General features: G+C 61.7%; 67 protein-coding genes and 1 pseudogene (2 of these 68 only partly in view). 17 read left to right on the top strand and 51 right to left on the bottom strand.

The window, feature by feature from the left end:
* From glmM to eccCb, 7 genes are all read right to left on the bottom strand, one after another.
* On the bottom strand, window positions 1–705 hold the 5' portion of the coding sequence (gene glmM, locus CCOY_RS02240; protein WP_092101478.1) for a phosphoglucosamine mutase. The gene continues 639 nt to the left of window position 1, outside the view; 705 of the gene's 1,344 nt are visible here — the first part of the coding sequence; the start codon lies at window positions 703–705; its stop codon lies off the left edge, out of view.
* 135 nt (window positions 706–840) lie between these two features.
* Complete coding sequence (rpsI, locus tag CCOY_RS02235) at window positions 841–1,380, bottom strand: 30S ribosomal protein S9 (RefSeq protein WP_070422757.1); 540 nt, start codon at window positions 1,378–1,380, stop codon at window positions 841–843.
* Complete coding sequence (gene rplM, locus CCOY_RS02230; RefSeq protein WP_070422756.1) at window positions 1,380–1,823, bottom strand: 50S ribosomal protein L13; 444 nt, start codon at window positions 1,821–1,823, stop codon at window positions 1,380–1,382. The genes rpsI and rplM overlap by 1 nt, the downstream gene beginning before the upstream one ends.
* A 292-nt stretch (window positions 1,824–2,115) precedes the next feature.
* Window positions 2,116–2,400: a WXG100 family type VII secretion target gene (locus CCOY_RS02225; RefSeq protein WP_070450580.1), complete on the bottom strand. Its 285-nt coding sequence runs from the start codon at window positions 2,398–2,400 to the stop codon at window positions 2,116–2,118.
* Between the two features lie 18 nt (window positions 2,401–2,418).
* Complete coding sequence (locus CCOY_RS02220) at window positions 2,419–2,730, bottom strand: WXG100 family type VII secretion target (RefSeq protein ID WP_070422754.1); 312 nt, start codon at window positions 2,728–2,730, stop codon at window positions 2,419–2,421.
* A 103-nt stretch (window positions 2,731–2,833) separates the two neighbouring features.
* Window positions 2,834–3,817: a type VII secretion-associated protein gene (locus CCOY_RS02215; RefSeq protein WP_092101476.1), complete on the bottom strand. Its 984-nt coding sequence runs from the start codon at window positions 3,815–3,817 to the stop codon at window positions 2,834–2,836.
* A complete protein-coding gene (gene eccCb, locus CCOY_RS02210) occupies window positions 3,818–7,312 on the bottom strand; it encodes a type VII secretion protein EccCb (RefSeq protein WP_092101474.1) in 3,495 nt (1,164 codons plus the stop codon). It lies immediately after the preceding gene.
* Between the two features lie 194 nt (window positions 7,313–7,506).
* Here eccCb and eccD point away from each other — a divergent pair, with 194 nt between their 5' ends.
* Window positions 7,507–8,826 carry a type VII secretion integral membrane protein EccD gene (gene eccD / locus CCOY_RS02205; RefSeq protein WP_208856581.1) on the top strand — a complete coding sequence of 440 codons (1,320 nt, stop codon included), beginning with the start codon at window positions 7,507–7,509 and terminating at the stop codon, window positions 8,824–8,826.
* Between the two features lie 2 nt (window positions 8,827–8,828).
* The gene (locus CCOY_RS02200; RefSeq protein WP_244268676.1) at window positions 8,829–10,025 is read left to right on the top strand and encodes a S8 family serine peptidase; all 1,197 of its coding nucleotides are present in this window, start codon (window positions 8,829–8,831) and stop codon (window positions 10,023–10,025) included.
* On the opposite strand, the gene eccB is transcribed toward CCOY_RS02200, so the two are convergent.
* The 20 genes from eccB to CCOY_RS02100 form a co-directional block, all read right to left on the bottom strand.
* Window positions 9,964–11,256: a type VII secretion protein EccB gene (gene eccB, locus CCOY_RS02195; protein ID WP_244268675.1), complete on the bottom strand. Its 1,293-nt coding sequence runs from the start codon at window positions 11,254–11,256 to the stop codon at window positions 9,964–9,966. The genes CCOY_RS02200 and eccB overlap by 62 nt on opposite strands.
* A gap of 71 nt (window positions 11,257–11,327) precedes the next feature.
* Window positions 11,328–13,433, bottom strand: a complete 2,106-nt coding sequence (locus CCOY_RS02190; protein ID WP_092101470.1) for a DUF6541 family protein — start codon at window positions 13,431–13,433, stop codon at window positions 11,328–11,330.
* Between the two features lie 33 nt (window positions 13,434–13,466).
* The gene (truA, locus tag CCOY_RS02185; RefSeq protein WP_070771072.1) at window positions 13,467–14,297 is read right to left on the bottom strand and encodes a tRNA pseudouridine(38-40) synthase TruA; all 831 of its coding nucleotides are present in this window, start codon (window positions 14,295–14,297) and stop codon (window positions 13,467–13,469) included.
* Window positions 14,298–14,376: 79 nt separating this feature from the next.
* The gene (rplQ, locus tag CCOY_RS02180) at window positions 14,377–14,871 is read right to left on the bottom strand and encodes a 50S ribosomal protein L17 (protein WP_070422747.1); all 495 of its coding nucleotides are present in this window, start codon (window positions 14,869–14,871) and stop codon (window positions 14,377–14,379) included.
* 46 nt (window positions 14,872–14,917) lie between these two features.
* Window positions 14,918–15,931 carry a DNA-directed RNA polymerase subunit alpha gene (locus CCOY_RS02175; protein WP_070422746.1) on the bottom strand — a complete coding sequence of 338 codons (1,014 nt, stop codon included), beginning with the start codon at window positions 15,929–15,931 and terminating at the stop codon, window positions 14,918–14,920.
* A 102-nt stretch (window positions 15,932–16,033) separates the two neighbouring features.
* Entirely contained in the window at window positions 16,034–16,639 is a 606-nt protein-coding gene (gene rpsD / locus CCOY_RS02170) for a 30S ribosomal protein S4 (RefSeq protein ID WP_070422745.1), read from the bottom strand.
* A 27-nt stretch (window positions 16,640–16,666) separates the two neighbouring features.
* Window positions 16,667–17,068, bottom strand: coding sequence for a 30S ribosomal protein S11 (gene rpsK / locus CCOY_RS02165; RefSeq protein WP_070422744.1), 402 nt, complete (start codon window positions 17,066–17,068; stop codon window positions 16,667–16,669).
* Window positions 17,069–17,071: 3 nt separating this feature from the next.
* The gene (gene rpsM, locus CCOY_RS02160; protein WP_070422743.1) at window positions 17,072–17,440 is read right to left on the bottom strand and encodes a 30S ribosomal protein S13; all 369 of its coding nucleotides are present in this window, start codon (window positions 17,438–17,440) and stop codon (window positions 17,072–17,074) included.
* Between the two features lie 173 nt (window positions 17,441–17,613).
* Window positions 17,614–17,832 (bottom strand): translation initiation factor IF-1, encoded by a 219-nt coding sequence (infA, locus tag CCOY_RS02155; RefSeq protein WP_070422742.1) that lies wholly within the window; start codon window positions 17,830–17,832, stop codon window positions 17,614–17,616.
* A gap of 172 nt (window positions 17,833–18,004) precedes the next feature.
* Window positions 18,005–18,802, bottom strand: a complete 798-nt coding sequence (locus CCOY_RS02150) for a L,D-transpeptidase (RefSeq protein WP_070422741.1) — start codon at window positions 18,800–18,802, stop codon at window positions 18,005–18,007.
* Between the two features lie 51 nt (window positions 18,803–18,853).
* Complete coding sequence (gene map / locus CCOY_RS02145) at window positions 18,854–19,645, bottom strand: type I methionyl aminopeptidase (RefSeq protein WP_092101468.1); 792 nt, start codon at window positions 19,643–19,645, stop codon at window positions 18,854–18,856.
* Window positions 19,646–19,725: 80 nt separating this feature from the next.
* Window positions 19,726–20,271, bottom strand: coding sequence for an adenylate kinase (locus tag CCOY_RS02140; protein ID WP_070422739.1), 546 nt, complete (start codon window positions 20,269–20,271; stop codon window positions 19,726–19,728).
* The gene (gene secY, locus CCOY_RS02135) at window positions 20,271–21,599 is read right to left on the bottom strand and encodes a preprotein translocase subunit SecY (protein WP_070482501.1); all 1,329 of its coding nucleotides are present in this window, start codon (window positions 21,597–21,599) and stop codon (window positions 20,271–20,273) included. The genes CCOY_RS02140 and secY overlap by 1 nt, the downstream gene beginning before the upstream one ends.
* Before the next feature lie 246 nt (window positions 21,600–21,845).
* Window positions 21,846–22,322, bottom strand: a complete 477-nt coding sequence (gene rplO, locus CCOY_RS02130; protein WP_070422737.1) for a 50S ribosomal protein L15 — start codon at window positions 22,320–22,322, stop codon at window positions 21,846–21,848.
* A gap of 7 nt (window positions 22,323–22,329) precedes the next feature.
* Window positions 22,330–22,515 (bottom strand): 50S ribosomal protein L30, encoded by a 186-nt coding sequence (gene rpmD / locus CCOY_RS02125; RefSeq protein ID WP_034997282.1) that lies wholly within the window; start codon window positions 22,513–22,515, stop codon window positions 22,330–22,332.
* 5 nt (window positions 22,516–22,520) lie between these two features.
* Entirely contained in the window at window positions 22,521–23,153 is a 633-nt protein-coding gene (rpsE, locus tag CCOY_RS02120) for a 30S ribosomal protein S5 (RefSeq protein ID WP_070422736.1), read from the bottom strand.
* A 40-nt stretch (window positions 23,154–23,193) separates the two neighbouring features.
* On the bottom strand, window positions 23,194–23,598 hold the full coding sequence (rplR, locus tag CCOY_RS02115; protein ID WP_070422735.1) for a 50S ribosomal protein L18: 405 nt from the start codon (window positions 23,596–23,598) through the stop codon (window positions 23,194–23,196).
* Window positions 23,599–23,600: 2 nt separating this feature from the next.
* Window positions 23,601–24,137, bottom strand: coding sequence for a 50S ribosomal protein L6 (rplF, locus tag CCOY_RS02110; RefSeq protein WP_070422734.1), 537 nt, complete (start codon window positions 24,135–24,137; stop codon window positions 23,601–23,603).
* 18 nt (window positions 24,138–24,155) lie between these two features.
* Window positions 24,156–24,554 carry a 30S ribosomal protein S8 gene (gene rpsH / locus CCOY_RS02105; protein ID WP_070422733.1) on the bottom strand — a complete coding sequence of 133 codons (399 nt, stop codon included), beginning with the start codon at window positions 24,552–24,554 and terminating at the stop codon, window positions 24,156–24,158.
* A 324-nt stretch (window positions 24,555–24,878) separates the two neighbouring features.
* Window positions 24,879–25,595: a DUF2786 domain-containing protein gene (locus tag CCOY_RS02100; RefSeq protein ID WP_092101466.1), complete on the bottom strand. Its 717-nt coding sequence runs from the start codon at window positions 25,593–25,595 to the stop codon at window positions 24,879–24,881.
* Between the two features lie 192 nt (window positions 25,596–25,787).
* On the opposite strand from CCOY_RS02100, the gene CCOY_RS02095 reads away from it, so the two are divergent.
* Window positions 25,788–26,546 (top strand): formate dehydrogenase accessory sulfurtransferase FdhD, encoded by a 759-nt coding sequence (locus CCOY_RS02095; RefSeq protein ID WP_070771073.1) that lies wholly within the window; start codon window positions 25,788–25,790, stop codon window positions 26,544–26,546.
* On the opposite strand, the gene CCOY_RS02090 is transcribed toward CCOY_RS02095, so the two are convergent.
* From CCOY_RS02090 to CCOY_RS02065, 6 genes are all read right to left on the bottom strand, one after another.
* Window positions 26,543–28,066 (bottom strand): L-lactate MFS transporter, encoded by a 1,524-nt coding sequence (locus tag CCOY_RS02090; RefSeq protein WP_092101464.1) that lies wholly within the window; start codon window positions 28,064–28,066, stop codon window positions 26,543–26,545. The genes CCOY_RS02095 and CCOY_RS02090 overlap by 4 nt on opposite strands.
* A 168-nt stretch (window positions 28,067–28,234) precedes the next feature.
* Complete coding sequence (rplE, locus tag CCOY_RS02085; protein WP_070422729.1) at window positions 28,235–28,822, bottom strand: 50S ribosomal protein L5; 588 nt, start codon at window positions 28,820–28,822, stop codon at window positions 28,235–28,237.
* Window positions 28,822–29,136, bottom strand: a complete 315-nt coding sequence (gene rplX, locus CCOY_RS02080) for a 50S ribosomal protein L24 (RefSeq protein WP_070422728.1) — start codon at window positions 29,134–29,136, stop codon at window positions 28,822–28,824. Before rplX ends, rplE begins: the two co-directional genes overlap by 1 nt.
* 2 nt (window positions 29,137–29,138) lie before the next feature.
* Window positions 29,139–29,507 (bottom strand): 50S ribosomal protein L14, encoded by a 369-nt coding sequence (rplN, locus tag CCOY_RS02075; protein WP_070422727.1) that lies wholly within the window; start codon window positions 29,505–29,507, stop codon window positions 29,139–29,141.
* A 326-nt stretch (window positions 29,508–29,833) separates the two neighbouring features.
* Window positions 29,834–30,088 carry a hypothetical protein gene (locus CCOY_RS02070; protein WP_070482513.1) on the bottom strand — a complete coding sequence of 85 codons (255 nt, stop codon included), beginning with the start codon at window positions 30,086–30,088 and terminating at the stop codon, window positions 29,834–29,836.
* 39 nt (window positions 30,089–30,127) lie between these two features.
* Window positions 30,128–30,355 carry a hypothetical protein gene (locus CCOY_RS02065; RefSeq protein ID WP_092101462.1) on the bottom strand — a complete coding sequence of 76 codons (228 nt, stop codon included), beginning with the start codon at window positions 30,353–30,355 and terminating at the stop codon, window positions 30,128–30,130.
* 197 nt (window positions 30,356–30,552) lie between these two features.
* On the opposite strand from CCOY_RS02065, the gene CCOY_RS02060 reads away from it, so the two are divergent.
* The 7 genes and pseudogenes from CCOY_RS02060 (at window position 30,553) to CCOY_RS02030 (ending at window position 36,426) form a co-directional block, all read left to right on the top strand.
* Complete coding sequence (locus CCOY_RS02060) at window positions 30,553–31,344, top strand: formate/nitrite transporter family protein (RefSeq protein WP_070422867.1); 792 nt, start codon at window positions 30,553–30,555, stop codon at window positions 31,342–31,344.
* A gap of 43 nt (window positions 31,345–31,387) precedes the next feature.
* Complete coding sequence (locus CCOY_RS02055; RefSeq protein WP_092101460.1) at window positions 31,388–33,235, top strand: GTPase; 1,848 nt, start codon at window positions 31,388–31,390, stop codon at window positions 33,233–33,235.
* Window positions 33,222–34,820, top strand: a complete 1,599-nt coding sequence (locus CCOY_RS02050) for a GTPase (RefSeq protein WP_208856580.1) — start codon at window positions 33,222–33,224, stop codon at window positions 34,818–34,820. Before CCOY_RS02055 ends, CCOY_RS02050 begins: the two co-directional genes overlap by 14 nt.
* A 21-nt stretch (window positions 34,821–34,841) precedes the next feature.
* A pseudogene (gene thiD / locus CCOY_RS02045) lies at window positions 34,842–35,666 on the top strand (bifunctional hydroxymethylpyrimidine kinase/phosphomethylpyrimidine kinase); the annotation flags it as partial.
* 5 nt (window positions 35,667–35,671) lie between these two features.
* Window positions 35,672–35,893, top strand: coding sequence for an antitoxin VbhA family protein (locus tag CCOY_RS02040; RefSeq protein ID WP_092101456.1), 222 nt, complete (start codon window positions 35,672–35,674; stop codon window positions 35,891–35,893).
* Between the two features lie 5 nt (window positions 35,894–35,898).
* Window positions 35,899–36,075: a hypothetical protein gene (locus CCOY_RS02035; RefSeq protein ID WP_244268673.1), complete on the top strand. Its 177-nt coding sequence runs from the start codon at window positions 35,899–35,901 to the stop codon at window positions 36,073–36,075.
* Between the two features lie 3 nt (window positions 36,076–36,078).
* Window positions 36,079–36,426, top strand: a complete 348-nt coding sequence (locus tag CCOY_RS02030; RefSeq protein ID WP_373270947.1) for a Fic family protein — start codon at window positions 36,079–36,081, stop codon at window positions 36,424–36,426.
* Between the two features lie 164 nt (window positions 36,427–36,590).
* Here the strand turns inward: CCOY_RS02030 and glmS are convergent, their stop codons facing one another.
* The 12 genes from glmS to rpsJ form a co-directional block, all read right to left on the bottom strand.
* On the bottom strand, window positions 36,591–38,456 hold the full coding sequence (gene glmS / locus CCOY_RS02025; RefSeq protein WP_092101454.1) for a glutamine--fructose-6-phosphate transaminase (isomerizing): 1,866 nt from the start codon (window positions 38,454–38,456) through the stop codon (window positions 36,591–36,593).
* A gap of 110 nt (window positions 38,457–38,566) precedes the next feature.
* Window positions 38,567–38,851, bottom strand: a complete 285-nt coding sequence (gene rpsQ / locus CCOY_RS02020; protein WP_070422720.1) for a 30S ribosomal protein S17 — start codon at window positions 38,849–38,851, stop codon at window positions 38,567–38,569.
* Window positions 38,852–38,853: 2 nt separating this feature from the next.
* Window positions 38,854–39,093 (bottom strand): 50S ribosomal protein L29, encoded by a 240-nt coding sequence (gene rpmC / locus CCOY_RS02015; RefSeq protein WP_070422719.1) that lies wholly within the window; start codon window positions 39,091–39,093, stop codon window positions 38,854–38,856.
* The gene (gene rplP, locus CCOY_RS02010; protein ID WP_070422718.1) at window positions 39,093–39,509 is read right to left on the bottom strand and encodes a 50S ribosomal protein L16; all 417 of its coding nucleotides are present in this window, start codon (window positions 39,507–39,509) and stop codon (window positions 39,093–39,095) included. Before rplP ends, rpmC begins: the two co-directional genes overlap by 1 nt.
* Window positions 39,510–39,512: 3 nt before the next feature.
* Window positions 39,513–40,256, bottom strand: a complete 744-nt coding sequence (gene rpsC, locus CCOY_RS02005) for a 30S ribosomal protein S3 (protein ID WP_070422717.1) — start codon at window positions 40,254–40,256, stop codon at window positions 39,513–39,515.
* Window positions 40,256–40,615, bottom strand: coding sequence for a 50S ribosomal protein L22 (gene rplV, locus CCOY_RS02000; protein WP_070422716.1), 360 nt, complete (start codon window positions 40,613–40,615; stop codon window positions 40,256–40,258). The genes rpsC and rplV overlap by 1 nt, the downstream gene beginning before the upstream one ends.
* Window positions 40,616–40,618: 3 nt before the next feature.
* Window positions 40,619–40,894 (bottom strand): 30S ribosomal protein S19, encoded by a 276-nt coding sequence (gene rpsS, locus CCOY_RS01995; protein WP_018017481.1) that lies wholly within the window; start codon window positions 40,892–40,894, stop codon window positions 40,619–40,621.
* A gap of 16 nt (window positions 40,895–40,910) precedes the next feature.
* The gene (gene rplB / locus CCOY_RS01990; protein ID WP_070422715.1) at window positions 40,911–41,744 is read right to left on the bottom strand and encodes a 50S ribosomal protein L2; all 834 of its coding nucleotides are present in this window, start codon (window positions 41,742–41,744) and stop codon (window positions 40,911–40,913) included.
* Between the two features lie 39 nt (window positions 41,745–41,783).
* On the bottom strand, window positions 41,784–42,089 hold the full coding sequence (gene rplW, locus CCOY_RS01985) for a 50S ribosomal protein L23 (protein WP_070422714.1): 306 nt from the start codon (window positions 42,087–42,089) through the stop codon (window positions 41,784–41,786).
* Window positions 42,090–42,752, bottom strand: coding sequence for a 50S ribosomal protein L4 (gene rplD / locus CCOY_RS01980; protein WP_070450615.1), 663 nt, complete (start codon window positions 42,750–42,752; stop codon window positions 42,090–42,092).
* Entirely contained in the window at window positions 42,749–43,405 is a 657-nt protein-coding gene (rplC, locus tag CCOY_RS01975) for a 50S ribosomal protein L3 (RefSeq protein ID WP_070422712.1), read from the bottom strand. The genes rplD and rplC overlap by 4 nt, the downstream gene beginning before the upstream one ends.
* Window positions 43,406–43,440: 35 nt before the next feature.
* Window positions 43,441–43,746, bottom strand: a complete 306-nt coding sequence (rpsJ, locus tag CCOY_RS01970) for a 30S ribosomal protein S10 (RefSeq protein WP_034997227.1) — start codon at window positions 43,744–43,746, stop codon at window positions 43,441–43,443.
* A 517-nt stretch (window positions 43,747–44,263) separates the two neighbouring features.
* Here rpsJ and CCOY_RS01965 point away from each other — a divergent pair.
* The 6 genes from CCOY_RS01965 to CCOY_RS01940 are packed head-to-tail and all read left to right on the top strand — an operon-like array spanning window position 44,264 to window position 47,459.
* On the top strand, window positions 44,264–44,827 hold the full coding sequence (locus CCOY_RS01965; protein ID WP_224213080.1) for an Asp23/Gls24 family envelope stress response protein: 564 nt from the start codon (window positions 44,264–44,266) through the stop codon (window positions 44,825–44,827).
* Window positions 44,828–44,829: 2 nt separating this feature from the next.
* Window positions 44,830–45,132 carry a hypothetical protein gene (locus CCOY_RS01960; protein WP_070614264.1) on the top strand — a complete coding sequence of 101 codons (303 nt, stop codon included), beginning with the start codon at window positions 44,830–44,832 and terminating at the stop codon, window positions 45,130–45,132.
* Between the two features lie 57 nt (window positions 45,133–45,189).
* Window positions 45,190–45,390 (top strand): hypothetical protein, encoded by a 201-nt coding sequence (locus tag CCOY_RS01955; RefSeq protein WP_070422710.1) that lies wholly within the window; start codon window positions 45,190–45,192, stop codon window positions 45,388–45,390.
* A complete protein-coding gene (locus CCOY_RS01950) occupies window positions 45,390–46,277 on the top strand; it encodes an Asp23/Gls24 family envelope stress response protein (protein ID WP_092101452.1) in 888 nt (295 codons plus the stop codon). The genes CCOY_RS01955 and CCOY_RS01950 overlap by 1 nt, the downstream gene beginning before the upstream one ends.
* Window positions 46,261–46,902: an Asp23/Gls24 family envelope stress response protein gene (locus tag CCOY_RS01945; RefSeq protein WP_070771079.1), complete on the top strand. Its 642-nt coding sequence runs from the start codon at window positions 46,261–46,263 to the stop codon at window positions 46,900–46,902. Before CCOY_RS01950 ends, CCOY_RS01945 begins: the two co-directional genes overlap by 17 nt.
* A complete protein-coding gene (locus CCOY_RS01940; RefSeq protein WP_070422707.1) occupies window positions 46,899–47,459 on the top strand; it encodes a hypothetical protein in 561 nt (186 codons plus the stop codon). Before CCOY_RS01945 ends, CCOY_RS01940 begins: the two co-directional genes overlap by 4 nt.
* Before the next feature lie 18 nt (window positions 47,460–47,477).
* Here CCOY_RS01940 and CCOY_RS01935 read toward each other — a convergent pair whose 3' ends face one another.
* The 5 genes from CCOY_RS01935 to rpsL form a co-directional block, all read right to left on the bottom strand.
* On the bottom strand, window positions 47,478–48,173 hold the full coding sequence (locus CCOY_RS01935; protein ID WP_092101450.1) for a hypothetical protein: 696 nt from the start codon (window positions 48,171–48,173) through the stop codon (window positions 47,478–47,480).
* A gap of 104 nt (window positions 48,174–48,277) precedes the next feature.
* Complete coding sequence (tuf, locus tag CCOY_RS01930) at window positions 48,278–49,468, bottom strand: elongation factor Tu (RefSeq protein WP_070422705.1); 1,191 nt, start codon at window positions 49,466–49,468, stop codon at window positions 48,278–48,280.
* A gap of 305 nt (window positions 49,469–49,773) precedes the next feature.
* A complete protein-coding gene (fusA, locus tag CCOY_RS01925; RefSeq protein ID WP_092101448.1) occupies window positions 49,774–51,894 on the bottom strand; it encodes an elongation factor G in 2,121 nt (706 codons plus the stop codon).
* A gap of 198 nt (window positions 51,895–52,092) precedes the next feature.
* Window positions 52,093–52,560, bottom strand: a complete 468-nt coding sequence (rpsG, locus tag CCOY_RS01920) for a 30S ribosomal protein S7 (protein WP_070422703.1) — start codon at window positions 52,558–52,560, stop codon at window positions 52,093–52,095.
* A 3-nt stretch (window positions 52,561–52,563) separates the two neighbouring features.
* Window positions 52,564–52,935, bottom strand: a complete 372-nt coding sequence (gene rpsL / locus CCOY_RS01915; protein WP_070570626.1) for a 30S ribosomal protein S12 — start codon at window positions 52,933–52,935, stop codon at window positions 52,564–52,566.
* Between the two features lie 211 nt (window positions 52,936–53,146).
* On the opposite strand from rpsL, the gene CCOY_RS01910 reads away from it, so the two are divergent.
* Window positions 53,147–53,758: a DUF1707 SHOCT-like domain-containing protein gene (locus CCOY_RS01910; protein ID WP_092101446.1), complete on the top strand. Its 612-nt coding sequence runs from the start codon at window positions 53,147–53,149 to the stop codon at window positions 53,756–53,758.
* 97 nt (window positions 53,759–53,855) lie between these two features.
* On the opposite strand, the gene CCOY_RS01905 is transcribed toward CCOY_RS01910, so the two are convergent.
* Window positions 53,856–54,613, bottom strand: partial view of a DNA-directed RNA polymerase subunit beta' gene (locus CCOY_RS01905; protein ID WP_092101443.1) — the final stretch only. Its footprint extends 3,241 nt past the window's final position; 758 of the gene's 3,999 nt are visible here — the last part of the coding sequence; its start codon lies off the right edge, out of view — the gene reads right to left on this strand; it ends in the stop codon at window positions 53,856–53,858.

Below are 54,613 nucleotides of genomic sequence, written 5' to 3'. Positions count from 1 at the left end.
GCCGTGCTCAACCACTGCGCGCTGAATCTGCTCCATGTGCGTGGAGCCTGCGCCGTCGTTGATGTTGTAGGCGTCGGGCTTGTTAAAGATCGCGGTCACGTCAGCTCCCGCTGCCGCATACGCCTTCGGGGCTACCTCGAACGCTGCACCGTTCGCGCAGTCCACCACAACCTTGATGCCCGACAGGTCGGTGCTCACCGCATCAGCCAGATGCGCCAGGTAGCGGCTCTGCGCATCTGGGGCCTCCTCGATCACACGGCCGATGCTGGTGCCGGTCGGACCGGTTTCCTCCAGCTCGTCCATGGCGCGCTCAATCTCGTCTTCAATATCGTCCGGCAGCTTGTGACCACCAGCGGAGAAGAACTTGATCCCGTTATCCGGCATCGGGTTGTGGGAGGCGGAAATCATTACACCGATGTCGGCTCCGTAGTCGTCCGTAAGAAACGCCAAGCCAGGCGTCGGAATCACACCGACACGCAGCACGTCCACGCCCTTCGACGCCATGCCGGCTGCCATCGCTGCCGCCAGCATCTCACCGGAGACGCGCGGGTCGCGCCCAATGAGCGCTACTGGGCGACGCTTCCCGGAGCGACGATCCTTCGTCAGCACCGTTGCCGCAGCCGCGCCGAGCTTCAACGCCAACGGCGCTGTCAACGCCTCGTTGGCCAAGCCGCGAACACCATCAGTTCCAAACAATCGAGTCATGCCCACAATTATGCATGTTTGCTGCAATTGCTTATCGACGAACCCTCGCAACCGGTCCGCTCGCCAACAATGACAGAAGAAACGGCAAACGCCGCCACCCGAAACCGGGCGACGGCGTGTGGAGTAAGCCAGCGATTAACGCTTGGAGTACTGCGGTGCGCGACGGGCCTTGTGCAGACCAGCCTTCTTGCGCTCCACGGCACGAGCGTCACGGGTGAGCAGGCCGGCCTTCTTCAGGGTCGGGCGCTCAGCCGGGTTGTAGATGTTCAGTGCGCGGGCAATAGCCAGACGCAGAGCACCGGACTGGCCGGTCGGGCCACCACCGGAGATGTTGGCCTTGATGTCGAACTGGCCCTCGCGCTCGAGCAGCGTCAGCGGGGTCAGGATGTCCTGCTGGTGCAGCTTGTTCGGGAAGTACTCCTCGAACTCACGGCCGTTGACTGTGATCTTGCCTTCGCCCTCGACGACGGTCACGCGAGCGATTGCGCGCTTACGACGACCAACAGTCTGGATCGGGCCCTCGTGCAGCGGTGCGACCTCAACGGTCTCCTCAGCAGCGTCAGCCTCCGGCGCAATTGCGTCACCGATGGTGTAGTTGAACTCCTCGGTTGCTGCGGTTGCGGCATCGATGTCGGTGTCGGCAGCGAGGTTGTCGTAGTTGTTCGGCTCGGTCATTACTGTGCCACCTGCTTAAACTCGTAGGTTTCCGGCTTCTGAGCAGCGTACGGGTGCTCGGAGCCGACGAAGACGTGCAGCTTCTTGATGGACTGGCGGGAGAGCTTGTTGTGCGGCATCATGCCCTTCACAGCTTCCTCGATCACGCGGTCCGGACGCTCGTCCAGTGCGCGGCCCAGGGTCATGGACTTCAGACCACCCGGGTAGCCGGAGTGGCGGTAACGCATCTCGCGATCGCGCTTGTTGGAGGAGATGTGGATCTTGTCGGCGTTGATCACGATGACGTGATCGCCGGTGTCAACGTTCGGTGCGAACTGCGGCTTGTGCTTACCGCGCAGCAGGTCTGCTGCGGTGGAAGCAAGCTTGCCCAGCACCACGTCGGTTGCGTCGATGACGTACCAGTTACGGGTCACGTCACCGCTCTTCGGGTGGTAAGTAGACATGCATGACTCCTTAAAGTCTGTCTAGATTGCTGCCGGCCATACTTCGCATGTTCCTCGACGGTTCCGGCGGCCGGTGGAGACCCGAAACGCGCGTCAGGCGGGACACACAGGGGTTAAACACTACGGCAATCTGGCCACAAAACAAAAACGCCGCCGCAGGTGTTCCCCATAGTCACCTGCGGCGGCGTTTCCCCCGAGTCCCCCTTTTTTCTTTTGTGGATGCGCCGGGGACGGGTCTGCCGCGCCCTATCCCCCGATGGTCGGCGTTGTCGCCCCGACGCAAGTCTGTTGATTAGCCCCAGCTGTTCGCTGCAGCGTTGTTGACGGCCAACATGGTGGAGTTGCCATCCTCAACGGTCTGCGCGATCTGGGTGAGGATCTGGTTGAGGTCCTCTGCTGCCTGGTCCCACTTGGCTTGGTGTGCCTGGTAGGCGGTGGCGGCGGTACCTTCCCAGGTCTGGACCATGGGCTGGAGCATCTGCTTCAGTTCGGCCAGGTCGCCGTTGATGCGGGATGCGGATGCGCGCATATCTTCGGATGCGCCGGCGATCTGAGTGAAGTCGTATTTGATCTGCATGGTGGTTCCCCCTTGTGGTTAGAGTGCGAGTCCGCCAGCGAGCTGACGGAGGCTGTCGGTGTTGGTTGCGTCGGTGGACTCGTAGTGCTTCGCGTTGTCGCGAATGTTCGCGGAGATCGCGGTCAACGCCTCCGACAAACGCTTTTGAGCGTCGTCGTAGCGCATCATCAGGTCGTCGAAACTGCGCTGCGCGTTGCCCACCCAGTAGTTGCGAGTGGATTCGACTACCTGTTGGATGCGATCGATTTCACGGTTGACGTTTGCGTTGGTGTCGTCGGTACGGTCTGCGGCGGCGCGCATGACCTCCGCTTCAGTGGCGAACAGCTCCATGGTTTCCCCCTTGTGTGTTTAGGTTGGATGAACGGTGTGTGTTTGCCGTTCATATATCTGACTGACATTTGGTGCTTTCGGTTCCATCGAATTCAAAAGTTTTTCATGTCCGCATGTCAGCCCCCTTAAATTCAGCGGTTTCCATGGCCATTCGACACGTTGCGCGTTGCACTGTGGTGGGTTCATGGCGCGTGTGACAGCCCACGAAAAGCTGGGTGGTGCCGTGCGGCCAGGTCTTCCAGAGCGCCTGCGATCCATCCGCGGCGCGCTCCAGGTAGGTCACCGAGGTGCCATCCGTGTCCACAAGTTCTGTTTGCGGGTCCGCCTCAACATCGGCGAGGAGTTGCTCGGCCATAGTCTTGGCCGGTAATTGGTACAGCCTCTCGACGGCGATGTGGAGGCGGAAATTCGGATCATCGCCGGTTGCGCGCCACGTGCCATCGTCGGCCTCAAGCGCGAACCCGGCAGGCAGTTCCACTTGAAGGCCGTCTTGTTCAAGCAGGACGGTCTGCGGTGCTTCTTCGCGTATCGACGACTCCACCACCACAGACGGCGTTGCCCCCGCCGCAGCTTCAGTAGCCGTCGGTGTCGCAATTGAACTGTCCGTGTTCGCTGCACTGCTGGCGCTGCCGGCACTGCCAACGCTGCCTTTCCAGACAACGTTGAAGATGACCACCGCACACACGACTGCGACCACCGCGACGACTGCGGCGATGATCCAGACGCCGATGTTTGACGAGCGGTTGTCCGCAATTGCCGCGAACGTGTCTGTCGGCGGGTCCCGTGGCGGATCCCACGGCGCAGGTGGCGCGGAGGGTGCGTTGAGCGAACGTGGCACGTCTGCCGGATCGGGACCAAGGAGTTCGGTGGTTAAGTCAATGTCGTAGTCCGCCAGGGCGTACTCGAGCTCGCGTAGGCGCGTGTCGTCTGCGGTGATGTGCACGTGTGCCCCGTCTGGGTTCGGCCCCAGCACAGTGCGGATCGTGTTCGCGATTTCACGGCTGCTTGGCGCGTCGAAGCGGTGGACGTCGGCTGCACCGGTGAACACGGTCGACGCATCGGTCGCGGTAATGCGCAGGTCTGTCATTTAGTCCTCCATATTCAGCATCGGCAGTTGGATCATGCCCTTCGGCTCGCCCTGTACGAGCGTTGCGCGCCCTGGTGGCTGCGGTGCCGGTCGGACGCCGAAGAGTGCGCCTTCGTCCTTGGTGCCGTCCAGAATCAGCACGTCTGGGTGAAGGTCTTTCACAGCGGCGAGGAACGGGCCAAACATGGCACGCCCAACACCGCCGAACTTGCGTGCCACCACGATGTGCAAGCCGATGTCACGCGCGTGGGGCAACAAGTCGATGATTGGGCGCAGTGGTTCGTCGCCGACCAGGTCGAGATCGTCGATAAGCAAGTAGAGCTCTGGGCCTGCCCACCAGGACCTGTCTGCCAGTTGGGCGGGCGTGACGTCGCTGCCCGGCAGTCGCGAGGTCAGCGTGGTGGCCAGCGAGCGCACCGCATCGGTGATCGCACTCGAGGAGGCCGCGTACGCCGCGACCATGTCGCTGTCGGCGTTGCGCAGGTGGGCCCGCCGCGGGTCGCAGATCACCATGCGGGCTTGTTCGCGTGGCATCGCTGAAATAGCCGCAATCGTGCTGGCGATGAAGGCGGATTTGCCCGCGCCGCCTGCACCGATGGCCAGGATGTGGCCGGTGGAGTACAGCGGTGCAAGGTCCGCTCCGCCAATGCCGAGTGGGATGCGGGTGCCGTCGATAAGCGGTTGCGCGTCGACTCTTGCTGGCAGCACGCGCAGGCGTGGCACCGGCGTCTGGCTCGCCGCCTGGGCTGCGATGTGTGCGATGTCTTCGGCGCTGGTCAGCGCGACATGCATGACTTTGCCGTCCGGGGTGAGCGCACGTCCCGGCACGGCGGCGAGACGTTCTTGGGCCTTGCGGTCGATCAGCGAATCCATCGGCTCGGTCAGGCGCATCTCGATGCGGGTGCCGATGAGGTCGCGCACATTCGCACGCACTGCGTTCCACCGCTGTGTGGTAACCAGCAGGTGCACGCGTGCAGCAGGGCCTTCGGAGGCGATCCGTGCCAAAGGATCGCGCAGGTCCTCAAGTTTGGAATCGTTGGCCAGCAACGCATGCCAACCATCGACAACGAGCAGTGTCGCGCGCGAGGCAGGCACATCCAGAAGTCCGGTGACCTCGTCGATAACACGGCGCGTGCGTTCTTCGTCCTTCGCGTTCGCCACACCCGCCACGTGTGGCAGGGACTCGATGTCGCTGTAGTCGCCGCCGCCTGCGTTGATGATGTAGATCGCCAACTCATCGGTTGTGCGACACAGCGCTTGCTTGGCGACGATCGACCGCACCGCCATCGACTTCCCCGTCTGCGGCGCACCAGCAATGGCAACATGCCCACCGGCACGGGAAAAGTCCACGGCGAAGGGGACTTGGAGTTGGCGATAGGGCTCGTCGACGAGGGCGATGGTGTCGTCGACAAGCGAAGAAAGCGCGAGCGTATCCGGCAACGGTGGCAGCCACACCTGGTGGGCGCGCATGCTCCGGGTTGCGGCGACGTCGCGGGCTTTCTCCACAACGGCGTCGAACAGCGTTGTCGAATAGTCGGTATCGGTAACAGTTTGCGGGGCGATTTCTATCTCGTCGCCGGTAAACAACCGCACTGTCGGCGCGTCCGCTGGGTGCGACAACACCTGGCGGGTCAGCGGACCGGACACGTAAGAACCCCTGAAGCGGGTGAGTTCCATACCTGACTTGAGGTAACCCGAGCCCGGCTCACTGGGCAGTTCATAGGCATCCGGCACGCCGAGGACTTGGCGCGACTCCCCTGCGGAAAACGTCTTCAACCCGATGCGATACGACAAGTGGGAATCGAGCCCGCGCAGCTTTCCTTCCTCGAGCCGCTGCGAGGCGAGCAACAAGTGCACACCAAGTGAGCGGCCCAGGCGGCCCACCGCGACGAAAAGGTCCGCGAAGTGCGGGTGTTGCGAGAGCAATTCTGAAAACTCATCGACGATGATCACCAGCGACGGCAGTGTGTGCCCGGCGCGGGTGTAGTCGGTGATGTTGGCAAAGTTGCCTGCGGCACGCAGCAGTTCCTGGCGGCGGTTCAACTCGCCGGAGATGGCATCAAACATGCGCTCGACCAGCACGGCCTCGTCTTCAAGGTTGGTGATCACCGCACTGGTGTGGGGCAGGTCCTCGCAGCCGAGGAAGGTTGCGCCGCCCTTGAAGTCCACAAGCACCAAGTTGAGCTCGTCCGGCGAGTGCGTTGCGGCAAGCGCAACAACGATTTCCTTAAGCAGTTCGGACTTACCACTACCGGTAGCTCCGATGCAGAGCCCGTGTGGGCCCATGCCACCGAGCGCTGATTCTTTGAAGTCCAGGTACACCGGCTGCCCATCGGGGGTCGCGCCGATGGGCACGACAAGCTTGTTGCGCATCCCCGGCCACATGGTGGTGGCATCGAGTGCATCCAGGTCCGTAATCCCCAGCATGGCAAGCAGATCGCCCGTGTCTTCACTCGCACCTTCTGGGCGTCGGTAGAACCCGAGGTGGCGAGCGATGAACTCGGCCTGCGCGTCAGTGAACGAGTCCGGAAGGCCGAGTTGCTCCATGCCCTGTTCGGTGACCGCAGCGAGCGTATCGGTGCACACGAGGTGGAAGGCATCCGGGTCCACAAAGTAGTGCTCGTCCGGGTGGACGACAATCACACAGTCGGCGTCGGGGGCGTGGAGGTGCTCCACGGTGGCGTCGATAAGCACCACGCGAAAACGTGCATGTTCCGCGCGAGCGTGCGGCAGCCACTTCGCCCACGCGAATGGCGCGTCGATGCTGACCAACTCGGGCCCATGAAAAAACGCGAGTTGGCACACGATGGAACGCGCCACCTCATGCGCGCCGGGACCAGCCAAGGTGACCGCGGGAAATGCATCGAGCTGCACAACAATCGGCATGCCAGGCACGGTGCTTACGGCAGCGACAGTGCGACGAAGACTCACCGCGCACACCGGGTCAAGGTCCTCTGGGCTTCCCGGATCCTCTACATCGACAGGCGTGCACAGCGCACCGCTGCCAGTCCCCAACCGGACGGTCAACGCCAGCGGTGACGCCGCAGTGCGCTCCCAAACCCGCTCCACCGGTGTCGCAGCAACAAGATCTGCCGGAGCCGGGTGCAACCCTGTCGCGTGCGCGCGCTGTTGCGCTGCGTTCGCGCGCGCCTTCCGGGTCAACGCATCCAGGTGGCGCAGGTACACCCGGCGCGTTTCGTTGATATCTCCCTGCCGATCTTGCGGATTGATCATGCCCAACAGTCCGAAAAGCATCATCAGCGGGAAGATCAACATCATTGGGCTCACAGTGCGTCCAGATGTCATCATCAGCGCCATCACCGCACCAACGGCAACCACCATCACAATTGGCAGCAAGATCTTGATCACCGGCTGCGTCTGCGGCTTTTGCGCTGTTGGGACTGGCTCTGCACGCAGTTGTCCTGTTGGCAGTGCCGGCACGTCAGGTGTGCCCGCAGTTGGTGCGAGCACAGCATCGTGGTCTAACCCGAGCATTCGTGGATCCCCCCTTTTCACCCCATGTGGCCACAGTTCCCCCGAACTGTGTTGGGCATAGTGTTGAGCGCAGTGTAGACCATTTGCCCGCCAAAGGGGTACGAAAAGCTGGACTGCAGCGTAACGGTGCGCCATACTGGCCCAAGTTGCGTGGCAAATGGGGGCCACGCGTTGAGACTTCCGGGGGAAGAGTTTTGGTTGCTACTTCGGCGCACCACATTGTGCGCGTAACCGTACGTGTTTCTGTTGCGGCGTTTCACCGCGATATCGATGTCACACTGCCGACATCCTCAACGTTTGCAGAGGTGCTGCCCGAATTGGCGCGTCTTGTGGAACTGCCGCAGATCCACCGCCCGTGGGAAATCTCCACGGCAGGCGGACGCCCACTCGACATGCACACGCCGTTGTACGCGCTCAAGCTTCACGACGGCGCCGTGATCGCCCTGCGCCCCAAAGAACCCATCGCACCTCCCGTGGTACGCGACGCCGCCGACGCCCTCGCGCACGCAGGCCGCAATGCCCGCAGCGTGCGCGGCCTCGACGCCGCCGCAACCCTCGTAGGGTTAGCGTGCATTGCGTTGCTGCTCAGCATGTTTACCCCACCTCCCGCGACCTTCGCCGTCACCGGGTTATGTGCGCTCACCCTCGCTGCTGTTGCGAAATCGCCCGCCGTGTTTGCTGCCGCGCCGTTGTGCCTCGGCTGGGCCGCCGCCACATGGGTCATCGGTGGCGCAGAACCGAACCTGCACAGCACAGACGTTGCTCTTGGCGCACTCGCAGGTGTCGTCACAGCCTTCATCACCGTCGGCATTGGAGTGGCTCTGCGCCTTGCAGGCCCTGCATTGGTGGCGTTTGCTGTCACGGTTGGTGTGCTCAGCGGCATCGGCACGTTAGGCACCTGGCTGCCCGCCGCAAACGCGCCTGCCGCATTATCCGTCCTCACCGGCCTGTTTACGGTTGCCGCCACACCCGGCATCGCCACCCGTGCTGCAGGCCTTGCCGTGGCGCACGTGCCCACCGCCGGCGAAGAATTCGATCGCGCCGACGAATACCAACCAGACGTCGACGCACGCAGCCGAGTCGCCACCACCATCGCCAGCGCAGTCACCGCCGGAATTGCCACAGTGAGCATCCCTGCGCTCCTCCAGATCGGCAGCAGCGGCGGTGCATGGAACCTCGTGTTCTGCACCTGCATCGCTGGCGCACTCGTCGTCTACGCATCGCGCCACCACTGGGCTGCAACCCGCATTGCGCTGATGGCGATAGCACTCGCGGCAGTCATTGCTTCCGCCATCAGCGTTGTGCGTATCGACGACCCGCATCCCGCCCTCATCACCATCGCCGTCCTCACCGCACTGGCAGCTACAACCACCGTGCTGTGGGCCCGGCGCGTACCCGACCTAGAACCGACAACCGTTGTCTGGTTCGAACGTGCCGAAATCGCCGCCCTCATCGCCGTCATCCCACTCGCGGTACACCTCACCGGGGTCTTCGACCTGATTCGAGGGCTGTAACAATGCGCACACGTTCCCTGCCCGCTTCCGCACTGTTGCCACTGATGCTCGCCATGCCTGTACTCTGCGCACCTGCAGCACTCGCGCCGGGCTCGCTTACCTACGCCTCCGCCCAAGACATCGCCTGCGCCGTGCCTTCGGCAGCACAACCACCAGGTGAGACACCTGCGGAGCTCCACGAGCTCCGTCGCTTCGCCACCGGAGCCGGCGTGCGCGTCGCCGTCATCGACACTGGCGTCGCTCCACACCCGGAACTTAATCACCTGCGCCCCGGAGCCGACTTTGTCGGCGACAACGCGCTTGCGGACTGCGACAGCCACGGCACCATCGTCGCCGGCGTCATCGCTGGGCGCACGCTCGGCATCGCACCAGATGCGGAGATCCTGGCGGTGCGCCAAACGTCAGCCCATTACCGCGGTGGCCGCGGCCAATCTGTCGCGGGGGACCTTGAGACGCTCGCTTCTGCAATCAACAACGCGCTCGACGAAGGTGCGCACGTGCTCAACGTCTCTGTCGTGTCCTGTGTGGACCCGGGGCTTGCCTCACGCATTGATCTCAATGGACTGCGCGGCGCGTTGCACCGTGCCGAGGCCGACGGCGCAGTCGTAGTCGCCGCATCCGGCAACACCAGCGCCGATTGTGAACCAGGCTTTAGCGTGATCCCAGCTCTGTTTCCCACGGTGCTTGCTGTGGGGGCTCGCGAGGACACCCACACGCTCGCGTCATACTCCATGCCAGCGGAAATCTCCGCAACCGGTCTTGTCCCACACGCGCTCGCATCCAGCGGCAACGGCTGGGCCGACGGCACGCTCACCCGTGACGGGTCACGCCCCTACGTTGGAACCAGCTTCGCCGCACCGGTAGTCAGTGGTGCGGCCGCGTTACTCATGCAGCGCTACCCCGGCATCACGCCGGACCACGTGCGCACGCTCATCACCGCCGCAGCACAACACGGCGGCGGCGCAATCACCCCGCACAACGTGATCAGCCAACTCACGCCGGACGACATCGCGCCCCGAGACACCGTCACCGTGGCCCCAACAGAGCGCACCGCCTCCTTAGCCGTGAAACGGTTCAGCAGTGTCGGTCTCGGCGCAGTTGTGTTCGCTCTGCTGGGTGTCCTTGTACTGCGTGCTGTTAGTACGTGGCGGTCAAAGCCGCAGCCCGGGTCAGCTCCTCGCCCTCCGGCAAGAGGCTGACAATCTCCCAAGGCACGCGCTCGACATGCACCGCACCGACCGTGGCAAGTGTTTCCGCATCGGGTGCACGGTGGCGCAACCCGTTGCTCGCCACGACGTGGAAGCCATGTCCGGAATCCACACCGATCGAGCCATCCGCAAGCCCCACAAAGTGTGTCGCCACCGACGCCCCAGACAACGCAATCGCCGAAGTATCACCGGATCGCACTGCACCGTACCGTGCTGCACCAGCGTGTTCTGTACCGTCGTGTTTTGTACCGTCGTGTTCTGTACCGGACTGCACCGCGCCACCACGGTCCTGGTCCACGCATACCGTCTGCTGCACCGGGTCAACCCACTGCGGGCGACGCTCTGGAATCGTCAGCCCTAAGTCCCCGTCCTGATACGTGGCTAACTGTTCGCGGCCGATGCTGCGTTGCTTCGCGCCAGCATCCAACAGCACTGCCTGCTGCACCTCACTGAGCGGCTCGATTCTCCCGTTGAACAGCGCCCACGCACCGCTCTCAGCGACCAATACTTCTGGCAACCGGTCGGGCGTAGGTACTGATACCGGTGGCAATTCCTTCAGCGCCGTCATCACCTGCAACGGTGGCTCCCACACCGGAGTGGTGTGCCCGACCCCCAACGCACGGCGCACGATACGCCCCTGCGGGGACGCCGCATCAGGCAGCAACTGTCTGCCCTCACCAGTCACCAGCCATTGGCGGGTGCCGTCGGTGGCCAGCACGGTATCGTCGCCAAGCAAAGGCTCCGGACGCTGCCCCGCAACCACCGTCACACGGCCCGGCACCGCACACACCGACCATGCAGCATCAACCGCACCCTCCGGCGCAAACATCGCCGGCGCAGCCACAATACCCACCTGAACGCCACGTGGCATCGCCGCCAAATGCTCATCACCCACCCGCGACGGATCAGCCGCCGCACCAGCAATCAAGCGTGCAGAAGAAAGATTGGTCACCGGATGAACAGTGTCATCAACACGCACATACAGCGTGCCGTCCGACGCCCGCAGAATCGGGGCATCCCCCGGATCTGCATTCGGACGCATCCACGCAAACAACCCCATCACCCCGGCGATCATCACCACCGCAGCAACACCAAACACCGTGGCGCGATGGCGCGCCGACAACGGGTCATGAATCATCCGGATATCCCCGAACAACAACCCATGCTCCATACGACGGCGCATGAACTGGTGGCCCGAAACCTGGGCACGTGTAGTAGGCAAAAGTTTCGCCATAATTCCCCCTCCCCCGAGTAAGTACTCAACAGGCTACAGCCTTAGCACCCCGCGCGCATCTACCAGGCGGCTACACCGGCATCTTCAAGCTCGAATAGCTCATCCGAGCCGTGGTCCTGTCCGTCTTTGCGCATCGCCCGCAACTGGGCGGTGGAGAACTCGCTGTTGACCGCAAACACCGACGTCGTGCCCTTGCGATACACCGGCGTCACCCCGTTTGACGCCCAGAACGCCCGCAGCATCGGATACTGCGGTTTCTGGTCCGCCCAAAACGACCCCGGGCTGAGCACAAAGAACCGTACGTTCAAGTCCTTCAGCGCCTGCTCCACCACTTCGCCGTTGTCTTCTCCGATGAAGTCCGCGTGCTGGAAAATTGTGTCGTGCGCTGAGCCAATCCCGCCGGTCGGCCATAGGTAGTGCCGGGAAACCGACGGCAACCCGTTGTAGGCATACATCCACGAATATCCATCCGCAGGATCACCCATGATCGTGCCTTCCCACGCTGCGTCCTGGGTCGCCAACCAGTCAAACACCTGGAGGTCATCCGCGCTTACCATCCGTCCGCTTTGGCGCGGGGTAGCAAACGCGTCCTGTGCACCAGCCTCAGTGTGGTTGCGTACCTGTGGCACCGCCGCCGACCCGGCGATCACCGCCACCGCGATCGACGCCAGCACCGTGGCTCGCTGCCCCGTACCGGTTCGTGTTGCGAGTGGAGCGAAGGTGACAAGGCGGATAATCACAGCAATGCCGATGGCGGCCGCTGCCCACACGCACATCACCACCGGCATGATCAGCCGGTGCCCCGTGCTGTAGTGCAGGTTGCCCACCATGGCCAGTACATCGCCCCACGCGTTATCGAATGGTGTGAGCGCATTTGCGGTCACCGCAAGCGAAACCACATACAACAGCACAGGCCACACCTGGCCGCGCCACAGCACCAACGCCAGCGCGCCTGCACCGGCGAGCCACAGCATCACCGTCGGGTCGAAGTCCGGGAAAAACTGAGAGACGTGCCGGGTGTCCATCCGAAACGCACTCCCCCACGCGCCGCCGCGGCCTAGTTTCTCCTGCGGCGCCCACGAGGCAACCTCACTCGCCTGGTCCGACCCCGCCAGCACTTGGGGCAAAAACACGAGCGTTGCCGCGGCTGCCGGGAGTGCCATCCACACCGTATCGCTGCGACGCGAGCGCACCGGGCGAACCAGCAGCGACGTCGCCCACGCAAAGATGACGCCGAGTACCACCACGGTCACCGCAGCCGGGTGTGTGCACAACACGCCAAGGAACCCGATCGCAGCAGGCAGCGCACCCGCATGCCGTGCCGGAACTTCAAGGAACTGCCAAACCACGATGCCGGTCAGGGTCATCGCAAACAGGTACGGCCACATCCCCACGTAGTCGGGCACCCACAGCAGCTGCGGGGCCGCGTACGCCATGATCGCGGCAAACGCGGCGGCAATCTGCGCGGTGAGCCCAGTCGAGCGCATAAACGCGAACACCAGACTCACCATGGTCAGCGGCAGTGCCACCGCTGGCAGCACCGTCGACGCGATGTTGACCGCCCGAATCGGCTCAAGTCCAGCAGCCTCCGCAAAGAGAGCAACACCCGCGTGGAATCCCGACGGGTAGAACAGCCGCGCGTGCGTTTCGAAGTTCTGCAGCTCGCCCATGCGTGTCGACGACGCCACGCCCGTCTCCATCACAAACCGCACCGCATTCGCATGCCACTGCGAATCCCACCCCTGGACGATATTGTCCGCACCGTTGGGCATCTGAGCCAACCACGACAGCCGGTCCGTAACTGCCATCCACGCCGCGACCGCTACCCCGACAAACGGAATGCCCCAGTGCGTCCACTCCACCTTGCCGGGAAAAAGCGCACGGTGCCACGGCACATCACCACCGCGGCGGGCCTTGCGTGCAAACGCATAGCGCCACCCGCCAGCCACCGCGAGGGCAAGCACCATGCTCACCCCGAACGTCCACAGGTTAAACGGCGCACTAGTCACGCCCCACATCCACGACGACACTCCGATAACACCGAAGGTCACCGGCAGCGCCGTGGTCACCGCTGCAGGAACTCGGAGGCCTGCAACCCACGCCACCAGGAATCCGGGAAGCAGGAAAAACACAACTGCAAACCATGCTGCGGCTGCTGTGGTCATCGCACCTCCCAGATTGTCAGTAACCCAAGCATGCTACATCTCGCGACGCGCGCGGGTAGCTTCGGCGCGGGCAGCTAACTCAGAATCAGCGGGATACTCGACGCCGACCAACGTCAGGCCACGAGCGGGAGCGAGTGGGACTTCGGGCGCGCGTTCGTCGCGAAGCAAGAGCTCCTTTGGCCAGTCACTCCCCCGGCGGCCCTCCCCGACGGTTAAACACGTCGCGGTCAGCGCGCGAACCATATTCCAGCAAAACGCATCCGCAACAATGCGCGCTTCGTACACGGTGTCCTCGACCTGCGACCACTCGAAAGAATGCACGTCGCGGATCGTGGTGGCATGCTCCTTCGGGCGGCAAAACGCCGCAAAGTTGTTCAAGCCCACAAGCGCATCGGCACACGCCTGTGTCGTCTCAAGGTTGATAGGTTTTGGCCACACCGCCGTATCGCGCGCCCGTGTTGGCAACGCACCTGCCGGATGCGTAGTCACCCGATATACGTAGGTGCGGGCCAACGCCGAGAAACGCGCGTCAAACCCCTCTGGCGCTTCCTCGACATTAAATACGCGGACGTCTTCCGGGAGCAGTTTTGCTAATCGACGAACCAACCGTCCCGGGTCCCCCTCAATCGAACGCTGATCAAGGCTGCTGCGAGGAATATCCACATGGGCGGTCTGTCCCGAGGCATGGACTCCTGCGTCGGTGCGTCCAGCGACGGTAAGGGAGACGCTACTACGCAGCACCAGGCTCAACGCCTCTTCGATGGTCTGTTGGACTGTGCGGATGCCGCTTTTCTGGCGCGCCCAACCGTGAAAATCGGTGCCATCGTAGGCGATATCCAATCGCAGCCGCATCGTCTCATCCATGGCGATCAATCTTAACTGGGCAATACAAAACGCCCAGCTACACGGGGTAGCTGGGCGTTACGCGAGGAAGGAAGTAAGTTTACTTCTCTTCCTCAGCAGCGGTCTCCTCTGCCGGAGCCTCGGTGGTCTCCTCTGCCGGAGCCTCCTCAGCCTTGGCCTCCTCAGCCTGGCGGGATGCAGCTGCGCGTGCAGCGCGGGTTGCCTCGGTGGTAACGGTCTCCTCGAGCACCAGGGAAATCTGGGTCATCGGAGCGTTGTCACCGGAGCGGTTCGGGAGCTTGATGGAGCGGGTGTAGCCGCCCTCACGGTTCTCGAACTTCGGCGCGAGCTCGTTGAACAGGTAGTTAACAACCTGCTTGTTCGGCAGCTCAGCGAGGACTGCGCGGCGGTCAGCCACAGTGCCCTTCTTCGCCTTGGTGATCAGCTTCTCAGCGTACGGACGCACGGCGCGTGCCTTAGCGTCCGTCGTCTTGATAGCGCCGTTCTCGAAGAGGGACTGCGCCAGGTTGGCCAGAATGTGCTTCTGGTGCGAGGCGGACCCTCCGAGGCGGGCACCCTTCTTGGGGGTAGGCATATTCGAACTCCTCGTATGCGGTTAGTTGAGCGCGTGCTCTGTTGTGTTACTCGGTCTCGTCCGCGCCGTCGTCCACGAAATCGCCAGTTTCGGCGTCGTAGCCTTCGAGCTGGGTCGGGTCGAAATCTTCCGGAGCGTCCTTCAAGGTCAGGCCCAGGTTAGCGAGCTTGATCTTGACCTCGTTGATCGACTTCTGGCCGAAGTTGCGGATGTCCAGCAGGTCGGTCTCGCTGTACTCAGCAAGCTCGCCCACGGTGTGGATCTCCTGACGCTTCAGGCAGTTGTAGGAACGAACAGAGAAGTTCAGATCCTCGATCGGCGTGGAGTACGCAGCGATGTACTCGGACTCCTGAGCCGACGGGCCGATCTCGATGCCCTCTGCAGCGGTGTTGAGCTCACGAGCCAGGCCGAAGAGCTCCACCAGGGTGGAACCAGCCGACGCGAGCGCGTCACGTGCGGTCATCGAGTTCTTCGTCTCAACGTCGATGATGAGCTTGTCAAAGTCGGTGCGCTGCTCAACACGAGTTGCCTCAACCTTGTAAGCAACACGGGTCACCGGCGAGTAAATCTGGTCGACCGGGATACGGCCGGCCTCTCCACCGGAGTTCGGCATAGCCGGGACGTAGCCACGGCCGCGCTCGACAACAAGCTCCATCTCCAGGCGTGCCTGCTCGTTAAGGGAGGCGATGTGCAGATCCGGGTTGTGAATCTCCACGCCTGCCGGTGGCTCGATGTCACCTGCGGTGACGTCGCCCGGCCCCTCGACTGCAAGCTGCATGACTACCGGCTCGTCAAAGTCGGAAGACAGCACGAGGTCCTTGATGTTGAGGATGATCTCGGAGACATTCTCCTTGACACCGTTGATCGTGGTGAACTCGTGGAGCACACCGTCGATCTTGATGGACGTCACGGCTGCGCCCGGGATGGACGACAGCAGCGTGCGACGCAGGGAGTTGCCCAGGGTGTAACCGAAACCAGGCTCGAGCGGCTCGATGACGAACTTCGAGCGGTTGGTATCGATGTACTCCTCGGTCAATTCAGGACGCTGAGAGATGAGCATGAACTTCTCCTTTGGCTCCCGCTATATGAAGCCGGTAGGGACTGATATGGAAGATTCCGTGCACCGTGGACGGCGCGCGGGGTGAAGCAAACGTGTGAAAGTTTACTTCGAGTAAAGCTCGACGATGAGCTGCTCCTGCAGCGGCACCTCGATCTGAGCGCGCTCGGGCAACTGGTGCACGAGGATGCGCAGGGTGTCCGGAACGACCTGCAGCCAAGCCGGAACGACAGCGTCCAGGAGGTTGTCCTGAGCCTCTTCGAACCACAGCATGTTGCGGGACTTCTCACGGACGTCGATGATGTCGTACTGCGTTACCGCGAACGACGGAACGTCGATGCTCTTGCCGTTGACCGTGAAGTGGCCGTGGGACACGAGCTGACGTGCCTGACGGCGGGTCTTAGCCAGACCAGCACGGTAGACAACGTTGTCCAGACGGGACTCCAGCAGGATGAGCAGGTTGTCGCCGGTCTTGCCCGGACGACGGTTCGCTTCTTCGTAGTAGCGACGGAACTGCTTCTCCATCACGCCGTAGGTGAAGCGAGCCTTCTGCTTCTCCTGCAGCTGGAGCAGGTACTCGGATTCCTTGATGCGAGCGCGACCAGCCTGCCCCGGAGGGTACGGGCGACGCTCGAAGGACATGTCGCCGCCGACGAGGTCGACGCGGAGGCGACGGGACTTACGGGTAGCAGGGCCGGTGTAACGAGCCATGTCTCTTTACCTCTTTTCCTTTCAGCCTTAAACGCGACGACGCTTCGGCGGACGGCAGCCGTTGAACGGCTGAGGCGTCACGTCGGAGATCGAAGACACCTCCAGGCCGGCAGCCTGGAGCGAACGGATAGCGGTCTCGCGGCCGGAGCCCGGACCCTTGACGAAAACGTCGACCTTCTTCATGCCATGGTCCATTGCCTTGCGGGCAGCGTTCTCTGCAGCCATCTGCGCAGCGAACGGCGTGGACTTACGGGAGCCCTTGAAGCCAACGTGGCCGGAGGACGCCCAGGAGATGACGTTGCCCTGCGGGTCCGTGATGGACACGATGGTGTTGTTGAAGGTGGACTTGATGTATGCGTGGCCTGCGGCCACGTTCTTCTTGACGATGCGACGTCCGCGACGTGCACCGGAACGAGTCTGAGTAGCCATAGGTTACTTCTTCTTTCCTGCGATGGTCTTCTTCGGGCCCTTGCGGGTACGCGCATTGGTCTTGGTGCGCTGGCCGCGGACAGGCAGGCCACGACGGTGGCGCATGCCCTGGTAGGAGCCGATTTCGATCTTGCGGCGGATGTCTGCCTGAACCTCGCGGCGCAGGTCGCCCTCGACGGTGTAGGAGGACTCAATCGCGTCACGCAGAGCGGAGAGCTGGTCATCGCTCAGATCGTCCGTGCGCAGGTCCGGAGAAATGCCCGTCTTCTCGAGCAGTTCCTTGGATCGGGTTGCACCGATGCCATAGATGTAGGTGAGAGCGATCTCCATGCGCTTATTGCGCGGGAGATCAACACCAGCTAGACGTGCCATGAGGTACGTACCTTTCGGGTTGTTACGGTGGTTTTCTCCCCACCCGTCCACGTCAACCAACGCTTTATCCGGACCGCGCCGGAGGATGGGTTGGGATTACACGCGGCTCCAGCCACCGTGGCCGGAGGTAAACGACCCACTATGAGCAGGTCTGGGTGAGGAGGCTGAAATGCTTACTTGTAGCGGTAAGTGATACGCCCGCGTTCCAGGTCGTAGGGAGAGAGCTCCACCACGACACGGTCCTCAGGGAGGATGCGGATGTAGTGCTGGCGCATCTTGCCACTGATGTGGGCGAGAACCTCGTGCCCATTGTCGAGTTCGACACGGAACATGGCGTTCTTCAGGGGCTCGACGATGCGGCCCTCAACCTCGATTGCGCCTTCTTTTGCCATACACTCCACTTCCTACACTGCCCGCAAATGTGCAGGCAGAAACGTTTTCTTACCGTGACAGTCGGTACCTGCCAACACTTCGTGGCAGCACCGCTGGACTACTTTATCCGCTCACCTGCGAAAACGCAAAAGGCCCCAGCATTTCGCCGGGGCCAATATGCAACAAAGATGCCTAGTAGACGTAGACCTTGTCACCGATCTGCAGATCACTGAAGTAGCGCTGTGCATCACCGCGGTACATGCGGATGCAGCCGTGAGACAGAATGCTCGGGTCCCCCTCATGGAACGCAATACCGTTGTAGGTGAAGTACGTGGCGTACGGCATCGGTGCGTTGCCGAACTCCCAGGAGATCTCGTCCTTGACCTTACGGTTGACGTAGAAGGTGCCGCGCGGCGTCTCGTAGCCCGGTCGGCCCGGACCAATCAGGCCCGACTGGTAGTACATGACACCGTTGTTCTGCAGCCAGGAACGGCGACCATCAATGTCAATGCAGGCCTTGGCATCGGCCGGGCACGGACCGTAGTCAAAGCCAGCACGCGGGTTCGGAGCCGGCGCCGGAGCAGGAGCTGGTGCCGGAGCGGGAGCCGGCTTCGGTGCAGGCTTCGGCTTCGGAGTCTTCTCGGCGATGAGTCCGGGGAAGAAAACCTCCACGATCTCGTCGATACGCTGCTTCGCCTTCGCCGGCAGATCCGGGCTGATATTCGCCAACCCGTCTGCCTGCAAGCGCAGGTTGTTGCGAAGATCCCAAGCTGCATCCCGTGCAGACTTATCCAGGTTTGCAAACGCGGTGTTTGCCGACGAGGACAGCGCATCAAGGCTGGAGGTTGCAACCGGATTCGGGGCCGGAGCAGGCGCTGCCTGCGCAGTCACAGGTGCAGCAAGCGTAGCGACGACACCAAAACCGGCGGCAAACGTAATTGCACGTCGCTTCAACGGCGACTGCTTTGCATGGCGAGGACGGTAAGACATGCCGGAAGTATAACCGTATAGCTATGAATCACGCATCGACGCGCCAGCCGTTTATACGCGCGGAGTAAGAATTCGTGGTCCCTGAGCGGTCGCTGCCACGGTGTGTTCCCAGTGTGCTGCCGGTGAACCATCGAGGGTGGTAACCGTCCATTCGTCGTCAAGTACGCGTGTGTCGTAGCCACCACCCAGGATCAACATCGGCTCGATCGCCAACACCGAACCTTCCTGAATCACAGGACCCCGATTCGGCTTGCCCTCATTAGCCAGGTACGGGTCTTCGTGCATCGTGCGGCCAATGCCGTGCCCGCCGTAGCCATCCACAATGCCGAGCTCAACGCCGAAACGCTCCTCGGCGGCGTAGGTTGCCAACTCCAACGCGTGAGACACGTCAGTGAGCTTGTTGCCCGGAACCATGGCTTTCAGACCTTCTGCGAGCACCCACTCGGTTGCGCGGTTGAGCGCGTCCACATCCGGCGCAAGTTCACCGATACCGAACGACCAGGCACTGTCCCCTACCCAACCGTTGAACGTCGCGCCGCAGTCGATGGAAACCAGGTCCCCTTCATTGAGCACCACGTCGGCGGATGGAATGCCATGGACCACCACATCGTTGACCGACGCACAAATTGAGCCAGTAAAACCGTGGTATCTGAGGAAGGTCGGCACAGCGCCATGGTCGCGAATGACGGTTTCCGCCACCTTGTCAAGGTCAAGCGTGCTGACACCCGGCTTTGCCGCAGCACGGACCTCCTGCAGCGCGACACCGACAATGCGGCCGGCTGCCTCCATCGCATCGAGTTCGTCGGGGGTTTTGGCGGCAATCTTGCGTTTGCGGAATGCCATAGCGGGTTGCTCCTTTGTGGTGGTCGTCGATAAGCAAAAGCGAAAGGCCGGTGCGAACACCGGCCTTGAACGTATTCGGGCTACTTGCCCAGCTGCGCCATGGCGCGCTGGTTGATCTCGTCGACGTCGCCCACAGCGTCGATAGAAATGATCTCCTCACCGTAGTGATCGATCAGCGGTGCGGTCTCATCGCGGTACACGGCGAGACGGGTGCGGATGGTCTCCTCGTTGTCGTCTGCACGACCACGGGCGAGCATGCGCTCCACGACAACGTCCTCATCAACAACGAAGTTGAGCACGCCGTCGAGCTTCTCGCCCTTCTTCGCCAGTAGGTCGGTCAGGATCTCAGCCTGCTCCACCGTGCGCGGGAAGCCGTCCAGCAGGAAGCCGTCCTTCGCGTCGTCCTGGTTCAGGCGATCCTCAACCATGCGTGCGGTGACATCGGTCGGCACAAGCTTGCCGGCGTCGATGTAGCTCTTTGCCTCAACACCGAGCGGGGTGCCCTCGCCAATGTTGGCGCGGAACAGATCACCGGTGGAGATGTGCGGAACACCGAGCTTTTCGGAAAGGATAGCGGCTTGGGTGCCCTTGCCGGCACCGGGAGGGCCAAGGAGAACGAGACGCATTATCGCAGAAGTCCTTCGTAGTTGGATTGCAGAAGCTGGGATTCAATTTGCTTAACCGTGGTCAGGGCCACGGAAACCATAATCAGGATGGCTGTACCGCCAAACGCGCTCATACCCATCCGGCCGGAGCCGGTGATACCGGCGTCCATTGCCAGGTTCGGCAGCACTGCGATCAGCGCGAGGTAAATCGCGCCGACGAACAGCAGGCGGTTCATGACGAACGCGAGGTATTCAGCAGTCGGACGGCCCGGACGGATACCCGGGATAAAGCCACCGTACTTCTTCATGTTCTCTGCCTGATCGACCGGGTCATACTGGATCGACACATAGAAGTAGGAGAAGAAGATGATCATCACGACGTAGGTGAGGATGTACTGCCACGAACCCGGGTTCTGCAGCCATGCCATCACGTGGTTCATCCACCAGTTGTCCGGCGGAGTCGGGTTATTCATGGTCACGATCTGTGTGATCAGAACCGGCACGTACATCAGCGACGAGGCGAAGATGACCGGGATAACGCCAGCCTGGTTGACCTTCAGCGGCAAGTAGGTGGAAGAACCACCGTACTGGCGACGGCCCACCATGCGCTTGGCGTACTGCACCGGGATACGACGCTGGCCCTGCTCAATGAAGACAATGCCGACGACCAGCGCAATAAGCGCAAGGATGACGAGGATCAGCGTCAAGGCACCGGAGTTCTGGAGGATGAACGCACCCTCGGACGGGATCTGGGTTGCGATACCCGCGAAGATGAGCAGGGACATACCGTTGCCCACGCCCTTTTCAGTGATGATCTCGCCGAGCCACATGATGAGCACCGCACCGGAGGTCATCACAAGGATCATCATGATCAAGGTCCAGACATTGCGGTCTTCCACCAGCACCGGCATTCCCTGGCCGAGCAGCTGCTCGCGGTCTGCCAGCGCGACGATACCTGCGGACTGCAGCAACGCCAGCGCGACCGTGAGGTAGCGCGTGTACTGCGTCATCTTCGCCTGGCCGGACTGGCCTTCCTTCTTCAGCTCCTCGAACTTCGGGATCACGACAGTGAGCAGCTGCACGATAATCGACGCCGTAATGTACGGCATGATGCCGATCGCGAAGATCGACAACTGCAGCAGTGCACCACCGGAGAACAGGCCAATGATGGAGAACATCGTGGCACGGTCACCCTGGGCAACCTCTTCGAGTCGCTGGTTGATCAACGCGTAATCAACGCCCGGGGACGGGATCTGGGCACCTACGCGGTACAGAATCATCAGCGCAAGGGTGATCAAGATCTTCTTGCGAAGGTCAGGATCCTTAAACGCCTGAGCAATTGCGGACACATAGCCTCCTGGCTTCCACCTGAACCGCGGCGGAAGGTAGTGGATAGTGCAGCGCCGACTCGTGCATGAAGGCACACAAAACGGGCCGTCGCCGTGTTTGACCCCACTACCCTAGCAGCTGTGCTTAAAAAGTTGATACTCACGGTCGACTTTACCGCTACAGCACAGCGAAAACCCCCACACCGGACAGTGATTGTCCAGTATGGGGGCTATCTCAAGCGCGGAAAGCGTTACGCTTTCGGCTCTTTACGCGTCCTTCGGAGCGCGCTTGGAGAACTCGACGACGGTGGCGGAGCCGCCAGCAGCCTTGAGCTTCTCCTCAGCGGACTTGGAGAACTTGTTTGCGGTGACGTTGAGTGCGACGTTGATGTCGCCCTCTGCCAGCACCTTCACCGGCTGCTTCGGGCGAACGAGGCCCTTAGCGACGATGTCGGCAACTGCAATGTCGCCACCCTGCGGGAATGCTTCCGCGAGGTCCGCGACGTTGACCACCTGGTACTCGACGCGGTTCGGGTTCTTGAAGCCCTTGAGCTTCGGCAGACGCATGTGCAGCGGCATCTGGCCACCCTCGAAAGCAGCGGAAACCTGCTTACGAGCCTTGGTGCCCTTGGTACCGCGGCCAGCGGTCTTGCCCTTGGAGGCCTCACCGCGCCCAACGCGGGTCTTGGCCTTGTTTGCGCCCTCTGCCGGGCGCAGATCATGGAGCTTGATGATGTCAGCCATGTTTTATCTACTCCCCTGCAACTTCTTCGACGGTGACGAGGTGACGCACCTTGAGGATCTGGCCGCGGGTAGCAGCGTTGTCCTTCTTCACCACGGACTGACCGATCTTGCGCAGACCGAGAGCCTCGAGGTTCTTGCGGGTCACCGGCTTCTCACCGATCTTGCCGTGGTGCAACGTAATCTTCAGTGCCATTGTTCTTAGGCCTCCTGTCCTGCGCGAGCGCGCAGCATACGTGCCGGGGCAACGTCCTCGACAGCCTTACCGCGCTTCGCTGCGACCTCTTCCGGACGCACGAGCTGCTTCAGGCCGGCAACGGTGGCCTGAACCACGTTGAGGGCGTTGTCAGAGCCGAGGGACTTGGCCAGGATGTCCTGGACACCAGCGGCCTCGAGCACCGGGCGGACTGCGCCACCGGCGATCACACCGGTACCCGGAGCAGCCGGGCGGAGCATGACGATACCGGCGGCTTCTTCAGCCTGAACCGGGTGAGGAATGGTGCCACCGATCATCGGGACGCGGAAGAAGTTCTTGCGAGCCTCTTCTGCACCCTTCTGAATTGCGGCAGGAACTTCCTTCGCCTTGCCGTAGCCAACGCCGACCATGCCTTCACCGTCGCCGACGACGACGAGAGCGGTGAAGGACATGTTGCGGCCACCCTTAACGGTCTTGGCAACACGGTTGATGGTGATGACGCGCTCGATGTACTTATCGCGCTCGTCGTTCTGGTTGCGACGGTCGTCGCGACGGCCACGGCCGCCGCGGTTACCGCGGTCGTTGTTGTTCTGGTTGTCGGCGGAGCGCCCGCCGTCACGCCGTTCACGTTCGGCCATTACGCGATCCTTCCGTTGATGGTGATGTTTGCCGTGATCATTAGAACTTCAGACCACCTTCACGAGCAGCTTCAGCCAGGGCCGCAACGCGGCCGTGGTACTTGTAGCCACCACGGTCGAAGACGATCTGCTCGATGCCTGCTGCTTTGGCACGCTCAGCGACGAGCTGGCCAACCTTTGCGGCCTTCTCCTTCTTGTCGCCCTCCAGGTTGCGCACGTCTGCCTCGATGGACGACGCAGAAACCAGGGTGTGGCCTGCGAGGTCGTCGATGACCTGGACGTGGATGTGGCGAGACGAGCGGTGCACAACGAGACGCGGGGTCTCCGGGGTGCCACGCAGGGTCTTGCGGATGCGGTAGTGGCGACGTGCGCGGGCCTCGCGGCGGCGGGACGAGATGTCCTTGCCCACCGGGGTGCGCTTGGTGTTCTCTGCAGTATTGCTCATGATTACTTACCCGTCTTTCCGACCTTGCGGCGGACCTGCTCGCCGGCGTAGCGGATGCCCTTACCCTTGTACGGGTCATCCTTACGCAGACGGCGGATGTTTGCCGCAATCTGGCCAACCTGCTGCTTGTCAGTGCCTTCGATGGCGAACTTGGTGTTGCCATCGACGGAGAACGTGACGCCTTCCGGCGCCTCAATCAGGATCGGGTGCGAGTAGCCGAGGGAGAACTCAAGGTCCTTGCCCTTCTGCTGCACGCGGTAACCGACGCCGAAGATCTCCATGTTGATCTTGTAGCCCTCAGTCACGCCGATGATCAGGTTGTTGATCAGCGAGCGGGTCAGGCCGTGCAGCGAACGGCTGTCACGGTGATCGTCCGGACGGGACACCACGACTTCGTTGTCTTCGACGGAAGCGGTGATCGGCTCCGGCATCTCGAGGTCCATGGTGGCCTTCGGGCCCTTGACCTCAACACGCTGGCCGTCGATCTTCACCTCGACGTTGTTCGGGATTGCGATGGGTGCATTACCTACACGCGACATAGTCTTTTCAACCTCCCCTTACCAGACGTAAGCGAGGACTTCCCCGCCTACACCCTTCTCTTGAGCCTGGCGGTCGGTCAGCAGGCCGTGGGACGTGGAGATGATTGCCACGCCCAGGCCACCGAGCACCTGAGGCAGGTCGTTGGACTTGGCGTACACGCGCAGGCCCGGCTTGGACACGCGGCGCAGACCAGCGATGGAAGCCTCGCGGGTCGGGCCGTACTTGAGGTTGAGCGTCAGCGATTTGCCAACCTTCTCGTCCTCAACTTTGTAATCTTCGATGTAGCCTTCCTGCTTCAAGATCTCAGCAATAGCTGCCTTGAGCTTGGAGGACGGCATAGACACGGTGTCGTGCTGCGCAGTTGTTGCGTTGCGCACGCGCGACAGCATGTCCGCAATCGGATCTGTCATGGTCATTGTGGTGACCGTTTCCTTTCTCGTTGCGGTTCCCTAAACCCACCTGACCCTTTTCAAGGTCGCGTTTTCCGCATGGTCTATCGGGGGCTACTCAACGCTGCCCACACTCAGTAGCGTGGGCCGCTCGCCGCCTCCCTTGCACGCGGTCCGCATCTTGGCGAGGGGCCTGCAACAAAGTTGGATGTTCAAATGTTTCTCTCGGCTTGGCACGCCGAAATCTCGGCGCACAAGTCCGATCGACCAAGTTACCTGCTTGTTCGCTCAGAACCAAATTGCTTAACGACGACACCTAGCCCCCGTCAGCATCTCCCGACACCGAATTGATCAGAACGGCAGCGCCGCCCTGGACTTCACCCGTGTTTGGCCGAGGTCTGAATTCTCTCCCGCGGCGTGTCCGCTGAGGTACGCACCTGGGTCGAACGAGCGGTTGGTTTGGTGCGCGGAGAGCACAAAGCCCTGCTCTTCGGCGAATTTGGAGCGGGCTTGCTCGGCCTTTGCGGCGTCGTCGACAAGCACAAGCGCATATTCGCTATCCCCCTTTGCTGCGCCCTCTTCAGCTTTCATCAGACGTTTGCCGATGCTTGTCGCGAACCCCTGCATAAACGACCGACGCATCACCACGACCGATTCCCCGAAGTTGGTGGCGCGGATCTTTTGTGATTCTGCAAGCATCACCGGCAACAACAGCGCGTAGAGCATGTCCACCCGGTCGAGGTGTCGCTGAAGGCCAAAAATGTCTGCGTCCATGACGCGCGTGGAGTTATACACCCGCTGCGTAAAGCCCGTGCAGTGCAACGACCTCGCGATGGAGTGCAGCAGCGTTGCCTGCATATCGGTGTAGGCGCCGCGGAACGTGTAGGCGCGGTGGCCTACGTTGTCGCCAGCATCGGGACTTGCAAGATCGCGCTCGTCGTAGCCGTACTGTGCCATCAGCTCGAATGCTCGGGCATAGAACGCGTCACCCTCCGGTGTCCCTTCCCTGTCGTTGGCTTGATTGAGTAGTTTTTGTACTCGTTGTTTGATCTTTTCCTCGGTACGCATCTGACGCACCCACCCCTTCCCCATTGCTGTTTGGATGTGTGCCTGTAGTTATAACGAACTCGCACGACATGTCCGTTTCAGCTTGTGGAATTTGCAATTTCCGCCCTGTGGATAACTTCTCTTTGCGCAGGTTGTAGCGCTGCGACGACACCCCTCCGTCCCGCTTGCACCCTAAGCGCTAGCATCGTTGCAATGAGCAGGACCAAGCGCAGTTTCGCCGTCACAAAGATTTCCGCTAGCGGCACCCGCGACACGCGCGCGGGCCAAGTGGAAGTGGAAGAACCACTCGAGGTGCGCGCCGGTGGCCGAGAGGTCGCTCAGTTGTTTCGCACCCCGGGCCACGACATCGAACTCGCCCACGGTGTGCTCCTGACGCAGGGCCTCATTACCACCCCTAAAGACGTCATTACCGCTCGCTATTGCGAAGGTGCCATCGGCGGCGAAAACACCTACAACCTGCTCGATATCGAGCTTTCCTACCCTGCTGCACCGCAGTTCATCGACCCAATCCCATCCCAGTCCTGTGGTATTTCTGCCGAGCAGCGCGTACGGGAGTTGGCGGTCCGCCTGAACGTGCGCAGCGAGTTCGCCCCTATTGATCAGGATGCGATCTTCGCCTTCCCAGAACGTCTCAACCAGGCGCGTCGTCGCGACCTACCCACCGCGCTCGCTGGCGAGACCGCGCGTCAAGACATCGACGCTGTCAACGCGGTACAGAAGATCGCTGGGCGTTTGCTTCTCGACGACACCCTGCCCGCCCACAACCTCACCCTCGCAGTGGATACGCGCGTGACGTTTGAAATGATGCGTGCTGCAGCAGCGGCCGGCTTCGGCATTGTCGCCACCACACGCGACGTCACGTCGATGGCGGTGGAATTGGCCCGCGAAACAAATACAGCGCTCGTCGGCGCAATTACCGACGAGCGCTTCAGCGTGTACTCGGGCGCTTAGCCAATGAACATGCCAGCAGCCTTCACGGCAGTGGCCCACAGACCGTAGATAAGCAGTCCAGCGATGATTGCCGCCAGAATGATTGCGACAATCTTGTGGATCTGGCCCGCGGAAGCCCCACGTGCCTGACCGGCACCAGCGCCCTCAAGCGCGGAGGCGCGATCTGCCTCGATCTTCGCCTGAACGGTGTCTTGGTCTTCGAACCACTTCGACGCCACCGGGCGTACAAGGATGTTGGCGATCAGGCCAACTGCAAGCAGGCAGCACATGACGTATAGCGACAGGCGGTAAAGGTCCGGGCCTTCGCCGCCGTTGGCGGCCTGGCGCTCCACGACCATGTTGATGATCAGCGGGCCAGCTACACCTGCTGCCGACCATGCGGTAAGCAGGCGGCCGTGGATAGCGCCGACCTGGTAGACACCGAATAGGTCGCGCAGGTAGGCCGGGATACTGGCAAAGCCACCCCCGTAGAAGGACAGCAACACCAGCGCGCAGATCACAAACAGCGCAATGTTGGCGTGGCCGAACCTGGCGAAGATGAAGTAGAAAGCCAACCCGATACCCAGGTACACCATGTAGATGTTCTTGCGGCCAATGACGTCAGAAACCGACGACCAGACGAAACGGCCAGCCATGTTCGCCAGCGACAGCAAGCCAACAAAGCCTGCGGCGGCCGCCGCGGTCAGTGCCGGGAAGTAGTCCTGAATCATCGGTGCCGCATTCTCCAGCACGCCGATACCCGCGGTGATGTTGCAGAACAGGATCACCCACAGGCACCAGAACTGCGGGGTTCGAATGGCGTTGTTGGCGCTAACATTTGCACCGACGATGGCAACCTTGGAAGGTTTGCGCCCCTGCTTCGCTTCGCCCGACGGGGTCCAATCCGGGTGCGGCATGCGGATGCAGTACGCGCCCATAGCGATGACGACGAGGTACACGACGCCAAGGGTGACAAAGGTGGGTTGGATGCCCGCGGCGCGGTTGGCGATGTCCGCACCACCGCCGTAGAACTCCATGAGGCGGTTCGACGCCGGCGAGGCAATCAGTGCGCCGCCGCCGAAGCCCATGATCGCAAGGCCCGTAGCCAGACCGGGGCGATCCGGGAACCACTTCATCAGCGTGGACACCGGCGAGATGTATCCGATGCCCAAACCGATGCCGCCGATAAAGCCGTAGCCGAAGTACACCAGCCACAAGTTTCCGGTGGTGACACCCAGGGTGGCAACGAGGAAGCCTGTCACCCATAGCACGCCGGAAACTGCCATGGACGCGCGTGGGCCGACTCGCTCGACCCAGGAACCGAACAGCGCGGACGAGATGCCGAGCATGCCGATTGCCAACGAGAAGATCCAGCCCACAGCAACTTCGCCGACACCGAAGTGCTCCATCATTGGCTTCTTGAACACGGAGAACCCGTAGACCTGGCCGATAGAGAGGTGGATGGCGAGTGCCGCAGGGACAATTAGCCAGCGATTGAATTCCTTAGGCGCGATAATTGCGCTTCGGGAGAAGTAACTCATGGGGGTTCCCCTATTATGGATGCCAAACAATGTATTTAATACAGCGGACATCATAACCACCCATAGCCAGCTTCACGCAAGCTTTCTTTCATGCTTTTCCAATACGACAAAACCCCTGCGACCGCGGTATAAAAACCGGGTGCAGGGGTGTCGTCGTCAAGTGAACGCTTATGCGCGCTTCATCTTGCCGTCCTTGTCAGCGAACGGGAAGCCGAGGTGCGTCAGCAGTGCGCGACCCTCGTCGTCGCTACCAGCGGTGGTCACGAGCGTGATGTCCATGCCGCGAACGCGATCGATCTTGTCGATGTCGATTTCGTAGAACATGGTCTGCTCGGACAGGCCGAAGGTGTAGTTACCGTTGCCGTCGAACTGCTTGTCGTTCAGGCCACGGAAGTCGCGAATACGCGGGAGAGCAACCGTCAGCATACGGTCGAGGAACTCCCACATACGGTCGCCGCGCAGGGTGACCTTTGCGCCGATCGGCATGCCCTCACGGAGCTTGAAGTTAGCGATGGACTTCTTCGCGCGACGCAGCTGCGGCTTCTGGCCGGTGATCGCGGTGAGGTCCTCGAGTGCGCCGTTGATCACCTTGGAGTCGCGGGCAGCGTCGCCCACACCCATGTTCACAACAATCTTGGTCAGGCCCGGGATCTGCATGACGTTGTCGTAGTTGAACTGCTCGTTCAGCTTGGTGCGGATCTCGTCCTGGTAGCGGGACTTCAGGCGCGGGGTGTAGTTCTGAATGTTCTCAGCCATTAGATGTCCTTCCCGTTCGACTTAGCCACGCGGACCTTCTTGCCGTTCTCGTCGAAGCGGTAGCCCACGCGGGTCGGCTTGCCGTCGGAGTCCAGGATCATCACGTTGGACACGTGGATCGGAGCTTCCTGGCTGACGATGCCGCCGGACTCGGCGCCGCGCTCGTTGTAGGAGTTTGCGACGTGCTTCTTGATGCGGTTAACACCCTCGACGAGGACCTTGTCGCGCTGCGGGTACGCCTCAATGACGCGACCCTGAGCACCCTTATCCTTGCCGGCGATGACCTGCACCATATCGCCCTTCTTGATCTTCATACTTAGATCACCTCCGGTGCGAGAGACACAATCTTCATGAAGCGCTTGTCGCGGAGCTCACGAGCAACCGGGCCGAAGATGCGGGTACCGCGCGGCTCGGTGTCGTTCTTGATGACGACAGCAGCGTTCTCGTCGAACGAGATGTAGGAGCCGTCCGGACGACGGGTCTCCTTTTTCGCGCGGACGATGACAGCCTTAACGACCTCGCCTTCCTTGACGTTGCCGCCCGGGGCAGCTTCCTTCACGGTGGCGACGATCGTGTCGCCGATGCCGGCGAAGCGTCGAACGGAACCGCCGAGAACGCGGATGCACAGCAGTTCGCGTGCACCCGTGTTGTCGGCGACCTTCAGACGCGATTCCTTCTGAATCACAGTTGGTCTCCTGACCTGGGTCAATGTGCGCCAGATTTCCGTCCTGAACGCACGTGGTCAATGTTCTTGCGGCCTATTGCTTATCGACGAACCTCGCGCGCTCGTCCCTCGCACACGAGGAGAGCGCAGTCTGGTCGAAGGGTCTCGGACGCTTCACTCGGAAACGCGTGTCACGCCCGACCAGCAGTAGACAACTGGAGTATTTAACCATGAGCAGCGCCGATCGCCCAAATTGCCGCTAAATCGTGTCGCCTGAAGATACAAAAATCGCCCCACCCCGAAACTTAGGGGTGAGACGATGAGTGTGCCGCAGCGTTAGCGCAATGTTAAGCGACGCTGGCAGCAACAGCGCCGAGGCCGAGCACACCAGTGAGCGACAGGATGGTGATGATCCAGCCCACGGAGGACAGGGCAGCTGGAACCAGCAGCAGGTTCGGGGCCAGCGGGCCACCGAGAGCGCGCATCTCATTGATGACCTGGTTGAGCGGCTCCGGGTAGGTAGCAGCCTCAGCGACAGGAGCACCAGCACCGATTGCAACAGATGCCGCAAGAGCAACAGCGGCGAGACGACGGAACTTCATGTTCGTTTCCTTTCAGGAGAGGTGTGTACGTGTCGCGGCTTACTTAGCAGCAGTGACGATGGACTGAATGATCGAGATGACAACGTTCAGCGAAGAAAGCGCTGCCGGCAGCAGAATGATGTTCTGGGCTTCCCAGCCACCGACCTTGTAAATCTCGTACAGAACACGGTTCAGCGGTTCCGGAGCAGGCTGAGCATTAGCAGCCGGTGCAGCAACAACAACGGTGGTCGCGACGGCCGCCGCGGCAACAAGACGACGAAGCTTCATGTGAGTCTCCAATTTTCTTAATGAACGGTAGGCATCGGCCGCAGCTTGAACGACCTTGCCCACCGAACATTACCGTGACGTTTTACAGTTTTTGGCAGAATTCTCATTTTCTTTCACGATTTTCCAAAGCTTTCCAATCGCCGAATAGGTATTACCACATTTCCGTTTAAGGTAGTACCTCTTGTACATTGGAGGGCGTGAGTTTCTACGAAGCCGCCCCCGAGGCAATCAAGAATAAGGTCGATCTGTTCTCGACAGAACCTGCCCGATTTGCCACGCGTTCCGTACTCGCGGGCGTGTACCTGGGCATCATGACGGCATTCGCCGCATCCACGGCACAACTACTCGACGGCTACGCCCCCGGCTGGGGCAAATACGCCTTCGGTGCCATCTTCGCGTCAACGCTGTACATCATCATCGTCTTGCAAGGCGAACTCGCCACAGGTGACATGATGTTCATGACCTATGGCGCCATCCATAGGCTCAACACCATCACCCGCGGGTTCCTCCTCGTCTTCTTTGTCACCGTGTTCAACCTCATTGGTGCAGTGGCGATTTCATGGCTGATTTCCCGGACCACCATGGGCCAGATGGTCGAGGTGGACGGATTCCTCCACGATTTGCTCGTCGCCAAGCTGCAAAAATCCAGTTCCACCCTGTTCGTTGAAGCGATCCTGGCAAACGTCGTGGTCAACATCGCCTTCATGCTGGCCACCCAGGCCGGCAAGGACTTCAGCGCGAAGCTGTGGGGGGTCATCCTGATCATCCCGTCGTTTGCCACCATGAGCTACGAGCACTCCATCGCGAACTTCATCCTCACCAGCCTGGGCGGGTTTACGCTCGGCCCTGAAACCATCGAAGGCTTCACCAACTGGAACGTCATCCGCAACTGGGTGGTCGTCTGGCTGGGCAACTTCGTCGGCGGCGGGTTCATCATGGGCGGCCTCTACGGATGGCTGAACCTGACCAAGACCGGTTACAAGGACTAACCAACAAGGACTAACTCCCCTCACCTTGGGTGCCTCTGCCAAAATGAGACGGGTGAGTACCCAGACACCTGACGTCCTCGAAGCTGTTCGCAGTGTTCGCGAAGCCCTCGCGGACACTGCCCTACCTATTGATGCAGCCCCAGAGGCCCGCGCAATTGTCAACCAGCTCGACGACTATGTCCTGCCCCGCCTCGCCAACCTGGACGCGCCGCTGCTCGCCGTGATCGGCGGCTCCACCGGCTCTGGTAAGTCCACGCTTGTCAATGCATTGCTGCGCGAGCGGGTCTCCAACCCAGGCGTCATCCGCCCCACCACCCGGCAGCCAGTGCTAGTGGCAAACCCAGCAGATGCTGATTGGTTTAACTCCCCACAGGTACTGCCAGGCCTGACGCGCTCGCACGGCGCGGGCAACGAGCAATCGACGACGCTGCGAGTCGTGGATACGCAAAGCGTGCCCGAGGGCCTTGCGCTTCTCGACGCCCCCGATTTCGACTCCATCGACGACAAAAACCGCGCCCTGGCAAGTCAGCTCCTTGCGGCTGCGGATCTGTGGGTGTTCGTCACCACCCCGGCGCGCTACGCCGATCAACTTGTGTGGAACTTCCTCCACGACGCCGCTGGCCGCGGCATTGAGGTTGTGGTGGTCCTCAACCGCCTGGACGAAAAGGCTGCCGAAACCGTGCCGGACGATCTGCGCCGCATGATGAATGAGGCTGGCTTGCACGACGCAACAGTCTTTACTGTGCCGTTCGTCGCGGACCTTGGCGCGGAGAAGTCTGGAGAGTCCGGGGAGTTTCTCGCCGAAGACCTTGTCGCTTCACTGCGCGATTACCTGACCACACTCGCCGAGGACACCGTCGCCCGGCGCGACGTGGCTGGCAAGACTGTGGCCGGCGCGGTTCAGACTGCGCTTGATCGAGTGGATACCTTGGTCGGCCGCCGTGAGCGTCAGGAGGCGTTTGCCAACCAGCTCGACGCATCGATCCACGAGTTTTACACCACCGCCAACCGTCAGGTCATCGACGCGACTTCCGACGGACAGTTGCTGCGCTCCGAGGTCATGGACCGCTGGCAGGACGTCATCGGTACCTCTGACGTGTTCCGTGGATTCGAGCGCTGGTTCAGCAGCGCAATAGATAAGGTGGGCAGTTTCTTCACCGGTCAGCCCGCTCCCCTGCGTGAGGTGGAGACCGAGATCGAGTCCGGTCTGCACGCAGTCATCGTCGATGCTGCCGAATCCGCAGCATCGCGCGCCTGGGCGCATACCGGCGCGGTCGCTCCTGAGCTGCGCACCGACGCCGATCCGGCTCTCGCACGCGCCAGCGCCGACATTTCCGAACAGGCGGCGAAACTGGTGCGAGACTGGCAGCAAGAACTCGTCGGACATATCCAGGACACTGCTGGCGATAAGCGTCAGCGCGCCCGTCTCATGTCCTTTGGGCTCAACGTGGTCACCGTGGCACTCATGCTTACAGTGTTCGCCTCCACCGCTGGTTTGACTGGCGGCGAGGTGGCCATCGCGGGCGGTTCTGCGGTACTTGGCCAGAAACTTTTGGAGACCATCTTCGGCGAAGACACGGTGCGCCGCATGGTCACTCAGGCCCGCAACGACCTCAACGAGCGCCTTGGTGGACTCTTTGCTGCCGAGCGCGACCGCTACCACGTGTTCACCGACCCGTTGCTCGAAGGCGCAACGGCCGAGCAGATCCGCGATGCCTCCCAGCAGGCTCGCCGGGCGGTGGATGCGAAGCTGCTGGGGGTCGTCGACAAGCAAGTGCCTGCGCGTATCGACGACACCCCCAACGACGACCTGAACAACAGCGCCCTGCGTGGCCTGTTTGACCAGCTTCGCGGCAACTTCCGAAAGGGGTCCGACAATGGCGCTGTTTAGCAAAAAGATTGGGCTGAGCAAACGGCTGAGCGCGCTCGAGGACGCTGCCGAAATTGGTGCACCGTACCTGTCCGGCGAGCAACGCGAACGCCTAGAACGCGTGGCCAAGGCTGGCGCCGAGCGTCGCGCCCTGTCCGCCGAGCACACCGTCGTGGGCTTTTTCGGCGCGACCGGTTCCGGTAAAACCTCGCTGTTCAACGCCGTTGTCGGCGAGGACCTGGGCAAAGCAGCGGCGCGCCGCCCAACCACGTCCTCTCCCCTGGCCGCGATCTGGCAGCCGGAAGGCTCTGAGGAACTCCTGGACTGGCTCGGCGTGGAAGACCGCCGCGAGCGCCAAGGCGAGTTTGCCAAAAATGCTGGCCCGCTGATCCTGCTGGATCTTCCCGACTTCGACTCGGTAGAGGCCTCCAACCGCGTCATCGCCGAACGCCTCGCCGGCCAGGTCGACGTGCTCGTGTGGGTGTCCGACCCCGAGAAGTACGCCGACAGTGTCATCCATGACCAGTTCATCCGCCCGCACGCGAACCACTCCGCGGTCACACTGGCAGTGCTGAACAAAGCCGACCTTTTGGCGGAGCGCGACGTGGACACCGTAGCTGGCTCTTATGCGGGCCTGCTTCTCGACGACGGCCTGACCAACGTCCACGTCATCCCCACCTCCACCCTGACCGGTGCTGGTATCGAAGACCTGCGCGGCGCGATCGCGCGCGTGGCAAAGGCCCACAATGCGCAGACTGCCCGCATCGAGGCCGACATTGCTTCCGTTGCCGCCCCATACGCCGGAACGAAGGGTGCCGGTGGTGTGGACAAGCACGCCAAACGCGACCTCGACACCGCACTGACCAAGGCCGCGGGTGCAGAACGCATCGCGGGCATCACCGCTGCCGCCTACCGCAAACGCCTGCGCCAACGCACCGGCTGGCTGCTGACCTCCTGGATCACCCGCTTCAAACCCGACCCGCTTCGTCGCTTAGGGCTGCGCGAGGATGCCGACGAACTGGGTGTGCACCGCACCTCCATGCCGGAACTCGACGCCGCCTCCAAAGCCGTAGCCAACTCGGGTCTTCGCGATTACGCCACCGCCGTTGGCGAAGGGCTGCCACACGAGTGGGCTGCGGCCGTGGCGGACCGGTCCGAGGAGATCTCCACCGGCCTTCCCGCCGAACTGGACCGCGCTGTGGCCCGTGCGAAACTGCCCGCGGAGCCGTCCAAGGGCTGGGCAGTGCTGACCATCTTCCAGTGGTTTGCGCTGCTCGCCGCCCTGGTTGGTGTGCTGTGGTACCTGCTGGTCGCCTTCGTCCCGGGCGTGCTCACACCGCTGCTGGGCACCGACCTGGTGCCGGATGTGGAAGGCTGGCCGATTCCTACCCTGCTGATCATGGCTGGCTTACTCACCGGTGTAATCATCGGATTGATATCCGCGGCCTTCGGCGGCGTGCTGGGCTCTGGGGTGAAGCGACGCACCCGCAACGCCATCCAAAAAGAGGTGGCCGCAGCCTCCGAAACTGCTGTGTCCCAGCCGCTGTTGGCCATCCGCGAGGACTATTCCCGTTTTGCCGAGCGCATCGCCCTCGCCGCTGGGTAGTTCCGGGTAGCGTCAGTGCCTATGGCACGCATCCCAAGAGTTCTCTCCATTGCCGGCACCGACCCCACAGGCGGTGCCGGCATTCAAGCTGATCTGAAGTCCATCGCCGCCGCAGGTGGCTACGGCATGTGCGTGGTCACCGCGCTGGTCGCCCAGAACACACAAGGTGTGCGCGAGATCCACACCCCACCCCAGTCATTCCTGCGCGCGCAGTTGGATTCCGTGTTCGACGACGTCACAGTCGACGCCGTCAAGATCGGGATGCTGGGCGATGCGGACACCACCCGCACGGTCTCCGAATTCCTCGCCCAGCACTCCGTCCCCGTCGTTGTTGTCGATCCCGTCATGGTCGCCACCTCCGGCGATCGCCTCCTCACCGAGGATGCCGAAGACGCCCTGCGCACCCTCGTTCGTGAGCACGCCACCGTGGTCACCCCGAACATCCCCGAGCTCGCAGTGCTTTGCGACGACACCCCCGCCACCACATTCGAGGATGCGGTTTCCCAGGGTCGTCGATACGCAGCAGATGCGAGCGTGTCCGTTCTGGTCAAGGGCGGCCACCTCACCGGGGATCACGCCTCCAACGCGCTGGTCACCCCCGACGGCGAGATCCACATCGCGGATGTGCCCCGCGTAGCCACGAAGAACACCCACGGCACCGGCTGTTCTCTCTCCGCAGCCCTTGCAACCCGGCTTGTTCTCGACGACGCCCCCGCCGCCGTCGAGTGGGCTTCCGCCTGGCTCCACGAAGCCATCGCCCACGCCGACGACCTCGAGGTGGGCCAGGGTCACGGGCCGGTGCACCACTTCCACCAGCTCTACCGCCTCGCCGAACCGCTAGAATCACCTGCATGACTGACCCGCGCAACGAAGATCAGAAGGTCGCCGCCGTGAACGCCTCCATGATCATGGCGGGCCAACCCATGTCCGCCGAGGACGAGGCGCTTCTGCGACGCCAGCTGCGAGGAGATATCTCAGCCGACGAGGTCGTGCTACAGGTGCTCGAAAGGGAAGGCCTGGGAAACACGCCTCGCGCACGTGAACTGCGGCAACGTATCACCGGAGCTGCCTAAACACCATGGCACGACGAAGCAACGAGGCCCCGGAAAACCTATTCGGGCTAACAGACCCGGTTGTGCTGGACCGCATCGCTGGCAACCTCGCGCCTCAACGACTCGGCGAGCTCGAAAACGGTCCACTGCTGACCGAATTCACACGTGAATCTCTGCAGTCCACACACCATTACCTCATGTAGGACATTTACCCCTGGGCGGGCCAGATCCGCACCGAGGAAGTTGGTGCGATGGGCATGGCGATGTGTCGAGCGCGATACGTTGAGGCTGAACTCGACCGAGTGATGGGCCGGATCGCGAAACTGCCGGTCTCCTCCGATGACAAGTCTGCTGCAGTAAACACCATCGCGGATCACTGGAGCGAATTGACAATCGTGCATCCGTTCCGGGACGGTAATTCGCGGACCCAACGCTTTTTCTTCGATCAGATGCTGCGCACCTCCGGTTGGGCAGTCGACTGGACACGCATCGACGCCGCAGAAGCCCACGCCGCCCGCTACGTCGGCGCAGCGACGGCTGCCCCTCATTTCTAGCAGAGGTTCTCACCCCGGGAGTATTCGCGCTTGACGCATTGCCTGACAACACGGGTACGCTCAGCGCGACACAGGGGCAGCGGGCTGGTGCTGCGGAGATCTTCCACCAGATGATGAAATACCGCAGCGCCAATCCCGGGGCGCCCTGGCGCGGTCGGTAGCTTCTACTCCACCGTGACGGACTTAGCCAGGTTACGCGGCTGGTCCACGTTCAGGCCGCGTGCTTCTGCGACGGCGCAGGCGAAGATCTGCAACGGGATCGTCGCCAAGAGTGGCTGCAGCAGGCCCGGGGACTCCGGGATGCGGATGATGTGGTTGGCAAACTGCTCCACATCCGTGTCGCCCTCTTCCGCGATCACGATGGTCACGGCACCACGGGCGCGCACCTCTTGGATGTTGGAGACCACCTTGGCGTGCAGGTTGTGGCGCGACTTCTTCGACGGCACGATGACAAACACCGGCTGGCCTTCCTCAACCAGCGCGATCGGGCCGTGCTTCAACTCGCCTGCAGCGAAGCCCTCGGAGTGCAAATAAGCAACCTCCTTGAGCTTCAGCGCGCCCTCGAGGGCGACCGGGAAGCCGACGTGGCGGCCAAGGAAGAGCACGGACTTTGCATCCGCCATATCCTGGCCCAACTGCTTGACCTGGTTTTCGTTGTCCAGCACGCGCTGGATCTTCTCCGGCATCAGCTCCAGCTCGCCGATGATCTGACGGATCTCATCGGCGTACTTGTTGCCACGCACCTGCGCCAGGTACAGCGCCAGCAGGTACGCCGCGACAATCTGGGAGATGAACGCCTTCGTCGACGCCACAGCGATCTCCGGGCCTGCGTAGGTGTACAGCGACGCATCCGCCTCACGCGGGATCGAGGAGCCCACGGTGTTGCAGATAGCGATGACCTTCGCGCCCTGCTCACGTGCGTGACGGACAGCCATCAGCGTGTCCATGGTCTCTCCGGACTGGGAAACGGCAACGACGAGAGTCTGCTCGTTGACAATCGGGTCGCGGTAGCGGAACTCGTGGGCGAGCTCCACTTCCGTCGGGATACGGCACCAGTGTTCGATGGCGTAACGCGCCACCTGGCCCGCGTACGACGCAGTACCGCAAGCGACGATGATGATTTTGTTGATGGAGCGCAGCACGGATTCGTCGATACGCAACTCGTCCAACATCAACTTGCCATCTTCGTCGAAGCGACCGTAAAGCGTGTCGCGGACGGCACCCGGCTGATCATGGATCTCCTTTTCCATGAAGGAGTTGTAGCCACCCTTCTCCGCAGCGGTGACATCCCACTCAACCTTGAACGGCTTCGCCTCGGCGGGGGTGCCGTCGAAGTCAATCACGTCGTAGCCATCAGCCGTCAACGTCACAATCTGGCCGTTGTCCATCTCCACCGCGTCACGGGTGAACTCAATGAAGCCAGCGACGTCGGAGCTCAGGAAGTTCTCGCCCTCGCCTACACCGATCACCAGCGGGGAGTTCCAACGCGCCGCAACAATGCGGTCTGGATGGTCCGGGTGGATGGCGAGCAGGGTGAACGCGCCCTCCAGACGGTTCGCTGCCAACTGCATCGCACGGGTCAGATCCCCGTCCGCTTCCGTGTTGTAGATATCCAGCAGCAGCGTGCCAGCAACCTCAGTATCGGTTTCAGACTTGAAGGTGTAGCCCTTCTCTGCGAGCTCAGCCTTCAAATGCGAAAAGTTTTCGATGATGCCGTTGTGCACCACTGCCATACGGCCATCTCCCACCACATGCGGGTGAGCATTCGCATCCGTCGGACCGCCGTGGGTCGCCCACCGGGTATGCCCGATGCCCAGGTTCGATGCTGCGATGGGGTTGTTAGCAATCTCCGCTTCGAGATCCGCTACCTTGCCGGCCTTCTTCCGGCATTCGATCGACTGGTCGTTCACCACCGCAACACCTGCGGAGTCGTACCCGCGGTATTCGAGGCGGCGAAGACCATCGATGATTACGTCTTTCGCGTCACGCGTTGTCGCGTTTGCGCCTACATATCCAACGATTCCACACATGCGGGAAATCGTACCCTTGTGTAAGGGCGCAGAAAAAGTTGAAAACGCAAAAACCGCCCCGGGTTGGTAGCCAACCCGGGGCGGTGGAGTCGTCGAGAAGCGACTAGCTTTTAGCGAGCCTTCTCGATGATGTCGACGAGACGGAAGTGCTTGTCCTTCGACAGCGGACGCGTCTCCTCGATGTGGACGAGATCGCCAACACCAGCGGTGTTGTTCTCGTCGTGAGCCTTGACGCGCTTCGTGGTACGCACGATCTTGCCGTAGAGGGCGTGGGACTTGCGGTCCTCAACCTCGACGACGATCGTCTTGTCCATCTTGTCGGACACGACGTAGCCACGGCGGCGCTTCTGCACGGCCTTGTCCTTGGTGTTCTCAGTCACGTTTGCCTCACTCATGGTTATGCCTCAGCTCCCGTGGACTCCGGGACGACGGACAGACCAAGCTCACGCTCGCGCAGCACCGTGTAGATGCGAGCGATGTCGCGCTTCACGGTGGAGATGCGGCGGTTGTTGGTCAGCTGGCCGGTTGCAAGCTGGAAGCGCAGGTTGAACAGCTCTTCCTTCGCCTCGTTGAGGCGGCCCTTCAGCTCGTCGTCGTTGAGCTCGCGGAACTCAGATGCGGGGGTACCGTTAGCCATTAGAACTGGTCCTCCTTCTTGATGACGCGGACCTTGCACGGCAGCTTCGCGCCTGCACGGCGCAGCGCCTCAATGGCAGTTTCCTCGTTGGGGTAGGACATTTCGAACAGGATGCGGCCAGGCTTGACGTTGGCCACCCACTTCTCCACCGGGCCCTTACCGGAACCCATACGCACGCCGAGCGGCTTCTGGGTCAGCGGACGATCCGGGAAGATGTTGATCCAGACCTTGCCACCACGCTTGACGTGGCGGTTGATAGCAATACGGGCAGACTCGATCTGGCGGTTCGTGATGTACGCCGGCTCGAGGGCCTGCAGGCCGTAGTCGCCGAAGTTGATCTGGTTGCCACCCTTGGACACGCCAGAACGGGTCGGGCGGTGCTGGCGGCGGTATTTCACGCGCTTAGGGATGAGCATGAATTAGCCCTCCTTCTTCTGCTCTGCCGCCCGGCGACGCTGGCCGCCGCGGCGCGGGCGACGGTCGCCACGTCCACGACGATCGTTGCTCGGTGCATTGAGCTCAGACTCGCGGACGCCACCGACGACGTCGCCCTTGTAGATCCACACCTTGACGCCAATGACGCCGAAGGTGGTGTGTGCTTCTGCAGTGCCGTAGTCGATCTCCGCGCGCAGCGTGTGCAGCGGAACGCGACCCTCGTGGTAGCGCTCGACACGGGACATTTCCGCGCCGCCGAGACGGCCGGACGTCATAACCTTGATGCCCTTGACCTGCGGGTTACGCATAGCGGACTGGATGGCCTTACGCATGGCGCGACGGAACGCGACACGGTTGACCAGCTGCTCGGCGATGGACTGAGCAACCAGGGTGGCGTCTGCATCGACGTTCTTCACCTCGAGGATGTTCAGTGCAACCATCTTGCCGGTCAGCTTCTCCAGCTCACGGCGAATACGGTCAGCCTCAGCGCCGCGACGGCCGATGACAATGCCCGGACGTGCGGTGTGGATGTCCACACGGACGCGGTCGCGGGTGCGCTCGATGACAACATCGGAGATGCCAGCGCGCTCGAGGTTCTTCTCGAGCCACTCGCGGACCTTGATGTCCTCAGCGACGTACTCGGCGTAGTTCTTGTCGGCGTACCAGTGGGACTTCCAGTCGGAAGTGATACCCAGGCGCAGGCCGTGTGGGTGAATCTTCTGGCCCATTACTTGGCCCCTTCCTTGGACTCGACAACAACGGTGATGTGAGAGGTGCGCTTCCGGATCTGGAATGCGCGACCCTGTGCACGCGGCTGGAAACGACGCATGGTCGGGCCCTCGTTTGCGTAGCACTCGGCAATGACGAGCGTGCGCGGATCCAGGCCGAAGTTGTTCTCCGCGTTGGCTGCTGCGGAAGCAACAACCTTTGCAACATCCTTGGACGCACCCTGCGGGGCGTACTTCAGGATGGCGAGTGCCTCAGCAACCGACTTGTTGCGGATGAGAGCAAGCACGCGGCGTGCCTTCATCGGAGAGACGCGAACGAACTTGGCAGTCGCGGATGCAGTGGTGATGGTGTCAGCCATTGCTTATCGACGTCCCTTCTGTTCCTTGACGTGACCCTTAAAGGTCTTGGTCGGTGCAAACTCGCCGAGCTTGTGGCCAACCATGGACTCGTCCACGAACACCGGCACGTGCTTACGACCGTCGTGGACGGCGAAAGTGTGACCGATGAAATCGGGGAGAATGGTCGAACGGCGCGACCAGGTCTTGATGACCTGCTTGGTGCCTGCCTCGTTCTGAGCATCCACCTTGTTGAGGAGGTGCTCGTCGACGAACGGGCCCTTCTTAAGGCTACGTGGCATGTCTGTTTACCTCCTCTTAGCGCTTCTTCGAGCGACGACGTCGCACGATCATGTTGTTGGAATAGCGGTTCGGGTTGCGGGTGCGGCCTTCCTTCTGGCCCCACGGCGAGACCGGGTGACGACCACCGGAGGTCTTGCCCTCGCCACCACCGTGCGGGTGGTCGACCGGGTTCATAACCACACCACGCACGGTCGGGCGCCAGCCCTTCCAGCGCATACGACCAGCCTTGCCCCAACGGATGTTGATCTGGTCAGCGTTGCCGACCTCACCAACAGTTGCACGGCAGCGGATGTCCACGCGGCGGATTTCGGAAGACGGCATACGCAAAACTGCGTAGTTGCCTTCCTTACCCAGCAGCTGGATGGACGCACCTGCGGAACGAGCCAGCTTTGCGCCTGCGCCCGGCTTGAGCTCCACAGCGTGGATGGTCGTACCGGTCGGGATGTTGCGCAGCGGCAGGTTGTTGCCAACCTTGATGTCCGCGTTCGGACCAGCCTCGACGATGGTGCCCTGCTTCAGGCCCTTCGGGGCGATGATGTAGCGCTTCTCACCGTCGTAGTAGTGCAGCAGTGCGATGTTCGCGGTGCGGTTCGGGTCGTACTCGATGTGAGCAACCTTTGCCAGCACGCCGTCCTTGTCGGAGCGGCGGAAGTCGATCACACGGTAGCGACGCTTGTGGCCGCCGCCGCGGTGACGAGTGGTGATGTGGCCGTGGGTGTTACGGCCACCCTTCTTCGGGAGCGGGCGCAGCAGCGTCTTTTCCGGGGTCGAACGAGTGATCTCGTCGAACGCGGACACGGAGCTGGCACGGCGACCCGGAGTTGTCGGCTTGTACTTACGAATAGCCATAGTGGTTCCTTTTCTATCGTCTCTTCAGCGAGCCGCGGGTTACGCGGTCGCACCGCCGAAGATGTCGATGGAGTCGCTGCCCTCGCGGAGAGTGACGTAGGCGCGCTTGGTGTCCTTACGCTTACCGAAACCGGTGCGGGAGCGCTTGCGCTTGCCCTCACGGTTGACGGTGTTCACCGAAGCGACGTCGACGCCGAAAATCTCTTCCACGGCAATCTTGATCTGGGTCTTGTTCGCGGACGGGGACACGTAGAAGGTGTACGTGTTCTGCTCCATCAGGCCGTAGCTCTTCTCAGAGAGCACCGGGGCGATGATGATGTCGCGCGGGTTAGCGATCTTTGCCATTTACTTCTCCTCCTCCGCAGCGGCGGCAACAGCTGCGCCGCGGTTGATGAAGGTGTGGAGTGCCTCGACCGAGAACACAACGTCATCAGCGTTGAGGACGTCGTAGGTGTTCAGCTGAGCCGGCTCAATGATCTGGACGCCCGGCAGGTTCCTTGCGGAGAGACGGGAATTCTGATCATCACGGCCGATCACCAGCAGGACCGACTTGCGGTCGGTGAGGCGCTCGATGAATGCACGAGCGGACTTCGTCGACGGGGTCTGGCCCGGGACGAGATCCTCCACGATGTGGATGCGCTCGTTCTGCGCACGGTTGGTCAAAGCGCCAGCGAGGGCAGCCTTGATCATCTTCTTCGGGGTGCGCTGTGCGTAGGAACGCGGCTGCGGACCATGCACAATGCCACCACCGGTGTAGTGCGGAGCACGGATCGAACCCTGACGGGCGCGACCGGTGCCCTTCTGGCGGAACGGCTTCTTGCCGCCGCCGGAAACCATGCCGCGGGTCTTCGTTGCGTGGGTACCCTGGCGCTTAGCAGCAAGCTGTGCATTCACAACCTGGTGCATGAGTGCCACGGATACCTCGCGGTCGAAGTACTCGGCCGGCAGGTCGACGGAACCCTTGGTAGCTCCGTCTGCGGTGTGGACGTCAAGCGTCAGCTTCGTCATGCGTGAGCACCGCCCTTCACTGCGGTCTTGACGGTAACAACGGAACCCTTTGCGCCAGGGATGGCGCCCTTGATCAGGATGAGGTTGTTGTCGCCGTCGATGCGTTGAATCTTCAGGTTCTGGGTGGTAACGCGGTTACCGCCCATGCGGCCAGCCATACGGGTGCCCTTGAACACGCGACCCGGGGTCGCGCAGGCGCCGATGGAACCCACACGACGGTGGGCAGCCTGGTTACCGTGGGAAGCACCCTGGCCGGCAAAGCCGTGGCGCTTCATGGCACCGGCGTAGCCGTGGCCCTTGGTGGTGCCTGCGACGTCGACGAAGGTGTCGCCTTCGAAGATCGTTGCATTGAACTCCTGGCCGAGCTCGTAGCCCGAGGTGTCGTCCATGCGGATCTCAGCAACGTAGCGACGCGGGTTGACGCCAGCCTTCTTGAAGTGGCCAGCCTGCGGCTTCTTAGCCTTACGGGGATCGATGTCGCCGTAAGCGATCTGGATGGCGGAGTAGCCATCGGTCTCAGGGGTACGGATCTGGGTGACAACGCACGGCCCAGCCTCGACGACGGTAACCGGGATAACGCGGTTCTCCTCGTCGAAGATCTGGGTCATGCCGAGCTTCTTGCCCAGAATGCCCTTGATCTGGTTGTCAGACATGTGTTAGTTCTCCACTACTTACGTTGGGGATTGCTCTACTGGATGTTCACGTCGACGCTGGCCGGCAGATCAATGCGCATAAGCGCGTCTACCGTCTTCGGCGTCGGGTCGAGAATGTCGATGAGGCGCTTGTGAGTGCGCATCTCGAAGTGCTCGCGAGAATCCTTGTACTTGTGGGGAGAACGAATCACGGCGTACACGTTCTTCTGGGTTGGCAACGGCACCGGGCCGACGACGCGGGCACCCGTACGGGTGACCGTCTCGACGATCTTCTTCGCGGATGCGTCGATCGCCTCGTGATCGTAGGCCTTCAGCCTGATGCGGATCTTCTGTCCCGCCACGCTTACCTCTTCCTCGCATCCCCACGTTCAACTCTCGCTTCGCTCGAAGTTGAACGAAGTGAAACGAGAGAGAAGCGGTGGGGTTTGTAGCTTCTAGTTTCTCTATAACGTTGTCCGGGCTGGGCCCTTGGCTCAACGCCAGTGTCTTTTCTGACTGTCATGACACATCCGGAAGTTGAGACCTGCGCAATAAACGCGCCGACGCTCAGTGCTTCCGCCAAGGCACGTTGTTGGCCGACACGTCATCGTCGACAAGCAATATGCCCGGGTATCAGACACGGAAGGGTGCGTGACCCTCGCGTACTGCCGCTGTTTATTTGCCATGGCCCCTTCACCGGTCTTCCGACTGGAAGGTGTCATGTTTGCCGAGCCACCGGCCGACTTCCGTCAACCCATGTCAAGGCAACCTGCGTATTAAAACACAAGGTTGCCACCAACGCAAGCCCGCTTGACGACGACAACCTGTGTACCCTTGTTCCCATACCGTGCGCGTCATCTATATAGGCGCACTCGGAACATGAACATCACAGTTGAAAGGACCGTCATGGCCGACCAGAACGCAAACAACGCTGCAAACAACACTGCAAAGAACACCCCAGCAACCACCTCGACCGCAACCGAGACCGAGAAGCAGCGCCCGCGCAACGAAAACCTCGAAACCGAGCACGGCAGCACTGTTATCGACGACAACGTTGTTGGCAAGATCGCCGGCATCGCAGCACGCGAAGTCTCCGGCGTCCACAACCTCGGCGGCGGCGCAGCCCGCATGTGGGGCGCAGTCCGCGAGTCCCTGACCTCCTCCACCAACGTCCAGCAGGGCGTCAACGTGGCAGTCGAGGACGGCCACGCATCCGTCGCAGTTGCCATCATCGCCGAGTACGGTGTCGCCATCCACGAGCTGGCAAACGCCATTCGCGAAAACATCACCGTCGCCATCACCCGCATGACCGGCCTGATCGTCGACCGCGTCGATGTCACCGTCCACGACGTCAACCTGCCGGAGCAGGAGACCGCAGGTGAGAACTACGACGACGGCAACTACCAGGCAGTCAACCAGTCTGTAAACCAGCAGATCCAGTAATCATGGCCAACACCCCCGTTACCCAAGAGGTTGCGGAGGGCGTCCGCGACGCCACACTCGCCGTCAACGGAGTAGCAAAACTCTACGGCGGCCGACTCGGCGAAATCGCAACCTACTTGCCGCACCAACGCATCGAAGGCATCCGATCTGCCTCACGCAACGGCAAAGCAGGCCTCGAAGTCCACTTCACCTTCGACGTCGCCTCAGGACGCAACGTCCACGAGGTCGCCGAAGACGTACGCGCCGCAGCACTGAGCGCTTCGGACGCCGAGTTCGTGGACGTCATCGCCGGCGATGCGCAATAGCAGCAACACGGGCTACGCCCCCGCACCTCACACAACAACCCGAAACGTGGTTTAACAATGAATCTCTTTGCCAACAAGGCACTGACCGGCGTCATCATCGGCGTCATCGTTGCCTTCTTCGTCACATTCGGTGGCTGGGCCGGCCTACTCTGGCTGCTGCTGTTTACCATCCTCGGCGGCGTAGTAGGCGCCCAACTCGACGGCCGCCTCGACCTAGCCAGCATCATCGGCAACGGAACCGGCCGGAGCAATAGCTAATGGACACTTCCTTCTACCACGTCAGCGAACGCACCATCGAGCGCGTGGCGGAAGTGGCGGCCTCAACAGTGCCGGGATCTCGCAACATCGACGCGAAATTGGCGGGCCTGGCGGGCCGCAGCCTTCCGCGCATCGAGGCACACATCGACCGCACGACGGGCCTTGTCGCCATCGATGCCGAGATTGCCACGTCCTACCCCGCGCCCGTCGCGGCGATTACGGACGCTGTGCGCGCCACCATCATCGCCCACATCCGCACCCTCGCAGGGATGGATGTCTCCCGCGTCAACGTCACCGTTGCTAACGTCGAATCGATCGACGATGGTTCCCGTGTGACCTGGGACGATGTTGCGACCCACGATGCTTTCATCATCCCAGAGCCCATCCAGGTTTCTCCTACCGAGATCACGCACCCCGTGACCAACGAGCGCGAGGAACTGGCGCCGATCGAAGCGCGATCGCTTGTCGACGACATGCGTGCCGTCACCACACCAACTCCCCCAAGCGTGCGAACCCCGAAACCGCCCAAACCGGTCATCGTTTCTGGCGTTGACGTGCCCGAGCCACTCGAGCCGTTCGCCCCAGAGACGCCCATGCCCGTGGCTCTGCGCGCCCCGTCGCTGCCAGCGTTGCAGCCCCTCACCCCGATCGCTGTCAAGGCGTTCGGGCACATGCGGCCGGTTGAGGTGCCGTGGCAGCGACCGTTGCGCGATATCACCGTAGATAGGCAGCCGCTCAAGCCGGTGACAATTCAGCCCAGTGCGCGCCCAACAAGCCCGCGCGGCCCGGCTCCGAAGCCCGTGGTCATCCCACAGGCCCCACAGCCGAAGCCACTTCAGCAGATCACGATAGAACCGGTGGTGAAGTACTATGACCGAACCAACTAGCGCCCGCCCAGTCGGGCCACACCCCGGCGACGAACCGCTAGGCACCCCTGCATCGCGCTGGATCGCAGTCCTCATCAGCCTGCTCCTCATCGCTTTAGCGGGTGTCGGCGCGCGTGACCTCTGGTACTACACCTACGAGTCGGAATCACCCGAGCAGTCCTGGTTTGGTCGCGCGTTTGAGTTCCTCGGCTCGTTCACCACAGAGATCCCCGCCGTCATCATTGCGTGCCTGCTGGCCTTGGTCGGCCTTGTGCTCATCGTGGTTGCGCTCAAACCCCGCCCGCACCGGTTTGTCCGAGTGAACTCCCCAGTGTCTATCTGGACCCGTCCCGTCGATGTGGCACGAAAGTCCACCAACACGGTTCACAGCGACCTCGGTGGCGAGCAAGTACGCTCCAAGGCGACCCGCAAGTCGGTCAAGGTACAGGTTGTCGACGACGGCTCCGGCCCCGCAATGCAAGAACGCATCACGCGATCGCTCAACAGCGAGCTCAAGAGCCTCGCCGCGCCTCCTGCGGTGTCCGTGAAGGTGTTGCCTAAGGAAACGCCTCAGGCACAAGTCACCACCACGGCGCAGTCGGCACCCGAGGTATCCGACGTCCGTCCCCCGGAGGTGCACCGATGACCAAAACATTGAGCTTCTTCAACCGTCTGGTCACGTTCCTGCTCGGCCTGTTGATGGTCGTTGTGGCCCTATTCCCCATTGCGGAGTACTGGGAAATCCCGTACTTGAGCGATTTCCTCCGCGACATCGACCGCAGCCGCGTGACGTACCTCGCCTACGAGGACTGGTATACCAAGGCGCTTATCGCCGCCGCTATTGTCCTGGCCGTGTTGGGATTGTGGATCTTGCTTGCAAATCTACGCTCCCGCGCGTTCTCCAACGGCAACATCGTGCCAGCCGATGCCGCGCACGGTGACACGGTAATCAACGTTCAGCGCGTCGCCGAGGCAGCCTGCAACACCATCCAGCGTCTCGACGAAGTCCAACGCGCCGACAGCCGCGTCGCTATGGTCGGCCAACGCCCGACCGTCACGTTCACCGTCACCGCGAACCCGAACTACCCGTTGGAAAGCGCCATCCGCGCTATCGAGGCCGCAGACGACGATTTCCGGCTCGCAAGCCACACCATGGACATCGATACCGTATGGAAGCTGCAATTCGATAGGATCTCCGCCTAAACGCGGCTTCGCGGCTGTCTAGGCTTCCTCCTGAACTTCCAGCGGCAACACCGCGGTAACTCGCCCCAGCACCACCGGCTCCCCGCCGGAGGCTGGGGCGATTGTCATGTCCGCCCCCGCCTCGCATTGAAGAATGCGTGCCCAGGCGAAGGTATCCACGTCAACATCACGACGCGCCTGTACCCAACGACGGATCCGGCTGCCGACCACAGCCCTTGCTCCATCTTCCAGCGCGACCAACCATCGGTTCCCTCCGACGCTATCTTGCAGCAATCCCGCCAGCGAACGACTCTCTCCCGGTGCAAAAAGCTTCAAATGACGGACAATCCCCAGCCGATGTTCCACCCCCTCCACATCAGTTACCACGAGCGGTAACCCCGGACCGGTACGTCGCATCGACGCATACCGCCACACCGACGGCATTCGCCCTGGGTGCGCCGCGCTTCGCACCACCACATTTCCGTCCACCAAGGTAACCTGAAGGTGCGGTTCGACGGTGGTGAAGGTAATGGGGGCGGAGGTGTCGTCGACAAGCGAAGGATGCTCCTGAGAGAGCTGCTGAAGAACTGCGAGCGCCTCTGCGTCAGTTGAGTCCCACCCCAGCCCACGATTGCCCAATACCCCAAATAATTGGCCGAGGCTCAAATCTGGTTGCCCCTCCCAAACCTCTTGAAGTGCGGCCAGAATCTTCGGGATACGTGTTGGGTCCTGCACGCCTCAGACCATAAACCACCCTCAGGGCATGCAAAAGGCCGCCCCTCCCAAACGGGAGAGGCGGCCTTGGCGTTTATCCGACGGTTACGTCAGATCGACTCGAATTAGTCGAGGATCTTGGTAACGCGGCCAGCGCCGACGGTGCGGGAGCCCTCGCGGATAGCGAAGCGCAGACCCTCGTCCATAGCGACCGGCTGGATGAGCTCGACGGTCATGTCGACGTTGTCGCCCGGCATAACCATCTCGGTGCCCTCCGGCAGCTTCACAACACCGGTCACGTCGGTGGTGCGGAAGTAGAACTGCGGACGGTAGTTGTCGAAGAACGGGGTGTGACGGCCGCCCTCGTCCTTGGACAGCACGTAGACGGAGCCCTCGAACTTGGTGTGCGGGGTGTAAGCGCCCGGCTTGATGATGACCTGGCCGCGCTCGACGTCCTCGCGCTTCAGACCACGCAGCAGCAGTGCAGCGTTGTCGCCAGCCTCAGCGGTGTCGAGAAGCTTGTTGAACATCTCGATGGAGGTGACGGTGGTCTTCTGGGACTTCTCGCGGATACCGATGATCTCGACCTCGTCGTTGAGGTTGAGGACGCCACGCTCCACACGACCGGTAACCACGGTGCCGCGGCCGGAAATGGTGAAGATGTCCTCGATCGGCATCAGGAACGGCTTGTCGGTCTCGCGCTCCGGATCCGGGATGGAGTCATCGCAAGCCTGCATGAGGTCGACGATGGACTGAACCCACTTCTCATCGCCCTCGAGAGCCTTGAGAGCGGAGATGTGGACGATCGGTGCTTCCTCGTCGTAGTCCTGCTCAGCCAGCAGCTCGCGGACCTCCATCTCGACGAGCTCGATGATCTCTTCGTCGTCGACCATGTCGCACTTGTTCAGTGCAACGAGGATGTACGGAACGCCAACCTGGCGAGCGAGCAGAACGTGCTCACGGGTCTGCGGCATCGGGCCGTCGGTAGCAGCAACCACGAGGATTGCGCCGTCCATCTGAGCAGCGCCGGTAATCATGTTCTTGATGTAGTCGGCGTGGCCCGGGGCGTCGACGTGTGCGTAGTGACGCTTCGGGGTGTTGTACTCCACGTGGGAGATGTTGATGGTAATGCCGCGCTCGCGCTCCTCCGGAGCCTTATCGATCATCGCGTAGTCGAAGGCCTTGTTCTCCTCCGGGTACTGGTCTGCCAGTACCTTGGTGATCGCAGCGGTGGTGGTGGTCTTGCCGTGGTCGACGTGACCAATGGTGCCGATGTTCACGTGCGGCTTAGTGCGCTCGAACTTTTCCTTTGCCACTGATTGTCCTCCTGGACTTCATGGTGGCTACGACCTTCGCAGCCACGTGGTTTGCTTACGCCCAACCGCTACAGCCCAAAACGGATATAGCGACGGGAGCCATTTCACAATGTGCCAGTTACAAGATCCTAGGTTCAAAAAGGCCGTTTTTCAAACTGGCCGATCCGATTCCCCGGACCAACCTAGAGGGTAACGGCCGGCTCAGACAACGCCCGTTGTTGCGTTGCCTCAGCGCGACCGCTACCCCGCTAAGGGTTCTCCCTTATACGCCAGCTGCTGGCACGCAGCTGGCGGGAGAGGGCGGCTTAGTTGCCGTTGCGCTTCTCGATGATCTCCTGCGCGACGCTCTGCGGAACCTCAGCGTAGGAGTCGAACACCATGGTGAAGTTTGCACGGCCAGCGGTCGAGGAACGCAGGTCGCCGATGTAGCCGAACATCTCGGACAGCGGCACCTTCGCACGGACGACCTTTGCGCCGGAGCGATCTTCCATGGCGTAGACCTGGCCACGGCGGGAGCTGATGTCACCGTTAACGGTGCCCATGTACTCCTCCGGGGTTACGACCTCAACAGCCATGACCGGCTCAAGCAGAACCGGCTTCGCCTTAGCAACAGCTTCCTTGAGGACCTGGGAGCCAGCGATCTTAAACGCCATTTCCGAAGAGTCGACGTCGTGGTAAGCGCCGTCCTCGAGGGTGGCCTTGATGTTCACCAGCGGGTAGCCAGCGAGGTAGCCGTACTGCATTGCGTCCTGGATACCAGCGTCGACGGACGGGATGTATTCCTTCGGCACACGACCACCGGTGACGGCGTTCTCGAACTTGTAGGTTGCGGACTCGCCCTCTTCCAGTGTCTCCGGATCCGGGTTGTACGGCTCGATGGTGACGATGACCTTTGCGAACTGGCCCGAACCACCGGTCTGCTTCTTGTGGGTGAAGTCGAGGGACTCGACCTTCTTGCGAATGGTCTCGCGGTAGGCAACCTGCGGGGAACCGATGTTTGCCTCGACCTTGAATTCGCGCTTCATGCGGTCAACCAGAACGTCGAGGTGGAGCTCGCCCATGCCGCCGATGACGGTCTGGCCGGTCTCTTCGTCGAGCTCGACGGTGAAGGTCGGGTCCTCTTCAGCAAGCTTCTGAATAGCGGTACCGAGCTTCTCCTGGTCGGCCTTGGTCTTCGGCTCGATGGCCACCTGGATAACCGGGTCCGGGAAGTCCATGGACTCGAGGATGATCGGGTGATCCGGGTTGCACAGCGTGTCGCCCGTGGTGGTTTCCTTCAGGCCAATGAACGCGTAGATGTTGCCGGCGTCAGCGTGATCGACCGGGTTCTCCTTGTTCGCGTGCATCTGGAAGAGCTTGCCCACGCGCTCCTTCTTGGACTTCGTGGAGTTGAGCATCTGCTCGCCCGGAATAGCCTGGCCGGAGTAGACGCGCACGTAGGTGAGCTTGCCGAAGAACGGGTGCACGGCGATCTTGAAGGCCAGTGCGGAGAACGGCTCTTCGACGGACGGCTTGCGGAACAGTTCCTCGGAGCCGTCGACGGAGGTGCCACGCACCTCGCCGATGTCCAGCGGGCTCGGCAGGTAGTCAACAACAGCGTCGAGGATCGGCTCGATGCCCTTGTTGCGGTATGCGGTACCGCAGAACACCGGGTAGATCTCGGAGTTCACGGTGAGCTTGCGGATGGCGCCCTTGATTTCCTCGATGGTGAGTTCTTCGCCACCGAAGTACTTCTCCATGAGCTCTTCGTCGGACTCAGCAACGGTCTCGAGAAGCTTCTCGCGGTACTCTTCAGCGAGTTCCTTGAGGTCCTCCGGGATTTCGGTGATCTGAGCCGGCGTGCCGGTCTCGACCTTGCCCGGCCACTGCAGGGCCTTCATCTCGAGCAGGTCAACAACGCCGTCGAAGTTGTCCTCGGCGCCGATCGGGATCTGCATTACCAACGGCTTAGCGCCGAGACGGTCGACAATGGTGCCGACGGTGTAGAAGAAGTCTGCGCCCAGCTTGTCCATCTTGTTGACGAAGCAGATACGCGGGACGTCGTACTTGGCAGCCTGGCGCCAAACCTGCTCAGACTGCGGCTCGACGCCTTCCTTGCCGTCGAACACTGCGACAGCGCCATCGAGAACACGGAGGGAACGCTCGACCTCAACGGTGAAGTCCACGTGACCCGGGGTGTCGATGATGTTGATCTGGTTGTTGTTCCAGAAGCAGGTCACGGCAGCGGACGTAATGGTGATGCCGCGCTCTTTCTCCTGGTCCATCCAGTCGGTGGTTGCGCCACCGTCGTGGGTCTCGCCGACCTTGCGGTTCAGGCCCGTGTAGAACAGGATGCGCTCGGTGGTGGTGGTCTTACCGGCGTCAATGTGGGCCATGATGCCGATGTTGCGGACCTTGTTCAGGTCCTTAAGCACTTCTTGTGCCACGTTTGTTACCCCAACTTAATGTCGTCGACGCTGTGAAGCGTCTATGTCGGTTAGTTGTCGTTAGTCAATTCTGCCATTTTGTTGCTCAAATGGCAGCGCGAGCTTGTGCTTATCGACGAAAACCCCGAAAACGCCGGCCCCACATAGGGACACATATGCAGTTTCGGGGTTTGCCGACGATCATCTCGCTTCCAGTCCCTACCAGCGGTAGTGGGCGAAGGCGCGGTTGGCCTCTGCCATCTTGTGGACATCCTCGCGACGCTTCACGGATGCGCCGAGACCGTTGGAAGCATCCAGGATCTCGTTGGCGAGACGCTCGATCATCGAGTTCTCACGACGCTGGCGGGTGAAGGTGACCAGCCAACGCAGGGCGAGAGTGGTGGAGCGCTCCGGCTTGACGTCGACCGGGACCTGGTAGGTTGCGCCACCAACGCGGCGGGAACGAACCTCGAGGTCCGGGCGAACGTTGCCGATAGCCTTTTCCAGGGTGCCCACCGGATCGGTGCCGGTCTTCTCGCGGCAGATCTCGAGAGCGCCGTAGACGATGCGCTCGGCGGTGGACTTCTTGCCGTCCTGCAGGATCTTGTTCACAAGCTGGGTGACCAGCTCGGACTCGTATACCGGATCCTTAACGATGGGACGCTTCGGTGCTTGCTGCTTACGCATTGATTACTGTCCCTTCTTCGCGCCGTAGCGGGAACGTGCCTGCTTACGGTCCTTCACTGCCTGGGTATCGAGGGCGCCACGAACGATCTTGTAGCGCACACCCGGGAGGTCCTTCACACGGCCGCCGCGCACGAGCACCATGGAGTGCTCCTGCAGGTTGTGGCCCTCGCCCGGAATGTAAGCGGAAACCTCAATACCGGAGGTCAGGCGCACACGGGCGACCTTACGCAGTGCAGAGTTCGGCTTCTTCGGGGTGGTGGTGTACACGCGGGTGCACACGCCGCGGCGCTGCGGGGAGCCCTTCAGCGCAGCAGTAGCCACCTTCGCGCTCTTGGTGTGGCGGCCCTTGCGGACCAGCTGCTGAATAGTAGGCATTCAAGCCCTTTCTGTTCGCGCGTCCCGCTCACACATGGCCATACATGCAAAAATGGGGGCTCTTCTTCCGGGGCCCTGCCGTTTGCATGAACTACCTAGTGAACGAGTCGCATGGAGTTCGTTTAACTTCGCACCGATTCACACGGGCGAAACCTCAGATAATTTACAACACGCCAGGGCACGACAGCAAATCCGTGCTAGCTTTCGTGGCATGAGCGAGCAAAACCTCCCTCGTAAGCGGCTGAGCAGCGCCGACCGTGAACGCGCCGCAGCCTTTCTCCACGATGCGTTCGTCGATGGGCAGCTCACGGTCACCGAGTTCGACGAACGCTCCCGCATGCTCTACGAGGCAACCTTTGTCGATGAGCTGCCAACGCTTATCGACGACCTCTCCCCCGTCACCGCCCAGCACGCCTCAGGAGTAAGAAATTACGTTACCGGCGAATCTGGCGGCGCCCAGTTCAGCCTCGCCGTCATGGGCGGCAGCGAACGCGGCGGAGACTGGTTGGTGGCTCCAACACACACTTCCCTCACCGTGATGGGAGGAAGCTCCCTCGATTTACGCGAAGCCCGATTGAGTTCCTACGAGACCGAGATCAATGCATTCGCCATCATGGGCGGCATCGAAATTGTCGTGCCCGACGATGTCCGAGTCGTCGATGCAGGAATTGGAATCATGGGTGGCTTCGGAGTGGAGACTCATTCTTCGTGCAGGTATTCCCTCGCAGAGATTCCCGTCGACGCCCCCGTCGTCCGCGTCCGCGGTCTGGCGCTCATGGGCGGCGTAGGTATTGTCCGCGCCGCACGCGCCGCACGTATTTAGCGAACTTCGCGCCGCTTCAGAAAAGCCCGGCCTCCCCATATGCGGGGAGGCCGGGCTATGAAGCAGACCTAGCTAAGCCAGAATGCTGGGGCTGCCTTTAGAGCTCCTCGTAGCCGAACTCTTCCATCGGCACGGACGCGCCGGTGAACTCGCCGTAGCCTTCGTCGCCGTAGATGGAATCGCCGAAGGTCGGGATGGCGTACGCCGCGGAGCGTGCCGCCTCGGTCGGCTTGACCTGGATGTTGCGGTAACGGGAAATACCGGTACCAGCCGGGATCAACTTACCGATGATCACGTTCTCCTTCAGGCCGATGAGCTTATCGGAGCGCTTGTTAATCGCAGCGTCCGTGAGCACACGGGTGGTCTCCTGGAAGGACGCGGCCGACAGCCAGGACTCGGTAGCCAGCGATGCCTTGGTGATGCCCATGATCTCGGAGCGCATCTCGGCCGGCTCCCCACCGTCTGCCACTGCTGCGGCGTTGACCTGGCGTGCCTCCGACAGGTCCACGAGCGTGCCCGGGAGGAACTCGGTGGTACCCGAGTCGATCACGGTGCCGCGACGCAGCATCTGGCGGATGATGATCTCGATGTGCTTGTCGTGAATGGACACACCCTGGGTGCGGTACACGGCCTGGACCTCGTCGATAAGGTGCTTCTCCACACCGCGACGGCCGAGAACCTCGAGCACGTCGTGCGGGTCAGCCGCACCGCGAAGCAGGCGCTCGCCCACCTCGACGTGGTCGCCTTCGCGCAAGCCACGCTCGATCATGGCGTCCGGGTTGGACTCCATCGGGCGACGGACCTGTGCCAGGCCCTGGCGCTTGGACAGCTTCTCGTAGACCACCACGTCGGAAC

This window comes from Corynebacterium coyleae, from assembly GCF_030408635.1.
Taxonomy (GTDB): Bacteria; Actinomycetota; Actinomycetes; order Mycobacteriales; family Mycobacteriaceae; genus Corynebacterium; species Corynebacterium coyleae.
The sequence above is the reverse complement of the archived record's forward strand: the minus strand, read 5'-3'. Positions and strand labels throughout refer to the sequence as shown.

Bases quoted from the DNA above. Each gene is read 5' to 3' on its own strand.
- rplF (WP_070422734.1), bottom strand. From the start codon at position 24,137: ATGTCGCGTGTAGGTAATGCACCCATCGCAATCCCGAACAACGTCGAG.
- CCOY_RS02140 (WP_070422739.1), bottom strand. From the start codon at position 20,271: ATGCGTCTCGTTCTCCTTGGCCCTCCCGGTGCCGGCAAGGGCACCCAA.
- CCOY_RS02150 (WP_070422741.1), bottom strand. From the start codon at position 18,802: ATGTCTTACCGTCCTCGCCATGCAAAGCAGTCGCCGTTGAAGCGACGT.
- CCOY_RS02100 (WP_092101466.1), bottom strand. From the start codon at position 25,595: ATGCGTACCGAGGAAAAGATCAAACAACGAGTACAAAAACTACTCAAT.
- CCOY_RS02065 (WP_092101462.1), bottom strand. From the start codon at position 30,355: ATGAAGCTTCGTCGTCTTGTTGCCGCGGCGGCCGTCGCGACCACCGTT.
- CCOY_RS02070 (WP_070482513.1), bottom strand. From the start codon at position 30,088: ATGAAGTTCCGTCGTCTCGCCGCTGTTGCTCTTGCGGCATCTGTTGCA.
- rpsQ (WP_070422720.1), bottom strand. From the start codon at position 38,851: ATGAGTGAGGCAAACGTGACTGAGAACACCAAGGACAAGGCCGTGCAG.
- glmS (WP_092101454.1), bottom strand. From the start codon at position 38,456: ATGTGTGGAATCGTTGGATATGTAGGCGCAAACGCGACAACGCGTGAC.
- CCOY_RS02040 (WP_092101456.1), top strand. From the start codon at position 35,672: ATGACTGACCCGCGCAACGAAGATCAGAAGGTCGCCGCCGTGAACGCC.
- rplO (WP_070422737.1), bottom strand. From the start codon at position 22,322: ATGGCTGACATCATCAAGCTCCATGATCTGCGCCCGGCAGAGGGCGCA.
- rpsL (WP_070570626.1), bottom strand. From the start codon at position 52,935: ATGCCTACTATTCAGCAGCTGGTCCGCAAGGGCCGCCACACCAAGAGC.
- rplC (WP_070422712.1), bottom strand. From the start codon at position 43,405: ATGTCTGACAACCAGATCAAGGGCATTCTGGGCAAGAAGCTCGGCATG.
- rpsI (WP_070422757.1), bottom strand. From the start codon at position 1,380: ATGACCGAGCCGAACAACTACGACAACCTCGCTGCCGACACCGACATC.
- CCOY_RS02050 (WP_208856580.1), top strand. From the start codon at position 33,222: ATGGCGCTGTTTAGCAAAAAGATTGGGCTGAGCAAACGGCTGAGCGCG.
- CCOY_RS01960 (WP_070614264.1), top strand. From the start codon at position 44,830: ATGGCCAACACCCCCGTTACCCAAGAGGTTGCGGAGGGCGTCCGCGAC.
- rplW (WP_070422714.1), bottom strand. From the start codon at position 42,089: ATGGCAAAGATCGCTAACCCGCGCGACATCATCATCGCCCCGGTGCTC.
- infA (WP_070422742.1), bottom strand. From the start codon at position 17,832: ATGGCAAAAGAAGGCGCAATCGAGGTTGAGGGCCGCATCGTCGAGCCC.
- CCOY_RS02190 (WP_092101470.1), bottom strand. From the start codon at position 13,433: ATGACCACAGCAGCCGCAGCATGGTTTGCAGTTGTGTTTTTCCTGCTT.
- CCOY_RS02055 (WP_092101460.1), top strand. From the start codon at position 31,388: ATGAGACGGGTGAGTACCCAGACACCTGACGTCCTCGAAGCTGTTCGC.
- CCOY_RS02090 (WP_092101464.1), bottom strand. From the start codon at position 28,066: ATGAGTTACTTCTCCCGAAGCGCAATTATCGCGCCTAAGGAATTCAAT.
- rpsC (WP_070422717.1), bottom strand. From the start codon at position 40,256: ATGGGCCAGAAGATTCACCCACACGGCCTGCGCCTGGGTATCACTTCC.
- CCOY_RS02220 (WP_070422754.1), bottom strand. From the start codon at position 2,730: ATGGAGCTGTTCGCCACTGAAGCGGAGGTCATGCGCGCCGCCGCAGAC.
- CCOY_RS02095 (WP_070771073.1), top strand. From the start codon at position 25,788: ATGAGCAGGACCAAGCGCAGTTTCGCCGTCACAAAGATTTCCGCTAGC.
- CCOY_RS02200 (WP_244268676.1), top strand. From the start codon at position 8,829: ATGCGCACACGTTCCCTGCCCGCTTCCGCACTGTTGCCACTGATGCTC.
- CCOY_RS02215 (WP_092101476.1), bottom strand. From the start codon at position 3,817: ATGACAGACCTGCGCATTACCGCGACCGATGCGTCGACCGTGTTCACC.
- CCOY_RS01910 (WP_092101446.1), top strand. From the start codon at position 53,147: ATGAGCGAGCAAAACCTCCCTCGTAAGCGGCTGAGCAGCGCCGACCGT.
- rplV (WP_070422716.1), bottom strand. From the start codon at position 40,615: ATGGCTGACACCATCACCACTGCATCCGCGACTGCCAAGTTCGTTCGC.
- rpsH (WP_070422733.1), bottom strand. From the start codon at position 24,554: ATGACCATGACAGATCCGATTGCGGACATGCTGTCGCGCGTGCGCAAC.
- CCOY_RS01945 (WP_070771079.1), top strand. From the start codon at position 46,261: ATGACCGAACCAACTAGCGCCCGCCCAGTCGGGCCACACCCCGGCGAC.
- map (WP_092101468.1), bottom strand. From the start codon at position 19,645: ATGGCATTCCGCAAACGCAAGATTGCCGCCAAAACCCCCGACGAACTC.
- rpsG (WP_070422703.1), bottom strand. From the start codon at position 52,560: ATGCGTAAGCAGCAAGCACCGAAGCGTCCCATCGTTAAGGATCCGGTA.
- rpsK (WP_070422744.1), bottom strand. From the start codon at position 17,068: ATGGCTACTCAGACTCGTTCCGGTGCACGTCGCGGACGTCGCATCGTC.
- rpmC (WP_070422719.1), bottom strand. From the start codon at position 39,093: ATGGCTAACGGTACCCCCGCATCTGAGTTCCGCGAGCTCAACGACGAC.
- rplD (WP_070450615.1), bottom strand. From the start codon at position 42,752: ATGACGAAGCTGACGCTTGACGTCCACACCGCAGACGGAGCTACCAAG.
- CCOY_RS02035 (WP_244268673.1), top strand. From the start codon at position 35,899: ATGGCACGACGAAGCAACGAGGCCCCGGAAAACCTATTCGGGCTAACA.
- rpmD (WP_034997282.1), bottom strand. From the start codon at position 22,515: ATGGCACTGAAGATTACGTTGCACCACGGCAAGATCGGTGAGAAGCCG.
- rpsS (WP_018017481.1), bottom strand. From the start codon at position 40,894: ATGCCACGTAGCCTTAAGAAGGGCCCGTTCGTCGACGAGCACCTCCTC.
- CCOY_RS01950 (WP_092101452.1), top strand. From the start codon at position 45,390: ATGGACACTTCCTTCTACCACGTCAGCGAACGCACCATCGAGCGCGTG.
- rpsD (WP_070422745.1), bottom strand. From the start codon at position 16,639: ATGGCTCGTTACACCGGCCCTGCTACCCGTAAGTCCCGTCGCCTCCGC.
- rplX (WP_070422728.1), bottom strand. From the start codon at position 29,136: ATGAAGATCAAGAAGGGCGATATGGTGCAGGTCATCGCCGGCAAGGAT.
- eccCb (WP_092101474.1), bottom strand. From the start codon at position 7,312: ATGCTCGGGTTAGACCACGATGCTGTGCTCGCACCAACTGCGGGCACA.
- truA (WP_070771072.1), bottom strand. From the start codon at position 14,297: ATGGATGAGACGATGCGGCTGCGATTGGATATCGCCTACGATGGCACC.
- rpsE (WP_070422736.1), bottom strand. From the start codon at position 23,153: ATGGCCGAACGTGAACGGCGTGACGGCGGGCGCTCCGCCGACAACCAG.
- CCOY_RS02225 (WP_070450580.1), bottom strand. From the start codon at position 2,400: ATGCAGATCAAATACGACTTCACTCAGATCGCCGGCGCATCCGAAGAT.
- CCOY_RS02175 (WP_070422746.1), bottom strand. From the start codon at position 15,931: ATGCTCATCTCTCAGCGTCCTGAATTGACCGAGGAGTACATCGATACC.
- CCOY_RS01955 (WP_070422710.1), top strand. From the start codon at position 45,190: ATGAATCTCTTTGCCAACAAGGCACTGACCGGCGTCATCATCGGCGTC.
- rplM (WP_070422756.1), bottom strand. From the start codon at position 1,823: ATGTCTACTTACCACCCGAAGAGCGGTGACGTGACCCGTAACTGGTAC.
- rplE (WP_070422729.1), bottom strand. From the start codon at position 28,822: ATGGCTGAGAACATTCAGAACTACACCCCGCGCCTGAAGTCCCGCTAC.
- rplQ (WP_070422747.1), bottom strand. From the start codon at position 14,871: ATGCCTACCCCCAAGAAGGGTGCCCGCCTCGGAGGGTCCGCCTCGCAC.
- rplP (WP_070422718.1), bottom strand. From the start codon at position 39,509: ATGCTCATCCCTAAGCGCGTGAAATACCGCCGCCAGCACCGCCCGACC.
- CCOY_RS01965 (WP_224213080.1), top strand. From the start codon at position 44,264: ATGAACATCACAGTTGAAAGGACCGTCATGGCCGACCAGAACGCAAAC.
- CCOY_RS01940 (WP_070422707.1), top strand. From the start codon at position 46,899: ATGACCAAAACATTGAGCTTCTTCAACCGTCTGGTCACGTTCCTGCTC.
- rplB (WP_070422715.1), bottom strand. From the start codon at position 41,744: ATGGCTATTCGTAAGTACAAGCCGACAACTCCGGGTCGCCGTGCCAGC.
- rpsM (WP_070422743.1), bottom strand. From the start codon at position 17,440: ATGGCACGTCTAGCTGGTGTTGATCTCCCGCGCAATAAGCGCATGGAG.
- rplR (WP_070422735.1), bottom strand. From the start codon at position 23,598: ATGAGCAATACTGCAGAGAACACCAAGCGCACCCCGGTGGGCAAGGAC.